The following is a 57,671-nucleotide window of genomic DNA, read 5'->3' on the forward strand; positions in this document are numbered from 1 at the left end:
GTTGAAGTTGCTATATTTAATCTCTAAGAAAGTCACAGAAAAATGGAGTATGCCAATCAGAAATTGGAAAGCAGCATATTCTCAGTTGGCTATTCTTTATGAAGAGAGAATGGAGATCAAATGAACAATTTTTCTTTTCCCAAAACCCTGTTAATGGATGAAGGGCCTTGAAAAAAGAAAAATTTAGTGGTGACACAGTTTATTGAATAGACCCAGTTCTGAACTATCAACTTAACGTGAGCAGTTGGAATTAGGTTGTTCGGAGTTGTTTAGTTTTGTTGCGGACTTCCTGTTCTTTGATACGGAAATCCTTTTTATAAGTGCGCAGTGCTTACTTCTTGAAATCAGTAGAACAGTTTTTCAATTCTATCATCGAATAGCTGCGATTTTTCAATATACTCTTTAAACTTTTCAGGATTTGTATCAAGATGTGCTTTTACGATCTTAAAATTATCGTCTCGTTCTTGTTCAATACTCATTCTGTACTGGTTCATTAGCTTTTCGGTTACAGATTCCCAAGCAAAGTATCTGTATAAGCTAAACTTGAAAATAAAACTGAGTAGCAGCGAAATCAATAAAAGGGTCCAATTCTGAATGGGAAGTTCCACCACCAAGAATATCATTAATATAAAAACAGGAATTACCGATGAAACACAGAAAATACCAATCATTAAATTGTTATAATACTCAGAAAAACGAGCAATTTTCTTCTTGGTAGAGCTGTAAAATCCAAACCAGTGAATAAACAGATTAAAAGCCAGAGAGTATAAAATAACGGCTACTTCGGGGGCAGAATTTAAGCTGAAAAATATCCCTACAAACACTAAAATGTTCGAAATAATAAAAGGGTAAATGTGGTTTTCGCCTGGATCTTTGGTGTTTCTATTCTTCATTGTTTCAATAATAAAGAAAGTACGCATTTGTAAATTATGCGTACTTCCATTTTAATATTCTGAGGTTTTAGTGCGATTTATTACAGAGCCATTATTGTTTTCACAACATTTTCAGCTCCTTCACCAATTTGAGCAATGGTAGCATCAAGCATATAACAAGGAGTGGTTACAATTTTATTTTCTTTATCGAAAACAATTTCACCATGGCTTGTATTTATATGAGTTGCACCTAAAGATGTAATTGCCTCTGCAGTTCCCGCATCGTGACCGATAGTAACTTCAACTTTACCAAGTATTTTTGCAATTAGGGCAGGAGCGATACACAATGCACCAATTGGTTTTCCAGCCTCATGCATGGCTTTCAATGCAGTCTCAACGTCTGGATTTACATCACAATCAGGACCTTTAAAAGCGAATGTGCATAGGTTTTTTGCAACGCCAAATCCGCCAGGGAAAAGAATTGCATCGTAATTGTTGGCATCGAACTCCTGTAAATCTTTAATATTTCCTCTTGCAATTCGAGCAGCTTCAACCAATACATTTCGTTTTTCAGCCATCTCCTCGCCAGTAATGTGGTTGATAACATGATATTGATCGATATTAGGAGCAAAAATTTCGTATTCGCCGCCATTTTTCGAAATGGCATATAATGCTAAAGTAGCTTCGTGAATTTCAGATCCATCGTAAACGCCTGAACCAGCTAATACAACAGCAAATTTTTTCTTTGAGTTCATGTTGATATGATTTAAATATTTAGATGCAGATTATTTTGTATAATTTGTGGACTCGAAACTACAAATTGTTAAGCTCATAGATTCAAGTGGAAACCAAACGCATTTTCATAGCAATAAAGATAAATAATACCGATCAAATTTGTGCGATTTTTCGACAAGTTCAGTTGGATTTAAAGGATGAATGGATAAAGTGGGTAAACTTGAAAGGTTTACACATTACTCTGGGCTTTATCGGGGCAACTGATGTAAGAAAAATTGGTTTAATTGTAAATCGCCTAAAAAGCAGTGCCAGCAAATTTTCTCCATTTCGATTGCAACTAAAATCTGTGGGTGCATTCCCATCATTAAGCAAAGCTCGTGTTTTGTGGATTGGTGTAGATTCTGATGATTTAATTTATGAATTAAGGAAGGATATTTTAAAGCAATTGGAATATATTGTTGAAATTTCGGATACTAGATTTTCACCGCATCTAACCATTGGCAGAATAAAACATGGCGTTAAAAATCCTGATGAAGTAAAAAGAGTCTTAGAATCTCATGAAAGTTGGGAAGGTGAAGAATTACTGATATCAAACTTTGTTTTGATGGAAAGTAAGCTTACCAAACATGGACCAATTTATGAAGTAATGGATCACTTCGAGTTAAGTGGATCTGCTTCTCATTAGATTTTCATCACTACATATTTCTAGTTCGTTGAAATAAATGTAAATTTGGGCTACTAAAAATAACAAATATGATTACGATAGAAACATTGGTGTTTAATCACTGGCAAGAAAATACTTATATATTACACGATGAAACAGGAGAAGCAGTTTTGATTGACTGCGGAGTGTTTTTCGAAGAAGAAGGAAAAAAATTAATCGATTTTGTAGAAAAAAAGGGGTTAAAATTGGTAAAACAAATAAATACTCACCTGCATATCGATCACGTTTTGGGTAACCAGTTTGTGAAGGACACATTTAATTTGCTTACCTGTGCTCATAAAGATGATGAATTTTTGTTGGCAGAGGCTCCTAATTATGCAGTGCGTTTAGGGCTTGAGAATGTAGTTGAACCACCTGCAATGGGCGAGGAGATTAAAGAAGGGGATGTAATCAAATTTGGAAATTCTGAATTAAAAGTATTGCATGTACCAGGCCATTCACCAGGGCATGTTGTGTTTTACAACGAAGAGCAAAAATTTGTAATTGCCGGTGATGTTTTATTCCGCGAAAGCATTGGTAGAACCGATCTTCCTTATGGTAATTACGAACAATTAATCGGGGGAATTAAAGAAAAACTATTGGTTCTTCCTGATGATGTAGAGGTTTACCCTGGCCATGGTCCTTCAACAACAATTGGTCACGAGCGCAACAACAATGTGTTTCTGAAAGGATTATAATTTTTATTTCCAAGATATAAAGTCTCTTCATTTTGAAGGGACTTTTTCTTTTTTAATGATTATTGGTAGACTAAACAAAATTATTAACATGTTCGGGATTAAAAACTTGGACAGAAATATGACAAAAGTCACCTTGGTATTAATCTAAAAAACAAAAAGTTAAGTTGATTGTTCAGCTTGCAAAGGAATGTTAAAAAACAGCGATTTAAAAGCTTATTTTACTAGTTGAAAATTTAAATCTTTTGCTACTTTTACAATCAAATTTATTTATAAACAACAACAACTAAACAAACAACAATATGGCAAGCGAAAAGTTTGTTTCTCGTCACATTGGTCCTCGCAACGGCGATATTAAGACCATGTTGGAAACTGTAGGTGCTCCATCATTGGATGCATTGATCGAAGAAACTATCCCTTCGGATATTAGATTGGGGAAAGATCTGGATTTACCAGAAGCTTTATCGGAGTATGAATATTTCTCGAAGATTAAAGGAATTGCTGCTAAGAATAAACTGTTCAGAACTTTCATTGGACAAGGTTACTACGATACAATTACACCTGCTGTAATTCAAAGAAATATCTTAGAAAATCCAGGTTGGTATACACCTTATACTCCATATCAGGCAGAAGTTTCACAAGGTAGATTGGAAGCACTTTTGAACTTCCAGACAATGGTATTGGATTTGACTAAAATGGAATTGGCTAACTGTTCTCTTTTGGACGAAGCTACTGCTGTTGGTGAGACGATGTACATGATGATGGGACTTCGTTCTCGCGCTAAGAAAAAAGCTGGAGCCAATAAAGTTTTTGTAGATCAAAATATCTATGCACAAACTCTTGATGTATTAAACACACGCGCAAATCCTCTTGGAATTGAGCTAATTGTTGGTGATTATAAAACATTTGAGTTTGATGAAACTATTTTTGGTGCTATCGTTCAGTATCCTGCTGCAAGTGGTAGTATCGAAGATTATGCTGATTTTGTAGAAAAAGCTCACGCTGCTGAGGCTTTGGTTTCTGTTGCTGCAGATTTAATGAGTTTGGTATTGTTAACACCTCCAGGTGAATGGGGAGCTGATATCGTTGTTGGTACAACACAACGTTTCGGTGTTCCAATGGGATATGGTGGACCTCATGCTGCTTATTTAGCATGTCGAGAAGCGTACAAACGTAATGTTCCAGGACGTATTATTGGAGTTACCAAAGATGCTCAGGGAAATCATGCAGTTCGTATGGCATTACAAACTCGCGAGCAACACATTAAACGTGAAAAAGCTACTTCTAACATTTGTACTGCACAGGCATTGTTGGCAACTATGGCGGGTTTCTATGGAGCTTACCATGGAGCTGAAGGCTTAACCAGAATTGCCAAACACATCCATGCAGGTGCAGGTGAATTATCTGAAGGATTAAAAGCATTAGGATATCAACAAACAATTGAAAACTTTTTTGATACAATTGAAGTTGTACTTCCTGAAGGAGTTGCAATGGAAGACATCAGAAATGCAGCTTTAGAGGCTGAAATGAACTTCCGTTACATTGACGAAAAAACAGTTGGTATCTCTTCTGATGAAAAAATCAGCAAAGCAGAGATCAATACCATTTTAAATATTTTTGCTAAAGCTGCTGGTAAAGAAGTTGAAGCAAAAGAAGTAGAAGAGAAAGTTTACTTTGATGGTAAATTCTCAAGAACAAGTGATTTCTTAACTCTTGATGTTTTCAACCGCTATCGTTCAGAAACTGCAATGATGCGTTACATGAAAAATCTTGAGAAGAAAGATATCGGATTGAATACTTCTATGATTTCATTGGGATCTTGTACAATGAAATTGAACTCTGCGGTTTCTATGTTTCCATTGAGTTGGCCAGAATTTGGAGGAATCCATCCATTTGTGCCAATGAATCAGGTAGAAGGTTATACTGAAATGATTACTGAACTTGAAAAATGGTTGTCAGAAATTACAGGTTTTGCAGGATGTACTTTACAGCCTAACTCAGGTGCTGCTGGTGAGTATACCGGTTTGATGGTGATTCGTGAATACCATATCTCTCGTGGTGAAGGACACAGAAATATTGTTTTGATTCCATCTTCAGCTCACGGTACTAACCCAGCTTCGGTAACAGTAGCGGGTATGAACGTTGTAATCGTTGATTGTGACGAAAATGGTAACGTGAAGTTCGATGACCTGAAAGCGAAAGCTGAAAAGCATGCTGAGAACTTGTGTGCTTACATGATTACATATCCATCTACTCACGGTGTATTCGAAACCGGAATTAAGAAGATGATGGATCTAATTCATGAGAATGGTGGTCAGGTGTACATGGATGGTGCAAACATGAATGCTCAGGTTGGTTTAACTAACCCAGGATTGATTGGTGCTGATGTTTGTCACTTGAACTTACACAAAACTTTCTCAATTCCTCACGGTGGTGGAGGCCCTGGAGTTGGTCCAATTGGTGTTGCTGAACACTTGGTACAATTCTTACCTTCTCACAAATGTGTGAAAACTGGTGGTGAAAATGCAATTACGGCGGTAGCGGCTGCTCCATTTGGTTCTGCAAGTGTATTGCCAATTACTTACGGTTATATTGCAATGTTGGGTACTGAAGGTTTAACCGAAGCTACTAAAATGGCAATTTTAAATGCCAACTATTTGGCTTCTTCATTCGAAAAATTAGGATTTAAAATTCTATATAAAGGTGAAAACGGACGTGTTGGTCACGAAATGATTTTCGATTGTCGTGAGTTCAACAAATCAGTAGGAATAACCGATACTGATATCGCTAAGCGATTGATGGATTATGGATTCCACGCTCCAACTTTATCGTTCCCAGTACACGGAACATTAATGGTTGAGCCAACTGAAAGTGAGCCATTGGAAGAATTAGATCGTTTCATCGAAGCATTGGCTAAGATCAACGAAGAGATGAAAGAAATTGAAGATGGTGTTGCTGATACTGTTGACAATGTATTGAAAAATGCTCCTCACACTCACAAAGTACTAACTGCAGATGAGTGGAATCACACATACAGCCGTCAGAAGGCAGTATATCCATTAAAGTGGGTTGCTGATAACAAATTTTGGCCTACTGTTGGTCGTGTAGATGATGCTTTCGGTGATCGTAATCTAATGTGTACATGTGCACCATTGGAAGTATACAATGAAGAGTACATTGATGCAGACAATTAGTCAATAAGATAATTTGATATATAAATCCGGTGAGTTTCTCATCGGATTTTTTCATTCTGAAAAGGGCAAAAAGAAACAAGGAGGCTGCCCCTGCCTCCTTGTAATGTTCTATTACTAACCCTAAAATTTAACTATGAAATAATGAATTGAAAAATAATCCATTAAAATCTATATCCTATTACGTACAACTTTGTAAAAAGTTCGTGATATTCTTATAGTTTTAGCTTAGTTTTCAGGTAGTTATTTTCATAAGAAAGGAAAGAATCCTTAAAAATAAGGCCTTGCGTACGCGCAAAAAAAATGAAAAAAAATGTATTTTTTTTTCATTTTTCTGTGAATATATAAAACTTTCCTAATCAGTGGTTTAAGCTATTTTAAAATGCTAATTAGAATTCATTTTCGATAACTAAAGTTAAGATATCTTTTAATTCTCGATTCATTGCAGCAACCTGTTTAGGGATAAAACTATTGGCAGTCATACCTGGAACAGTATTGGCTTCCAGGATAAAAATTTCATCTCCTTTGATCATATAATCTACACGAACAATACCTTTACATTTTAGTGCATCGTATACTTGGGAAGAAATATTTTGAATTCTTTCAGACAATTCTTCAGAAATTCTTGCTGGTGTGATTTCCTCAGCCATATTTGGATCATATTTGGCTTCGAAATCGAAGAATTCTTTTTTCGGCAATACTTCGGTAACAGGAAATACTAAATTCTCTTTTCTGGTTTTTACCAAACCACAAGTGAATTCTAATCCATCAATGAACTCTTCTATAATAACTTCTTTCCCTTCCTTAAATGCTTTTTCAATGGCTTCATTTAAGTCCTCAACTTGTTTTACCTTCGAGATTCCAAAGCTTGAACCGTCAGCATTTGGCTTAACAAAGCAAGGCATTCCCAATTTTGCATGAATCTCTTCGATAGAATATTCTTCATCTTTCTTCAGAAGAACCGATTTTGCAAAATTAAAACCTAGGCTTTTTAAATATGAATTGCAGGCATGTTTGTTAAAGCTTAAAGCACTGCTTAAAACATCACAAGTTGAGTGTGGAATTCTTAATAACTGTAAATATCCCTGAAGAATTCCATTTTCACCAGGAGTACCATGAATTGCAATGTATGCAAAATCGAATTTTATTTTGATTCCATCCTTGGTAAAACTAAAATCATTTTTATCGATCGGGTAGGATTCATTTTCAATTTTTACATTCCAATCTAATTCTTTTAATTCAATTAAGTATGGATTGTAAAGATCCTTATCAAGGGTATTGAAAATATGATCGGCCGTTTGAAGTGAAATTACAATCTCGGCAGAATCTCCTCCTGCTATTACAGCAATGTTTCTTTTCATGGGTTGTATATAGTACTTTGTTATTCTTCTCTGTTAGCTGTATAATCTCTCCATTTTTGTATTACATTGCTCATATCTTCAGGAATCTCCGAATTGAAAGAAATGTATTCTCCAGTTGCCGGATGATCGAAACCTAAAGTTTTAGCATGTAGTGCTTGTCTTGGACAAATTTTAAAACAATTTTGAACGAACTGCTTGTATTTGGTAAAGGTAGTTCCTTTTAAGATTTGATCTCCACCATAATCCGCATCATTAAAAAGAGGATGGCCGATATGCTTAAAGTGAGCTCTAATTTGGTGGGTTCTTCCTGTTTCCAAAATACACTCAACTAGGTTTACATAGCCTAATCTTTCTAGTACTCGGTAGTGAGTTACCGCATGCTTTCCATATTCTCCATCAGGAAAAACATCCATAACCTTTCGGTTTTTTAAATTTCTTCCTATATGACCGGTAATAGTTCCTTCGTCGTTTTCCAAATTTCCCCAAACTAATGCACGATACTTTCTGTCACTGGTTTTATTGAAGAATTGTAACGCAAGCTTTGTTTTGGCTTCTTCGGTTTTGGCAATTACCAAAATACCCGATGTATCCTTATCAATACGATGTACCAAACCAGGTCTTGGATCCTTTGAATTAAAAAGTGGTAAATCCTTCAGGTGATATGCAAGTGCATTTACCAGAGTTCCTGAATAATGTCCGTAAGATGGATGAACCACCATGCCTGGATTTTTATTAACAATCAGGAAGGTGTCATCTTCGTAAACAATATTCAGTGGAATATCCTCTGGAATAATTTCAATTTCTCTTGGAGGATAGCTTAAGACAATGGTAATAACATCATGGGGTTTTACCTTGTAGTTACGCTTTACTGGTTTGTCGTTAACATTGATACAACCAGCATCAGCAGCTTCCTGAATTTTATTTCTTGAAGCATTCTGCATTCGGTCGACCAAATATTTGTCAATTCTAAGCATGCCTTGCCCTGGATCAACTTCGAAACGAAAATGTTCGAATACTTCTTGATTATTATCAAATTCCTCTTCCGAGTTGAAATTATCTTTTGGTTCTTGTGTCATTACTTTTGCTGTGTTTTAATAAAGCAATTTGCCTAATCTTTGTTGAAGCAGGGAATCTGCTTGTTGAAGCTTAAGAGTATCTTTTGTCAGCCAAAGATCAATATTGTTTCCTGGGCGAATTTTTAGGTTTTCGTTATAATCCGGATATTGCTTGAATACTTTTGCTTGCATGGAATCAATATGATTTTTAATTGATTCATCGAATTGTACTTTGCCAACATTTAAATTTGACATGATTATTTTCTCTTTGGCTTGAGTATTATTTTTTCCCATTAAATTGGGTGCTAAAACTCCGAAAGTATTACCCCTACCTAATACCAAATCAATGGTTGCGCCTTTATCTATCATACTTCCAGCTCCAATTGAATCGCCTTTGTACTTAGGGTAAAGTACCAAATTGAAAAACTGACTTTTTGCATATTCCAATCGTCCAATTTTAAAACCATTTGTAATAAGAAGCTCGTAAGCTTGACGGAATGAGTTGTCTACCAAATTTGGAAAACGTACCTGTTCTGGCTTGTGTGCGTTAATGGTTAAAAATAGACTTCGATTACGTTTTACAATGGATCCAGCTATAGGTCTTTGATCTAATACAGTTCCTGGTTCATATTTAGGATTGTAAATAGAATCATAGACAGTAAATCGCAGATTTTCTTCATCTATTGTTTTAGCAGCATTTTCAAGGCTGGTTCCAAACAAATCAGGGACGGTTAATTTTTCACCATGATGTGTATACCATCTTAATCCCGAAAGGGTAATCCATACAATAGCAATTGTAATTAATAAAGCGATACCTAACTGAATTAAAAAGAATTTGCTTTTAAAAAAATTAGTTGATTTCATTCGAGTCTGTTTTTCTTTTGGGTTGGCTATTGTCATTACTAGTCAATAGTTCATAAACGACAAAAAACACTTATTATTTCCGCGTTTTTGCGTTTTACAAAAATAACAGAGATTTTTAGATTTAGGAAATGAGCTAATGTAAATGCAGCTTAATTCTTGTAAAAAAAGACAAAAAAAAAGAGCTCCCTTGGAACTCATTCAATTTTAGAAAGCTAGAAACCTTAAAATACAAAAAAGTAAAGAATTTTAATTCTTTACTTTTTGTATATCGGTTACTTAATTGTAAAATTAAGCTTTGTGTCTGCGCTCGCTTGAAACAGATAATTTTTTTCTGCCTTTAGCTCTTCTACGAGATAATACAGCTCTTCCGCTTACAGAAGACATTCTCTCTCTGAAACCGTGCTTATTTCTTCTCTTTCTATTTGATGGTTGAAATGTTCTTTTCATCGCGAAAAATTTTTATCGAATAAAGTTATTATATGCGTTGATTTTGGACTGCAAAAATAAGTTTTTTTTTAATCTAACAAAAGGAAGAAGCAAAATATTTTTCCTAAAGCTCAAGATGTACAACTTTTTTAGTCTCAAAGAACTCTTCTTCGAAGAACTTGGTACAGTCGAAAAGCTGCACTTTATCACCGTATCCAGCTATTTCTTCCAGAAAATCGCCACCCTTAATGTAAAGAATACCATTGGCCAAACTATTTTTATCTTTTGGTGAAGAATTTTTGCGAACCATATTTACAAATTTTGGAAATGCTGTAACGGCTCTACTTACAATAAAGTCGAATTTATCTTTTACTTGCTGAACTCTAGTGTGCTCTGCTTTTACATTTTTTAATTTTAATGCAGCAGCCACCTCGTTTACTACTTTTATTTTTTTTCCAATGGAATCTACCATGTAGAAATCACATTCAGGAAAAAGAATCGCCAAAGGAATTCCAGGGAAACCTCCACCGCATCCAACATCCATAATTTTTGTGCCAGGTTCAAACTTTATTACCTTGGCAATCGATAATGAATGCAAAACATGATGCAGGTATAAAGAATCAATGTCTTTACGCGAAATTACATTGATTTGACTGTTCCAATGAGTATACAGATCTTTAAGTTGAGCAAAACGATTTTTTTTGTTGCTCAGTTAAATCTGTAAAATATTTTTCGATGATCTCCATGCCAATTTTATTTTAGGTTGGCAAAGATAGAACTAATTCGCATTCATCGTTTTCCAACAAAAAAATTATTTCTTTTTCTTCTCGATTTTTACTTCAGAATCCTTAAGGTTGTTGAAAAGCAATTCACGAGCTCTAAACAATTGAGCTTTAACTGTACCAATTGGCAATTTTAGTTCTTGAGCAATTTCTTCGTATGAAAACTCTTCAAAATAACGAAGTTCAATTAGTCGGCGATAGCGTTCTTTTAATTTGCCAACCTCATTTCGCATTATTTTTGCTTTCTGTTTTTTAACAAACTCTTGCTCAGGATTAAGACCACTTGATTCAAGTGTAATGGTTCTTTCGTTTTCAGCATCGTCTTTTCCATCTATCGATATGGTATTTCCTCTCTTTTTTCTGAGAAAATCAATACAATTGTTCGATGCGATTTTGAATAGCCATGTGCTGAAAGCATATTTGGGAGAGTATTGTCTAATATTACGGAAAGCTTTACCGAAAGCCTCAAAGGTTAAATCTTCAGCATCGTTCTTGTTATTAACCATTTTTAATAACATGAAAAATATGGCGTCCTTATATCTTTTAAAAAGCTCTTCGTATGCTTTCTGATCGCCATTAACTGAAGCTTGTACCAGCCTGTAGTCGTATTGAGCTTTTTCTGAGAGGTTCGGATTTATTTCCATTATGATCGTTTACTGTATATTTGACTTTGGATATAAAATAGCAATTTATACAGAGGTCTTAATAAGACATATACATACGAAGATAAAAATAAATTCTCTTCTCTCAAATGCCTTGCAGAAATTTTAAAACAGTATCCTTTTATAAAAAATCTGGCAATACATATGCTTAGTAATGCAAAATATAGTTGTGTTTTTACCAAAGCTAGAATAAGAAGAACTGCGAATAGAAATTGTGCGATGGGTTCCAAATCCAATAATAGTTTTCTTTTGAGGGGAATGTATTTTCGGCTCCTGAAATAATGCTTGTTGATGGTTTTCCAGGTATTGTAGTAGTTTTTAGTATCAATAGTGATCTTGCTATCGGGATTTGTGGAGAAAGTGTACTTTGATTTTTTAGCTAAATCAAGGGATAAAATATGATCGTAACCAGCTTCGAAATGTGCATTTCCGGCATATCCTTTATTTGCTAGAAAATCAGATTTTAAAAAACTCATATTAAAAGAGTTGCCTGCATAAAGCTTGTTTGCATTTGTAAATGAAGCTAACTTTATGGTATGCTTGATGATATCATATCTAAGGAAATTATAGAAGAATCCTTTTTGAGATTCGAAATTACTATAAGCATTGTATAGTTTTCCTTGGGCATTTGCAACTGTATTTTGCAACCATGTTTTGCTGTAAGTAAAACTGTTTGGATTAAGGTGTATAATTTGGTCGAATTTTGCTGCTTTTACACCAATTGTTATTGCAAGTTTTTTATTGTGTTTGAACTTCTCGTCGATTGGAATTTTGGTTGATTTAAGGTGTTGATAGATATTTTTCAACCTGATTAATACATCTTCGGTATTATCAACGCTTCCGTTATCAACTACAATTATTTCATATTCCGGATAGTCTTGTGTTAATAATCCTGTAAGGTTCTTTTCTAAATATTGTGCTTGATTTTGTGCACATATAATTATTGAAACAGGAATGGTTTCGGAATGAATGTAGGTTTTCTCTTTTGATTTGAATTTTCTGAGATAAAAGATTGAATAGATTAAATCTATAAAAAATGTAAGAACTAATCCGATAATTAACAGCCATTGAATTGGTGTTAGAGTGTGATAAAAATATGTTTCCAAGTTTAATTTTTTTTGTGCAGTCCAAATTTAAGCGAATCTATGATAAACAGTGCTTATAAAAGCAATTTTTATCCAAAAAACTGTTTCTTGGGTTGTTGATTTGGGTCTGTACCTACTACTTTATTCAGGAATAAGATTTATTAGTATCTTTGCTGCCGATTTTGCAAAAACCGATTCTAGGATTTTGCAGTTTTAAAATAGTCAATATGGATTTTAAATTACACAAAACCGATCCAAAGTCTTCTGCAAGAACAGGAGAGTTAACAACAGATCATGGAAAAATACAAACTCCGATATTTATGCCTGTGGGAACACTTGGCTCGGTAAAAGGAGTACATCAACGTGAGCTTCGTGATGATATTAACGCAGAAATCATTTTAGGAAATACCTATCACTTGTATTTACGTCCAGGTTTGGATATCCTTGAAAAAGCAGGAGGATTGCACAAGTTTAATGGATGGGAAAGACCAATATTGACTGATAGTGGAGGATTTCAGGTATTCTCTTTGGCTGATAATAGAAAATTGACTGAGGAAGGAGCTATGTTCCGTTCGCATATCGATGGATCGAAACATTTCTTTACCCCGGAAAATGTGATGGATATTCAAAGAACTATTGGTGCTGATATTATTATGGCATTTGATGAATGTCCTCCTGGCACGTCAACATATGAGTATGCCAAAAACTCCTTGGAACTTACCCAACGTTGGTTAGAGAGATGTGTAAAGCGTTTTGATGAAACCGACCCGAAGTATGGTTATTCACAAACCTTATTTCCTATTGTACAAGGTTGTGTTTACGATGATTTAAGAATAAAAGCAGCAGAACATGCAGCTTCACTTGATCGCGAAGGATATGCAATTGGAGGTTTGGCTGTAGGTGAACCTGTAGAGGAAATGTATTCCATGATTGAAGTGGTGAATAATGTTCTGCCAGAAGATAAACCTCGATACTTAATGGGAGTTGGAACTCCAGTAAATATCTTGGAAGCCATTTCTCGTGGAGTAGATATGTTTGATTGTGTGATGCCAACCAGAAATGGAAGAAATGGTATGATCTTTACAAGCGAAGGTATCATCAATATAAAAAATAAGAAATGGGCTGATGATTTTTCTCCAATCGATCCAAATGGAACTTCTTTTGTTGATTCATCTTATTCAAAAGCATATGTGCGCCATTTAGTACATTCTGGCGAATTATTGGGATCTCAAATTTGTAGTATCCATAACTTAGCATTCTATTTGTGGTTGGTACGTGAGGCAAGAGAGCAAATTAATGCTGGAACTTTTGCAGCATGGAAAGATATCATGGTTAAAAAGTTGGCTACACGTTTATAATTGTTAAAAAATCTTACAATAAGTAAGCTGCAATTGATATTTAAAGAATAAGTTATACTTTTAATTCGGTAAATTAAATTCGGATTTTCCGAGGGTGTCAGAAAATAAAAAACAGGTTTTGAAGAAATTAGATCTATATATTATCCGAAAGTTTTTGGGTACATTCTTTTTTGCGATTGTTCTCATCATTAGTATCTCAGTTATTTTCGATTTTTCGGAGCATATCGATGAATTTATTGACAAAGAAGCACCGCTTAAAGCGATTCTTTTTGATTATTACCTGAATTTTATACCTTACTTCGCTAACTTATTCAGTGCATTATTCACCTTTATTGCAGTAATATTCTTTACTTCTAAGATGGCCTATAATACCGAGATTATCGCCATACTTAGTAGTGGAATTAGTTTTAGAAGGATGATGTTTCCTTATTTTATTGCATCATTAATTATAGGTGTGTTTTCATTTGCCTTGAGTAATTTTATAATTCCGCCAGCAAATGCAAAAAGAATAGAATTTAATGAAACCTATATAAAAAAGAAGTACAGAAATAAGGAAAGAAATATTCATCGTCAGATAGAACCAGGAGTATTTATATATATGCACAACTGGGATACGGGAAGTAATACAGGTTATCGATTTTCATTGGAGAATTTTGAAGGGAAAGAGTTAAAATCGAAACTGACGGCGAGAAATATTAAATGGAATAATAAAGAAAACAAATGGACCATTAATGACTATTTTATCAGGAGTTATAATGGAGAAAAAGAAAGTTTTGAACACGGTAATAAAATTGATACAACTTTAAGTTTTGATCCAAAGGAATTTGGGCGAAAAACATACTTGGTTGAGGCAATGAACTATACAGAGTTGAACGATTATATCGATCAGCAGACAATGAGAGGAGACAGTAATATTAATGCTTATAAAATTGAGAAATATAAAAGAATGGCTAATCCATTTTCTACCTTCATACTTACCTTAATCGGTGCGTCACTTGCATCACGTAAGATTCGAGGAGGAATGGGACTTCATTTGGGAATTGGTTTGCTGTTAAGTTTCTCGTTTATACTTTTCTTACAGATTTCGGTTGTTTTTGCTACCAATGGTAGTATGAACCCGATGTTAGCGGTTTGGTTGCCAAATATTGTTTTTACATGTGTTGCTTTATATTTATATCGAATTGCTCCTAAGTAGAACTATTCTAAATAGTTTTTTCGGAAAAGTTTTGATAATCAGTATAAAGAGTTTATTTTATATAGCTAGAACTTATGGGTATTTTACGCCAGAATTTTTTTTCTAGCGTAAAAATTACTAACGTTGTAGCTTGGAATTTTGTGTGCTACACGGAATTCAACATATATAGAAATATATATTTTCTAACTAAATGTACAGATTATGTCATTGAAACGAAACATTCTTGATCTTAGAAAGAGAAAAGAAAAAGTGCTTCAAGGTGGTGGTGAGAAAGCCATTCAGAAGCAAGTTGCAATGGGGAAATTGACTGCTAGAGAAAGGGTAACATCTATTTTGGATGAAGATTCTTTCCATGAATATGATTTATTTGTAGAGCATGAAGCCCGCGACTTTGGCATGGAAAAGAAACAACTTCATGGTGATGGAGTTATCATTGGAACTGGTACTATTTACGGTGAGCCTGTTTGTATTTTTGCACAGGATTTTACTGTAGCTGGTGGTTCTCTTGGTCTTATGCATGCGAGAAAAATTACTAAAATCATGGATCATGCGTTAAAAATGCGTGTGCCATTGATTGGTATTAACGACTCAGGGGGAGCTCGTATTCAGGAAGGTGTTAACTCACTTGCCGGATATGGTGAAATCTTCTTCCGTAACACCTTAGCATCTGGTGTTATTCCTCAATTGTCTGTAATTCTTGGTCCTTGTGCTGGTGGAGCTGTTTATTCTCCTGCACTTACCGACTTTGTGTTTGTGGTTGAAAACATCTCAAAGATGTTCATTACCGGTCCAGAGGTAATTAAAACTGTTTTGGGCGAAGAAATTAGTATGGAAGAACTTGGTGGAGCTAGAGTACATAGCGAAATTACAGGTAATGCTCATTTCTATGCTCAAAGCGAGTACGAATGCTTCGAACAAATTAAGAAGCTCCTAACCTTCATTCCATGGCACAATGGTAAAAAAGCTAAAGCTTTCCCACCAAAGCCACCAAAACCAGAATACAAAATTGAGGAAATTGTACCAGCTGACCCAACTCAGCCATACGATATCCGTAACGTAATTAAAGCAATTGCTGATGATTCTGATTTCTTCGAAATCATGGAGAACTTTGCAAGAAATATCGTTATTGGTTTCGGTAGAATGAATGGTGAAACTGTAGGTTTTGTTGCAAATCAGCCTATGGTGTTGGCAGGTGTATTGGATTGTGATTCATCTGATAAAGCTGCTCGTTTTATCCGTTACTGTGATTCATTTAATATTCCAATTGTAACTCTTGAGGATATGCCAGGTTACCTTCCAGGTGTTGATCAGGAGCATATGGGTGTTATTCGTCACGGTGCGAAGATTCTTTATGCGTACTCAGAAGCTACTGTACCTAAGATTACTGTAATTATCCGTAAAGCATACGGTGGAGGTTATATTGCAATGAACTCTCGTCATATGAAGGCAGATTTTATGTTTGCATGGCCAACTGCTGAGATTGCGGTAATGGGACCTGAAGGAGCTGCTAACATTATCTTCCGTAAGGAGATAATGGCTGCAGAAGATCCTGAAGCAATGCGTAAAGAAAAAGTTGCTGAATATAAAGAGAAGTTTGCTAATCCTTATGTTGCAGCAGCTAAAGGTTATATTGATACTGTTATCGAGCCAGAAGAAACTCGTAACATGTTGTTACACTCAATTGAGGTTTCGAACAATAAAGTTGATAGAAGACCTGAGAAAAAACACGGTATTCCTCCATTCTAAAAATTATTCGTTATGGAAAATTTAAAAGAATTCAACGTTGATGGTACTGTATACAAAACAGAGTTAACCAAGAAGTTTGAAAACAGAAAAAATTGGGAAAGACCAAATCCTAAAAACATTCTGTCTTTCATTCCAGGAACAATTGTTGAAATTTTCGTTAAAGAAGGGCAGGAAGTAAAGGCTGGAGAAAGCTTAATGATTCTAGAAGCGATGAAGATGAAGAATCAGATCGAAATGCCTTTCGACGGTGTTATTAAAAAGATTCATGTTGAAGAAGGAGTAAGAGTCCCTAACAAAATGTTAATGTTAGAGATTGAGTAATCTTTCTGATATGAAAATATTAAGGGATTGTTGTAATGACAATCCCTTTTTATTTGTTTATAGTTTGCCACTCCAGGTAAAATGCTTTTTCCAGCTCTCCTTAATAGTAGGCTCTTCTTTAAAAATACCAAACATGCTGGAACCACTTCCAGACATTGCTGCGTATATGGCACCCAATTCGTAGAGTTCTTTTTTCAAAGTTTTAAGTTCAGGATGGTTTGGGAAAATACTATCCTCAAAATCATTGAAAATATTCTCTTTCCATTCTACCAATGGTAAATTAATTAACTCTTTTAATGATTTTTGAGGTTTTTTAGGATTTACACCCGAGTATGCTTCTGGTGTGCTGATGTGAATGTCAGGTTTGATTAGAACAATATGAAACCCACTTAAATTTAGCTGTATAGAAGAGAAAACCTCACCCTTACCTTTTGCGAACACAGGTTGGTTTTGGATAAATACTGGGCAGTCACTACCAATTTGAACTGCATACTTTTCCATTTGTTGAAAGTTCATGCCTAGTTCGTAAAAATCGTTCAGCATTTTAATCATGTATGCAGCATCAGCCGAACCGCCACCTAATCCGGCACCAAACGGGATGTTTTTGTGCAAATGAATTGCTGTTGATGGAATTTTAAAATTAGAAGCAATTAAATCAAAAGCTTTTATCACGATATTTTCCGAAGGGGCAATATCAATAGGAATTCCAGATGAGGTAAATTCATATTGTTCTGATGAATCACTTTCAGCAATTTCCAGAGCATCGCATAATGGTATTGGATGAAAAACGGTTTCTATATTATGAAATCCATCAGGTCTTTTCTCAATAATGTTAAGACCTAAATTTATTTTGGCATTTGGAAAGCAAAGCATATTTTGTGTTCTTGATAAATGTGGCTTAAAAATACTCGTTTTAAAGAGCAAAAAAAATCAAATTATGGCATTTTAATTTTCTATCTTTATCTTTGCATTCTCAAATTTTTCGACACGAATATGAATGATTAAGTGTGAGAGGGAAAGTGTCGAAATCTGTTGAATAAATTATTAAAAAGGTATATGGCTGGAGCAAACAATTATAAAAATCAATCGAAAAATAAAATTGATCTGGAATACGGAAGAGTGCCACCTCAGGCAGTGGAGCTTGAAGAAGCTGTGTTGGGTGCTTTAATGTTGGAGAAAGATGCAATCATTTCGGTTGGAGATTTGTTAAAAGCCGATTCTTTTTATAAAGATGCTCACCAAAAGATTTATAAGGCAATTATGAATCTTTCCACCAAAGAAGAACCTATTGATATTCTTACGGTAACTGAGGAGTTAAAGAGACAGGGAACCTTGGATGAGGTTGGTGGGCCATTCTATATCACTCAGCTTACAAACCGTGTAGCTTCGGCCGCTCATATCGAGTTTCATGCTCGTATTATTGCCCAAAAGCACATTCAGCGTGAATTGATTCGTGTTTCTTCTGATATTCAGAATCAAGCTTTTGATGACAGTATTGATGTGGCTGATTTGTTGGATAAAGCTCAACAGGAAGTTTTTGATATTGCAGAGGGAAATATTAAAAAGGAATCTGCACATATTCGCCCATTGGCCGATGAGGTTATCAACCAAATTGTTGAAGCTGGTAAACGACCTGATGGATTAAGTGGTGTGCCTTCGGGTTTTACTGCACTTGACAGAATTACATCTGGATGGCAGAAATCCGACTTGGTGATTATTGCTGCTCGTCCTTCTATGGGGAAAACTGCTTTTGTACTTTCCATGACCAGAAATATGGCGGTTGAGCACAAAGCACCAATTGCGATATTCTCTTTGGAGATGGGTGGTGATCAGTTGGTGAAACGTATGATTTCCAGTGAAACTGAATTGGGTTCAGAGAAACTGAGAATGGTAAGTTGGAAGATTTTGAGTGGGAGCAATTGCATGTAAAGATTAAAGATTTGGTTGATGCTCCAATTTATGTAGATGATACGCCAGGTTTATCTATTTACGAATTGCGATCGAAATGTCGCCGACTAAAGGCTAAATACGATATCGGTTGTGTGATTATTGACTATTTGCAGCTGATGACCGCAGGTTCGGATATGAGAGGAAATCGTGAGCAGGAAGTATCTTTGATTTCACGTCAGTTAAAGATTATTGCGAAGGAGTTAAATATTCCGGTAATTGCACTTTCTCAGCTGAACCGTGGTGTTGAACAGCGTACGGGTGATGCAAAGAAGCCGATGCTTTCCGACCTTCGTGAGTCTGGTGCGATTGAGCAGGATGCGGATATGGTGCTATTTATTCACCGTCCGGAACGCTATGGTATTACAGAAGATGCCGAAGGAAACTCATTAATTGGTATTGCTGATATCATTATAGCAAAACATCGTAATGGTGCTGTAGGTGAAATACAGTTACGATTCCGTAATCAATTGGCCCGATTTATGGATTTGGAAGGTGAAAGTTTGAATCCGTTTGGAGATGAAGGGCCTGAAGAGGTTAAGACCTTTAGTTCTAGTATGAATCAAGACACAGGAGGTGGATTCGATGACATAAATGCTGGCCTTGTAGGAGGAAGTGATTTTGATGATGCTGCTCCATTTTAAATGATTTCGTTTTTCCTTTAGATTGTGATTTTGTACTTTCGAATTAAATCAATTTTCGATTGTACTTATGAAGGGTTTCCTAAAAACATATCTAATACTAATTTTTTTCCTTTTAGCCTATTTTCATGGCTTCTCGGCAAGTATACTTATCCCTATGGATGATTCGCAAAAGAATCATTTAAAATCATATGGAATTGCCTATTGGACTTTGCAAAATAACCATGAAATTCATTGGTTGTTGAATTATCGAGGAGGTTCTTTTCTTTTGCCATTAAGCAAAAATATTGAGGATGAATGCAAAATTCGAGGTGTAAGTTATACTGTGATTTCTGATGCCAATGTTTCGCAGATCATGAATGAGATTTCTTCTCCAGAAGCAAATATGGATGCCATTAAACTAGAAAAACCTCCTAAAATAGCCGTTTATACTCCCAAAGGGAAAAAGCCCTGATGATGCGGTAACCTTGGCACTGACTTATGCAGAGATTTCATATGATATAGTCTACGATGATGAAGTTTTAAGCAATGAGCTATCAAATTATGACTGGCTTCATTTGCATCATGAAGATTTTACCGGGCAGCATGGTAAGTTTTATGCTTCTTATCGAAATATGCAGTGGTATAAGGATGAGGTGAAAGATAATTTAGATAGGGCTAAGAAATATGGATTTTCTAAGGTCTCTGAATTAAAGAAAGCTGTATCACAAACCATTCGAAAATTTGTTGAGAATGGAGGTTTCTTGTTTGCCATGTGTTCGGCTACCGATACTTTCGACATTACCCTTGCGGCAGATGATACGGATATCTGCAATCATGTTTTTGATGGAGACCCGATAGATGAGCACGCTCAGGAAAAGTTAGATTACAATAAAACATTTGCATTTACTGATTTTAAGGTTGAAACCAACCCTTATGTCTATGAGTTTTCAGATATCGATGTAACCTTAACCCGAAAAGTAAATAGAGATGAGGATTACTTTATGCTTTTTGATTTTTCTGCCAAATGGGATCCTGTTCCTACAATGTTGTGCCAAAATCATAAAAATATGATTAAGGGATTCATGGGACAAACCACAGCTTTTAAAAAGGATCTGATTAAGCCTGGAGTGCTGATTATGGGCGAGAATAAATCGGCAGGAGAGGCTCGTTATATTCATGGCAAATTTGGAAAAGGAACCTGGACTTTTTACGGAGGACATGATCCAGAAGATTATCAGCATTTGGTGGGAGATCCACCAACCGATTTGAATTTGAAAAAGAATTCGGCAGGATATCGTTTGATCCTAAATAATGTGCTATTTCCTGCAGCTAAGAAGAAGAAAAGAAAAACCTGATTTTTTATAAAAGAAGAAGGCTGTGTCCCCTAAACACAGCCTTAAGTTCAACATCGTTTGTATAGTCTAACTCTATATTTTATTAACCATTTGTATATCTATTAACCCTGTAACTTTTACTAACCCATTAGAATTTTTATGAAAGCTACATACAAACTTGATGATGTTGAAAGAACGGAAGGGTTACCAAGCCTGTCCGTCACAATTACCGCTGCAAATATAGGTTTTGTTTTATTACAAAAAACATGCTATTCGGCAGGTTTCGCTTATGAATTGTTAAAATATCTTAAAAAGTAATTTTAAATTGTAAGGATTGAGTGCTTTTGTCCCAATTTAAATTTAATGTGAATCCTTGGTGAAACAGTGAGATATTAAATTTAAATGCCGATATATAATCTGTTAGCCATTTGGAGTAAAACGAACAAATGGTTATTGTAGATTAATAATCGGTGTTACAGAATTTTTGTGATTTCTATCAATTGATTTACTTCGTAAGTTGCATCGTCATCATGTTTGGTTTTATTTGAATTAAAATAAATCTGGTCAATATTTGATTTTCTTGCTCCTGCAATGTCAGTTTTTAGATCATCCCCAACCATAATACTATTGCTTGTTGTAGCACCCGTGTTTTTTAATGCATATTCGAATATCAAAGGTGAGGGTTTGTTAGCCCCAGCATCTTCTGATGTAATGATTTCTGTGAAATAGGATATAAGTTCACAGTTTGTGAGTTTTTTAAATTGAACCTCGTTAAATCCATTGGTAATGATGTGCAATTCATATCCTTTTTCTTTTAGTTGTTGTAACATTTCATGTGCCTTGGGAAAGGTTTTGGTTTGTAGAGGGCTTATTTCAATAAAATCCTGAGCAATTTCTTTTGCCAACTCTAAATCGTCTGCTCCAGATTCTTTCAAACACAGATAGAATCTTCGATACATTAGATCTTCTTTCTTGATTCTGTTTTGATAATAGGCATTCCAAAGTTTGCCATTGTGATATTCAAATCGTGATTTAAAAAACAGAAAACTTCCAAAAATGCTTTGCAGTTGGTAATCTCGGTACAATTGGTTTAAGGTAATTTCCGAATTCGCATTAAAATCCCATAAGGTCCTGTCCAAGTCGAAGAAGATGTGTTTGTATTTATTCATTTACTAATAGGTCAAAATGTTTTAATCATTACAAAAATAACTTGCTTAATGTAAAAAACACTTATGATGTTCTTTAAATTCTAGTAAATCAGTTATATTTGGCTCCCCCTTAAAAAATATTAACTGTTAAACAGTAAGTAGTATGCATACTTTTTTCTCTAGAGCATTATTATTGGTATTGTTTTGTTTTGTAACTAATACAATTTCAGCTCAAAGTTACCCTAAAATATCAATTAGCATAGATAAAACCAGAATATTGAAGGATGGTGGTGAAGCTACAGTAACGGTTAGTTTGAGTAAAAGAAGTTTGAGGCGACGGCCAGCTTCAATTTCTTTAAGTTATAATACGAATGGAACAGGAAGTAGTGGGTATGATTTCACAATTGATCCTCCTGTGTATTACCACGAATTCCAAGGAAATGAAACTAGTTTTTCATTTAAGATTAAAGGGGTTTATCAGATTTGGGGATCATCCAATGTTGACTTAAAGATTGCTATTACTTCCAGACAAAACTGTGTTGCAGAAGGAGAACAGGAAGTTAACTTGAATATCTCAAATGATTTGGGGTACTGCACTTCTTCTGGTATAAACTATGATATTGGAATTACATCGGTAGCTTTTAATGAAATAAATGAAGCAAGTTCTGCCTATCCGATATATACTGATAATTTAGGTGTTGCTTCCGATGTAAATAAGGGGAGTTCATATGGTTTAGTTGTGAAGCTAAATTCTGCAGGAAGAAATAGAATATATGCAAGAGCTTGGATTGATTGGAATCAAAATAAGCTGTTTGAAGATGTGGAGATGTATAATTTAGGGTTTGTTTGGAATGAATCCAATGGTGCTACAAGTAACTCACCCTATAGTATTGCAGTTCCGAATGATGCTGTTTTTGGTACAACTAGAATGAGGGTTTCCGCGAAATATGATAATTACCCCGAAAGCTGTGAAACTGGGTTTTATGGAGAAGTAGAAGATTATACCTTAAATATTCTACCAAAGTTTCCTATTGTTAGCTTGACAACAGGAAGTTCAATGGTTGATGAAAATGGAGAAAGTGTTAGCATTATTGCTAGTTTAGATGAAGTATCAGTTAATGATATCACTGTTAATTTGGGATTCACAGGGTCTGCGCCATCGGCTGATTACAATTGCCCCAATACGATTGTGGTACCAGCAGGAAGTCTTTCAAAGACTGTTATTTTAACGGCAATAAATAACAATACTAACGATGGTGATAGAGATGTTATTATCGATGTTATTGGGGTGATTAATGCCAATGAAAATGGCACTCAACAACAAACGATAACAATTGTTGATGATGATAAACCATCAACTGCCCCTATTAAAATCAACACTCAAGATGTGAGCATAGGGACCTCTCCAGAAGATTTAGTGCAAAATGTTTTGGTAACTGGATGTTTGACCGCTAACAGCATTACTTTTAATGGTGATCAAGCTCAAGGAATAGGATATTTTGAAAAGGGTGATTCTGATTTCCCTTTAAGTTCGGGGGTTATCATGTCAACAGGGAATGTAGAAAATGCAATAGGACCTGCTAGTAGAAGTGGACGTGATGCAATAGGTGGATTTGACTTTGATGAAGGCAGCCAAGACTCTGATTTGATGTTTTTGGCTGATACAAAGCCTCGATTCAATTGGTGGGGGAGTATTGTTGGTTGGGATAGAAAATATTTCGATGCCCAGATATTGGAATTTGACTTTGTTCCAGCAGGAAATAAGTTAGAGTTTAACTATATTTTTGCTTCCGAAGAATACAATGGTTATGCTTGTACGGATTACAATGATGGATTTGCTTTTATTATAAGTGGTCCAGGAATTTCTAATGATACTGGTTTGAGCGGAAAAAATATAGCCTTAACAGAGTCAGGCGATCAGGTAAGTATCAATAATGTATATAAGAATCAATGCCCTTCATGTCCTGATAATTCTAGCTTGTATGTGGAAGAAATAGGAGGTTACCCAATAGCTTTTGATGGGCGAACAAAGATCTTGAAAGCTAGAGCTGATGTTAAAGCATGTGAAACCTATCATATAAAGTTGATAGTGTATGATAGAAATGATCAGGATTATAACTCTGCAGTATTTTTAGAAGCCAAAAGTTTTAAATCCAACGAGGTAACAGTGGAAAATAAACTGGATGGATTGGATGGAGATAAGTCTGTGATGTACCGTGGTTGTGACAAGAGTTACATTAGTTTTTCAAGGAAAGAAAACTTGGATGAAGAATATACCTTCCATGTAAATATTTCAGGAACGGCCGTTAATGGAGTTGATTATTTTGAAGTAACTGAGGATGGAACCAAAATTGGGAACTTTCCTGAAGATGTTACATTTGCTTCTGGTCAATCAGATATTAAGATTTATTATATGGCCAGTAACGAGGTTTCTGGTGCCAAAGATATTTTATTTGAGGTATTAAGAGGTTGTCCTTGTAGTACCGACGCTTCTGATTATTTCCGAAAAAAGATTGATATTTTGGACGTTGGAGAAATTAAGGCCAATGCAATTTCCAATGTAACTTGTGGAGGAGGTGCTGCCATTTCTACAATCATTATTGAATTAAAAGATGGCTTGGACCCTGTTAATTACTTGTATTCATTGGACGGTGGGGCTTTTCAAGAAGAGAACAAGTTTCAGGGAGCCTACACGGTTGGTGCTCATACGGTTACGATAAAAGATAAATTTTCATGTAGTTCTAAAGATGTTGCGATTAATATTCCTTTGCCAACTGATTTAAAAGCGAATGCAGGTGCTGATTTTGAAATGTGTGAAAAAGAAACATCCAGAACATTAAATGGTACTGGGGGAATTGTATACGAGTGGACTTGTGATAAAGCTATAGGATTAACCAATATGGATTTGAATAGCGAGAATCCTACAATATCACCCAATGTTCCTGCAGGTGTTTATATATATACCCTAACTGTTTCTGACGGAGTTGGAAAAGCATGTGAATCGTCGGATGATGTTGTGGTAACAGTTAAGCCAACACCAGTTATTAATAGTTTGGTAGCTAATAAAACGGAGGTGTGTAGTGAGGCTGAGATTAGTTTAACTGCTAATGTGTCTAATGCAATTAATCCAACCTACAATTGGAGTCCTTCCTCAGAAATCACAGGAGCTGGGCTTAGTGTAAAGGCAGTTCCTGTAACCAATGTTCTAACATCGCGAACGTACACATTCGAGGTGGTTTCAAATAATAATTGTAGTGCAAGTCAAAGTGTGAGTGGAATTCAAGTAAATCCAAATCCTATTGTATCTCTGAAGACAGCAGAGTCAAATCTTTGTTCGGATGGAACAGATGGAGAAATTAAGGTTGAAGCTTCAGGTGGAACACCTCGTATAACAGGTGCTGAGTATGATTATCTTTGGAGTCATGATGCAGGCTTGAATATCGACCATGTGACTGGATTGGCACCTCAAACCTATACTGTTACTGTACGGGATTATAAATCATGCCAAACCAGTATAGATGTTCAGGTAAAAACCGAGCCAAAACCTATCGGGATATTTTATTAGATTAAACTAAATAAGAATAAAACTATTATAAAAGCGATGAATTTGTAAATCTTAAACAAATTTATCGCTTTTTCGTATATGTGGTTTAATTTAGTTAAATTGAGGAGTTCAAACTTGGAAAATCCCTAGGTGTATGAAAAAGCTTTGTATCATAATTACTCTAATTAGTATAGCATTTTATAATTTAGCAGGTGTCATTCCTCCTCCTGGGCAAACTTCAATAACTATTTCTACCGAGGATGATCGTCGTTCAGATCCCAATCCCGATTTACAATTAAACAAGAACTTGCTTACTATTACAGGTACAGGAAAGTTGATGGTGAGAAACTTGGTTGTTGATAATAATTCTGATGTAGTGATTCAAACTAATGGTGTTCTGATTATAGAGGGGGATTTGATAACAGAGAATAAAATGACCATCGAAGCTGGAGGCACTTTAATTGTACTGGGTAATTTTGTGCACACAGGATCTGATACGAATCAGGGGGGGTTTACAAGTTCCGACCCTTCCAATGTATATATATTGGGATCAATTGATGGATCTGATGACGGTAATCATTTGAATCCAAATCTTTATCCTGTATTGCAATGTGATGGAGCTGCCAGCAACGATGGTTTGACTGATTATCAGAATAATTGTAATTTTGGAGGAGAAGAAGATCTTATGATCAATCCTATTTACCAGGCAATTTGTGGAGTAAATTTTTCGGGGGGTGAAATAACAAGCGATCAGGAAATTTGTTTGGGCAATGAGCCTTCTGGCTTGTTAAATGTTCTTCCGGCTACAACATCGGGTAACGCGACAACATTTACTTATCAATGGTATTATACAACCAAGCTAAATTCTGATCCTAAAACGGATTTGATTAGCTGGACTTTAATTGAAAATGCCGAGTATCTGGATTATACCTCAGACATAGGTCCAATTACACAAACTACTTTTTTTGTGCGTCAAGCAAGTAAAGGAGCTGGTTGTGTTACCTATTCAAATATTATTACCATTGATGTGGTGGAAACTCCTAATCCTATTGGCATCTTTAATGAATAGCTAAATGTTTTAAAATACCAAGGTTTGGTATTACCATATATTTTCAATTTTTTTACTGAATCCTTTGAATAATAAATGATATTAATTTGGAAATTAAAGGTTCTCAAAAAAAACTCTTCAATAAATAACAAAAGCATTGATGAATATATAAAAGCTTTAAGGGTGTTCATTAATAAGCTGTGTTACGATAAAATTTCGCTTTTTCTTTAAGGCTATTTATCTGATTACTTTACTATTTTAATCTTTTAGTGTAAAGCACGATGTAGTTGGTAAGACTCCAGGATGTATTCCTAAATTTAAGATAATATCCTCTCTTTTTTTTGCATGTCTTGTGTATATTTGCACCCCCAAAAAAAGACTTTGTGTAAAGATTCATTTTATGAATGATATCGTTATCTGGCTTTTGTTTGATTAGTAGTATTTTATTGTAGATGAATTGGTTTGTTGTGTTGATGAGGTTGCACTATTGCCTCATGAATACTTGTTTAAGAATGATTAACCAATGCTAAAAACAGATAAAAAAATCTGTTATGATGAAATTAATCAAAAAATAAGTAAACACTTTTTAACAATTGTCGTATAGATGTTTATAAATTGGGAAAAATTAACTTATTTTAAACGCTGTAAGCACCATATACACACTAAAAAAGAGCATTTGATAAGATTTTTACGCCATATAACATTCTTCTTACTATTCATTTTTGTTTTTGGCTTAACTGAAGGTTGGGGACAAGCTACTGAACAGCATGTTTGTGTAGGACAAACTGTGGACTATCATATGTATGGTTTTGATGGATCTACAGTAGAATGGAAAGTAAATACTTCTCCAGCTACTACCCCTTTAGTTACTGTGGTGCATACAATTGATGCAGCGGATGTTACTAATCATCCTGTTCATCCTGATAGTGATAAATCAAATTATTTTAAAGATAGCTTTTCTCAAACATGGATAAGTGAAGGTACTTTTACGGTTGAGATCGTAGAATCAAATTCTAGTTGTTCTTCGAATGTGATAAAATTAACAGTGTATGTTCAAGCTTCACCATCAGGCACATTAACTAGCAGTGATTCTGATAATTCGATTTGTACAGGTGATAACGTGATATTTACCGCTACTGGTGGGGCAAATTATAATTTTAAGGTTGATGGAATCAGTGTTCAAAATGGAACAGGTTCTACTTATTCCACCACAGGTTTAACAAACGGTCAGGAGGTAACTGTTGATGTTACCAATGGTAATGGTTGTATATCTACCTATGCAGGCATAACCACTACCGTTCTTACTTCTCCATTAGATGCTGGTAATATTACAGGAGATGCAATTGTTCAATCAGGTCAAACTGGGGTTATTTACAGAATACCTGCGATAACAAATGCCACAAATTATGAATGGGAATATTCAGGAATAGGTGCAAATATCACAAACAATGGGGATGAAATTTCTGTAAACTTTGATTCTAACGCAACTTCGGGAGAATTAAAAGTTAGAGGGACAAATGCTTGTGGTATTGGTGGATATTCAGAATTGTTTTCAATTTATGTTGTATCTCCTTGTGAAACAACAATTGAGAATTGGACCTTTAATGAACCTGTATTAACTCAGGATTGGAAAGTTTATTCAACGGTAAATGGTTGGAATAGTACTCCTTACGGAATTGAGATTTGGAGATCGGGCTTTTCAGGTGTTACTACACCAGATGGAGGCCAGTTTTGTGAATTGAATTCAAATGGGGCCAATACCATGTATCAGGATATTGATGTTAACGCTGGTGCTGAAATGGTGTGGGCTGTTACGTATAGGTATAGAAACAATAGCTCTGAAACAATACGTTTAAGAATTGGTCCTGTAGGAAGTCTTTCTGATGTAGCAACAATTTCTAATGACAATGGAGATGCTTGGGTGGTTCATTCAGGATCTTATACAGTTCCAAGCTCATTGCCAGGGGGTAAAGTGCGTTTCCAAATTGAAACAGTTAGTCCATCATCTAGTTCAGGGAACTTAATAGATGGTATACAATTTTATTCTGTTAATTCGGATGTAGAACCTCCGCAATTTATCAAAGCTACTCTTCCTACAAATACAATTGATTTGGGAGGTGCTTGTGAATTTATTTTGCCAGATTATACAGTAGGCGTTGATGCAATTGATAATTGTGATGCAGATCTTGTGATTACTCAAAATCCTGCTGCAGGCGAAAAAGTATTTGGAGGCGAAAAAGTGATACTTACAGCAACAGATGAGGCTGGTAATGAATCTACGTACGAGATGGATGTATTAGGCGATAATGTAGCTCCTACTGCAATCTGTAAAGATATTACGGTACAATTAGATGCTTCTGGTAATGTTACCATTAATGCCACTGATGTAAATAATGGCAGTACAGATAATTGTTCTGCACAGGAAGCATTGGTATTGACGATTGACAAGAGTACGTTTGATTGCACAAATATGGGAGCTAATGTTGTTACGCTAACTGTGGAAGATCAAGCTGGGAATCAATCAACTTGTACTGCCACTGTAACAGTTGAGGATAAGGAAGCTCCAGTACTCTTATTATTGTCAGATTTAAGTATAGAAGATTGTGCAGAGAATGAAATTTCACAAGTAAAAACCTTCTCTGGTATTTCTTTGCCTATTGGAAAATATAGTGATAATTGTTCAACGACGTTTACAATTGAATATCGAATTCAATTAGAGGGAGGAGCTTATGTGAATGATTTTGGAAGTACTGCTACAGGAGCTGTTTCTGCTGCTGATCCTTCTGGATTTGAATTCCCTGAAGGTGTATCAACCATATTATATAGAGTTATTGATGAAAGTGGTAATGTATCCAATATAGAATCTTATACAATTACAATAAAGCATAAACCAAACCCTAGTGGAATAACTTATTAGAGAATAATAAAAAACAAATATAATCGACATGAAAAAACTATTACATCTTTTTTCGGCAACAGCAATTTTAGCATTATTAACTGTAAATGCCCTTGCTCAGAGTGGAACACCAGGAACTCTTGGGGATGGAGATGACCCTTATTTGGGAACCACGCATAACTATAAAGTAACAGATGATGGAGGAACTATTGTTTGGGCTGTATTTGAATCTGACGGTACCACTGATGCTTCATCTAAAGTATCATTAGGGACTAATGGAAATGATAATATGGATATTACATGGAGTACTGCAGGTGACTATGTAATTCAGTATACCGAGACATTGAATGGGTGCTCTACAAGAAGAACAATGCCAGTAACAGTTCATACAAATTCATTCTATTTGGATTTAGCTGCTGATGGTGAAGAATGTAATAGCGAGGAAAGTAATGTTTTAGATTGGGATGTTTATAAGAACAAATCAGACGTTCAAACAGAACTAACTTTCACTGTTAATATGACAAAAGAGAGTGGGTTTAGTATTGATAATTATCAATTTACTTGTGATTTTGTTATGCCAACAGGAGTTACTATTGCAAATGCCGCCGATGTAACAGTAACTGGAGGAACTAAAACTGCAGGAACAGGTAATGGAAACTTTAATGTTACTGCAAATGCAACAGATGCTGCAACATCAGGTACAGTTACAATCAAAGTTTTAGTTTCAGGTAAAGTAACTAATGGTGGACCTGTAACATTAAATGTAACTAATGGTAGAGCTATTAAAGGCGCTATTACTACTCCAGATAACACAGATATGCCAGCAGTAACATCAGATAGAACTCAGGTTGTTACGCTTAAACCTCTTGCAGGATCGTCAAACATTTCGTTCTAAATAATAAAAAACTATTGATATGAAAACGATAAAAATATTAATTGCACTTTGCTTTTTGTTCATAGGAGGGCAGTTGTTTGCGCAGAACACAGGATTACTTCCTTACGAAAATTCAACCCATACCTATAGTGTAACCAAAGGTACTATTGGTACAAGTACACTAGCTTGGACCATTGATGTGGGGAGTGATGGTACGGAATGGCACGTTGTTTCTGGTGCTGGTACAGAAGATATAACGATTCAGTGGTTAAAAGCTGGAGATTACAAACTTCGATTGACAGAAACACGAACAGATTATGCTGGAGGTTGTCCGACCGTAAGAGAGGTTTCAATTAAAGTTGTGGCTAATGCATTTGATGTTTTTGCAGAGCTGAATACACCTGCTGATGCAACGGCTTGTGCTACGATTAATCCTTCCATAGTTGTGGATGCAGGAACATTGGGGGATAATTCTGATGATGTTTTTGGAACAACTACAAGAGTATTTAAAGTTCGATCAGAAGGTTTGCCAGCAGATGTAAAATGGGAATTTAACTATGCAATATCTCATGTGCTAGATGCGGATATTGGTGATTACGTGGTTACTGTGGATCCAGCTAATGTTGAGGATGCAACAGCAAACCCATTGGTAGTTAATGCAGGCGAAACAGAAGTATTAATAACAGTATCTTATACAACAAATGATAACCGACAAGATAAAGATTTCAATCTTGAGTTAGTTCTTTCTGCCGTTAAAGATGCAACAGGAACTCCAGAGAAAGATTCTGCAGCACCTACAAATAATACAATTGCATACAGCATCAAAGCTGTACCTGCAACAACAGGTATTACTACCGACTAATTTTGAAACTCTAAAAAACTTAATATATCATGAAAAGATTATTAAAAATAACGATGGTTCTGGCAATTTCTTTAATTGCTTATGGAGCGCAAGCGCAGGCAGATGCAACACATGCTGTTGGTTCTGTGCATAAATTTAAAGTAAATGGAGGTGCATCGCATTTAGCTGATCATGTAGGAAATACTTATACATGGGCAGTATACCAATCTGACGGTTCTACACTGGCAAAAGCAACAGACTTCACTTTTGTTACAACAGGAACAGGTGTAAATGTTAATATGGTTGACATTCAGTGGTTGAATTCAGGAACTTTCTATGTTGAAGTTACTGAAGCCAATGCTACGGGTGCATGTACAACTTTAAGAAGATTAGAGATATTAGTTTCAGCAGGAGCGATTGACCTTCTTGTATTGGCAACTAATGATGGTGGAACTGAAATTACAGGTGGAGACCTAACTAGTTGTAACGACAGTAGTGGAGCAATCATTGATAATACAACAAATGATTTCGGAACATCAAAAAGATACTTTACTGTTTCGATGAGTACTGATGGACAAGCGTGGACTTCTGGAGCATGGGGATTTGATTATTCTACTTTAGCAGGAGCAACTGTAACTACTACTACTTCAGGTGTAACTGTTGGTGCTACAACAATCAATATTCCTACAGGTGAATCCTCAGTAACGTTTATGGTAGAATTTGATAACACTCCTGGGCCATCTCCAGCGAATGATATTACCCTAGGCTTTGTAGCTTCAAATGCATTTATCACTACAGGAGCAGGTAATACTAGCGAATTGGCAGCTAATGAGTTGAATAATACGCCAGCTGAGTTTGTGATTACTGCATCACCTGAAACTAGCAAAATTACAATCGACTAACTTGTAAAATTTGTTGACTTACATATAAAAGTCCTTCCCGGGAAAATCCGGGAAGGCATTTACTAAAAAAAAGAAATTTTGCACATAGGGAAATTACATAGAATTCTGATGACACTGTTCGTAACAGTGATGGTATTGGCTTCAGCTAAGGCTCAGGATCCTTATGTGGCATTGCCTGGTGCAACACACCAATTCTCGGTTGCCGAAAATATCGGAAATACCTACGAATGGAAAGTTTATACCGTAAGCAATTGGACTGATCAGAAAGATGCCCTTTTGGCAGATAACGATGGTTTGAATGGTGACGATGACTTTTTGTTTGTTGGGGGAGAGTATCAAAAACCTCAAATTAATATCACCTTCATTAACGAAGGGAAATATTATGTGATCGCTGAAGAGTTTAACTCAGGAATAACTTGTTCTTCGAGAAGAGTATTTGCTTTGGAAGTTTTAGGAACTGAAGCAACCATAGAATTTAAAGAATTGGCATCAGATGACTGTGCTGATGCAGACAATAGTTTTGCTACAGAATTGATAGCAATGTTTGATTCGGGAACCGTATTGGCCGAATCGCAATATCCAGTTACGGTGAACTATCGTTTAGATGGTGATGCTGCAGACCGAACTGCGACAATTAATTATGCAGACAAAATGTTTAATGTGTTAGGCATTATTGAAGATGAAAATAATGAGACAATCAATAATATAACCATTATTTCGGCGACGAATAAATATGGTGGTACACTAAATATTGTAGCTGGTAAAGGAGTTCATTCGAGAACAATATTTGCTTTGCCGGAGAAACCTATAATTACTGTAGAAAACTAAAAAAAACTAAATATGAAAAAGTTACAAAAACTCTTATTCCTTGCTGTTTTTAGCATAGGTATTATGGGAACAGTAAATGCCCAAATCACACCTGATAAAGTTCAAAATGGTGTTGTTGCTGGGGGTAATTTTACCTATACAGTTCCTGAAGTTGCAGATCATTCGTGGACTTGGGAAGTTCTTGATAATACTGGTGCTGCTGTTGATCCAGGAAATTATAGCCTAGTTGATGTTAGTCCTGCAGTAGGATATAAGAAAAATATAACATGGAATGCCAATGGTACTTTTTATGTAAGAGTGACAGCTCAGAATAAAACTACATCGTGTACCAATGATTATGTGATTCAGGTTAATGTAGCATCAAATGATTATACAGTAGCATTTAATGCAGGTACTGAAGATGTATATTGTGCGGATGATGCGAATATTGCTTCAGGAATGGAAGTTACTCTTGATATTAAGTTAGCTAGTAATCCTGCTGCTGCTGAATATTATGACATGACAGTTCATTATCAAGTTGATGGAGCAGATCATACAGCAACTATTGGAACTGATAATAAATTTACAATTCCAACAATGGATGTTGTTGATCCTGTGAATCCTGCCTTTACTTCTGTAATTGTTAAGATTGTAAAGGTAGTAGATGCAAATGGAGTTGAATTTACACCAACTGCAGGTAATGAATCTCTAACGATCACAATCCATGCAATTCCAGCTAAACCAACAATTACCTTCTAATAATATCTTAATATGAAGAGAATATATTTAATAATCGCTTTAACTTTTGGACTTGTGCACTTTGCTAGTGCACAGGCTGACCAACAAGTTACCTTGGGAACTACGCATAACTACAATGTTACAGCAGTAGCAGGGTATACTTATACTTGGACTGTTGATGCAGCAGGTACCAATACAGATGTAAGCGCAGTTACAGGAAACACAATTTCGGTGGACTGGAATCAGGCTGTTGGGGTGTACAACATTACTGTTTATGCCACGGATGCAACTAACTGTATCTCTGAAACTGAAACCATTAAGGTTGAAGTGTTAGGACAATCTTCTGTATTATTTGCAGCAGCTGATGATGCTCAAACTTGTTCTGATTTAGATGGAAATATTTTTGGAGGTGGAGCAAGTGGAGGTAGTAGTTCTTTCCAAGTTAAATTTACAGGAGGTTTAGCTCCTTATGATTTGGTATATAGGGTTCTGGATGCCACCGATACACAGGTTGGAAGTGATGTTACAGTTAATGGTTTGAATGCTACTGATCAAGTAGATGTGCCAAATCAGTTTATCAACGATGGTACTACTGATGCAGTTTACAAAGTTGTAATTGTTAGTGCTACTACTAAGGATGGTGCTGCAGTGGCTTTACCTGCTGATGATGCTGATAAAACAAGAACAATTACAGTATTGCCAAAACCAAGAATTACTGGTGGTATAAAATTCTAATATAGAATAAATGTTCAAAACCTTACTACATAAAACACTGCTTACCGCACTGCTGATCCTCATGGGAGGATTAGCGGCTGTGGCGCAGCAGTATGTAGTAAAGGGAACAAAGCTTAATTTTAAGGTTGATGAGAATGCTTCATACAAGTATCATTGGTCGGTAACCAATACTTCGAATGGATCAGTTGCTTATTTGGCATCAACACATTCGAATCGGGAGACTATCAGTTTAACGATCCTGGTACGTATGAAGTAAAAGTTTATCCTGAAGATTTGGGAACTCATTGTTTCGGAGAAGCACTTACTATGCTTGTTGTGGTAGACGATGCAACTCCAACAGCAGTATTCGAAGATCTTGAGGTGCCATATGTTTGTGCTAAAAACAATGGTGGGGATACAAATGGCAAGCTTAGTGTAACGGTTAATTATACCGGACCTAAACCTTGGACATTTAAGTATTCTATTGATAGAGCTCCGGCTGAATTGCCAGAAGGGGCAAATGAAATTTATACCAATTCATTTACTTTTGATTTGGAGATTCCGAATACAACGGGTAAAACGCACAGGGCAGAAATATTGCTTGTTGAAGCAAAAACTTTGAGTGGAATAGCGGTTGAGGAAGATTTGGCTAATCAAACACTGGAAGTTGATGTAATGGCCCTGCCAAATACTGCATTTGGTGATTACGAACCAGTAATTCAATCTGGAACCATTCAGGCATATACTGCAACCATCGAGAAGAGTGAAAAATATGAGATTTTTGTTCCATCTGGAGCAACAGTACTCAACGAAAGTACAAGTCGTTTAAGTGATAATTTCCATAGTCAATTGAAGTTTGATGTTCAGTGGGCCGTGAAACCAGGAGATTATCAGGTGAAATTGATTGAAAGAAGTGCTTTTGATTGTGCAGGAGATACAGTTTATGCGAATGTTACTGTGGTTGAATCCTTCTCGGTTAGTTTGGGAGCCGATTTAAGTTTTTGTGAGGGAGAAAGCAGAGTGCTAACACCAGAAATTGACTTCGATGGAACATACACATATTTATGGTCCGATGGATCTGTAAACAATACATTGGAGGTGAGTGAAACAGGTGTTTATTCTGTTACTGTTACCGATGCCAAAACAGGCAAGCAATCATCGGCATTTGTTAATGTAACGGTTTGGAAAGCTCCAACAGTTGATTTGGGTGCAGATTATCAATTGGCCGATGCAGAGGTGTTAACGCTTGATGCAGGAAATGCAGGTGCAGATTATTTATGGTCTACAGGAGAAACGAGTCAAACCATTCAAGTAAACTCAAGTAACATCTATGGTGTAACCGTTACAAATGCTAATGGTTGTTCGGCTTCCGATGAGGTTGTGATTACAAGTGTGAATGATGTATTTGCAATTGAGTTAGGTAAAGATCAGGATATCTGTGTAGGCGATGAGATTGTTTTAAATCCTAATCCATCGATTTCTCAGAACTACAACTATTTATGGTCAAATGGGGCAGTTACTTCAACATTAACAGTAAACGAATCTGGAGTTTACTCAGTAACCGTGCGCGATGATGTAGGAAATGAGCAAACAGATCAAGTTACGATTACTGTTCATGCATTACCAATTGTTGATTTGGGCGATGATATTGTTTTATTTGATGATGAAAGTGCAACACTTGATGCTGGAGATGGTGGCATTGGAGGATCATATGAGTGGTTGCCAAATGGAGAAACAACACAAACCATTACTGTAACAGATGAAAATGTATATACTGTTCGGGTTACAAGTGCTCAAGGTTGTGTTGGAACAGATGAAATAAGCGTTACCAAGCGAGAAGGTAAATTTGCCGTTGATTTAGGTCCTGATATTGATAATGTTTGTTTGGGAGAGAAAATTTATTTGACACCTGAAATTAAAACCAATAATGCAGACTTTGCTGCAACTTATCGCTGGACTCCTTCTGAATCAACTGATGAGGGAATATATGTTGAAAAGAGCAGTAAATATTGTGTTTATGTGACCGATCAGAATGGAAATACAGAGGAAGATTGTATTGAGGTTAAGTTTAATCCAACTCCGGAAGTAGACTTGGGAGATGATATTGTATTGGCAAATGGTCAGGTGGTGAATCTGGACGCTGGTGATGATTTTGTATCATACATGTGGTATGTTGATACAGATGTTGAAATTAAACCAAGTGAAATCAATCAAGTCATTCAAGTGAGCCAAGCAGGGGAATATCGTGTAGAGGTTACAAATAAGTTTGGTTGTATCGGTAGAGATACCATTAATGTATCAACCAATGGAAGTCAATTCAATGTTTATTTGCCAACAGCATTCTCTCCTAATGGCGACAGTAAAAATGACAAACTGGAGCTTGCAGGTGATGTAGAAGAGGTTGAGACTATGAGTTTGACTATTTATAACAGATTAGGTCATAGAATATTCCAGTCGGTTCACATGCATCGCAGTAAAGGTGATGGATGGATGGTACCTATAAAGGACAAAATGTGGATATGGATGTTTATGTATATTTCTTGAAAGTTTCCTTTAAGGATGGAAGCCAAATGCAAAAACAGGGCAATATTACCTTGTTGAGATAGATTTGACTAATCGATTTTTATTGGTGATAGTTTCTCAAATTGATTAGTTATATTTAAAACGCCAAAATGGAGAGATATTTTGTAAAATTGGATGTTGCTATATCTGGATAATACGTAAATATTACCCATTTTCATGTTTTTTGTTTTGAGGGTTTTATGCCAATATATTTGTGATTTTTAGGGGTAAATGGCAAACCCAAATGAGTGTTTATGAGAAAGAGTATTCTTATTTTCTTATTGATTATAATTTTGGGGGTTTTTAAACTCTCAGCCCAACGTGTACACTCTTCTCAGTTCTATTCTATTCCATTATTGTTAAATCCGGCTCTTACAGGTAATTCTGATTATAACCTTCGAGGAGGAATGAATTATCGTAATCAGTGGAATAGTGTTACCATTCCTTTCGTTTCTCAGGCTGTTTTTGTTGATGGTAAATTGTCAACCCAATTGTTAAGTTCATCGTGGATTGGGGTTGGTGGTATGATCTTTAATGATAAAGCCGGTGATGGGGGATTGAAAACCACCCAGGTAATGTTTGCATCCTCGCTTAACAAGAGCTTAAATGCTGGGAATACGCTGTTCATACACGCAGGAGCAGGGATTGAAATGATTAATAAATCGGTAGATCTGAGTAAATTAACATTTGGAGAACAATTGGAAGGCGGAGAGAATGGAGAGGACTTTATTTCCCAATCACTATTCTATATGGATTTTTCATTGGGGATGCAGATGACTTATTTTAGAGGCAAGACGAAATATTTTATGGGAACCTCTGTAAGTCATATCAACGAACCAAAGGAATCATTTTATCGATACGAAAGTCAGGATATCAACTACAGTACCAATAATCTTAAAAGACGATTTGCATGGCATGCAGGTGCCGAAAGTAGGATTAGTCCAAGAATGTATTTCAAGCCTGAAATCATGTATACTACCGAAAAAAATGCCAATGAGTGGATTGCCGGAGCAAACTTCATGACTCTTTTCGGTAACAAGGGTACAATTTTTCACTATGGAATGTGGTATCGATTTACCCAGGATATAATTCCAGCATTTGGTTACGAGAGAAAACGATTAAAAATCATGCTAACCTATGACATCAACGTATCGGATTTGCAGGTAGCATCATCCAGTAGAGGAGGTTTAGAAGTGTCCTTAACCTACAACTATAACTATTCAAATCCAAGAGAAATTCGCAAACTAAAACGTCGCCAAAAAGTGAAGAAACTTGGCGATAAGGCCATTTCATGTCCGAAGTTTTCGCACGAAGACTAAAAATTAATTAGTAATGATCAATGAATAATCAAGATGTATTGTTGATTCACTACATTCGGTCTTTCTTAATATACTCTTTCTTTTTCTTTATTGCCGTTTTTCCTTCCACAACAATTACAATTTCACCTTTAACGGTTTTTGAGCTAAAAAGAGCAATCAATTCAGCAAGTGTGCCTCTTGCATTCTCTTCATGTAGTTTGGTCAACTCTCTCGAAACAGAAGCTTTTCTTTCCTCGCCAAATACTTCGGCAAATTGCTGCAGGGTTTTTACCAATCGATGAGGCGACTCATAAAAAATCATGGTTCTGCTTTCTTCCGCCAATTCATTTAGCTTTCCTTGTCTTCCCTTCTTTTGAGGAAGAAATCCTTCAAAGCAAAACCTGTCATTAGGCAATCCAGAGTTTACCAAAGCAGGAACAAAAGCTGTTGCACCAGGTAAACATTCCACTTCAATTCCTTGCTCAACGCAATGTTTAACCAGGAAATAACCAGGATCCGATATTGCGGGTGTGCCTGCATCAGATATCAGGGCAATCGATTCGCCAGCCAAAATTCTATTGGCAATATTTTCGGAGGTTTTGTGTTCGTTAAACTTATGATGAGACAAAAGAGGCTTGCTAATTTCGTAGTGTTTTAAAAGAAACCCAGACGTTCTGGTGTCTTCTGCCAAAATTAAATCGACATTTTTTAAAGTATTAACGGATCGTATGGTCATATCCTCCAAATTTCCGATTGGAGTTGGGATTAAGTATAATTTTGACATTTCTTAGAATTTTCTTTTAGTAAGTTCCATAAACTGAATTACCGTAGGATTTTCGAAATCCCAATTGGTGTTGTGTTTAAAGTGTTCCTCAATAACACTAATATTGCTTGTTTCGTTAATGAATTTGATACTGGAATTGTATGCTTCCGTATTGTTTTCAAACAGTTCGCGAATAAATAAAAAACGATCGTTAATACCAATTGCAGTTTGAATATCGCTAAGCTTGTTATTGATTAATTTTTCACCAATTACCTTTGTCGATCTATTTTGCAGTTGGTCGTTTAATATTTCTTCAGTATCAACTTTTTCATTTTCCGAATTTTCAGAGGCAGTTACCACTGTTTCAGCTTTTATTTCTACAGTTTCTTTAATTACCTCGGTAATTTTTTCCTGTTTTACTTCATGATGAATCATTTCGGATACATTACTTTCAGTACTTGGCAACTCTACTTTTTCTTCTTTGGGAATTGAAGCATTTACTTTAGAAAAACCATCCTTCATGAATTCAAATTCTTTTGAAAGGCTTTCAATTCGGTCCGACAAAAGATTCAAACCTTTACTCAAATCATCAGGATTGTTCTTGAAATGATTCAAAAGATTCTGAATTTCCTCTGTTTTATTTTGGAGCAGCTGAAGTAGTAATTTATGATCCATGTTAATGAATTAAAGCAGTTAATAAGCCAATTTTTGATTTAAATTAACTCTATACAAAGAAACGAGATTTTTTTGATTTGATTGTTTTCTCTCGGCTAAGATTCTTTTCCTATTTTTGTATATCGATGTAACAACCATTTGAATTTTTAAATAATCGCATTATAATACCATTTGCACATTGAGTGCTTTTAAAAGCAATTGGAACTCAATGAAAAGTGGTGTAAAACTACCTAAACTATAATAGATGTTTCTTGAAAATGATATAAACAGAGCTGGTCGACAGGGATGGATTGAGGTGATTGTAGGTTCGATGTTTTCTGGTAAAACAGAAGAGTTAATCCGTCGCTTGAATCGTGCTAAGATTGCGCAACAAAAAGTAGAAATTTTTAAACCTCACATCGATGTTCGTTACTCCGAAGATGAGGTGGTTTCGCATAATGAAAACTCTATTCGATCAACTCCGGTAGAAACCTCTGCTAATATTTTACTATTGGCCAGCAATGTTGATGTTGTTGGAATTGATGAAGCACAATTTTTCGATGAAGGCTTATCTGATGTTTGTAACGAATTGGCAAACCAGGGTGTAAGAGTAATTGTAGCAGGTTTGGATATGGATTTTAAAGGAAACCCATTCGGTCCGATTCCAAGCTTAATGGCTCGTGCTGAATATGTAACCAAAGTTCATGCAATTTGTATGCGCTGTGGAAGTTTGGCCAATTATTCTCACAGATTATCCGAAGCTGAGAAATTGGTTTTGCTTGGAGAAAAGGACGAGTACGAACCACTTTGTAGGGAGTGCTACACCAAAGCAATTAATCATTCAGAAAAAAAATAGAATTTTTCAAAAAAACAAGACACTTATTCAAAGCCTTCTTATATGAGATCTGAGCAATTGTATTCCATAGGATTGATAGCCCAAATTACTGGTGGGAAACTAATTGGCAATGCCGATTTTGAAATTCAATCCATATCAATTGACAGCAGATCTTTATATCTGCCTGAGGAAACTGTGTTTTTTGCCATTGTGGGCGATCGCCACGACGGTCATAAATACATCTCGGATTTGTACCAGAAAGGCGTTCGTGCTTTTGTAATCAGTAATAATGAATTAGACTTCAGCAAATATGCAAATGCCTCCTTTGTTCTTGTAGAGGATACATTAAAAGCGCTTCAGACACTTACTGCCAGACATCGTGAGCATTTCAATTCTCCCGTTATCGGAATCACCGGAAGCAATGGAAAAACCATTGTAAAGGAGTGGTTGAATCAGGTTTTGCAGAATACTCACAAGGTGGTTCGTAGCCCCAAAAGCTACAACTCCCAGGTTGGTGTGCCATTATCGGTATGGAATCTGAATTCCAATGCGAATTTGGGGATTTTTGAGGCGGGAATTTCTCAACCCGAAGAAATGCACAAACTGGCTGAAATTATTCAACCAAGCATCGGGGTATTTACGCATCTTGGCCAAGCTCATCGCGAAAATTTCGAGGACAAACAGCATTTGTTATCCGAAAAGTTAAAGTTGTTTGCAACTTGTAAAAAAGTGGTGTATTGTTCGGATGATGCTTTGGTGGTGAATTCTTTTGTGGTAAATCTTGAACCCAATCAGAAGCAATATACCTGGGCCAGAAACAAGCATGCCTTTTGCAGAGTTTTAAAGGAGGTACAGAAAGGCAAGCATACCCATATCACCATTCAGGTTGGGAAAAATACCAGCGAGTTTACAATTCCTTTTACCGATCGTGCATCTGTAGATAATGCCATTACTACCTATGTTACCGCATTGGTACTGGGCGTTGACGAATGGGGTTTGAAACAGGAAATGCTAAAGCTTGAACCAGTTGCCATGCGACTGGAAATTAAAGAAGGTTTTGGCAATTGTACCTTAATAAACGATTATTATAATTCGGATTTGGGATCACTCGAGATAGCTATTGATTTAATGAATCAACAGCAACCCGATAAGAAAAAATGTATCATCCTGTCGGATATCTACCAATCGGGATACACCGATAAAAGATTATACAGGGCTGTGGCCAAGTTGGTTGCCAAACAAAAAATCGATCGCATCATTGGCATTGGTGAGCGCATATCCTTGCAGACCGATTTGTTTGGCGATAATGCAGTATTCTATAAGGATACCGATTTGTTTCTATCGCAATTTAATCGAAGCAAGTTCCAAGATGAGGTAATCCTGATAAAAGGAGCCAGGGATTTTCACTTCGAGCGAATATCAAATGCCTTACAATTTAAAGCACACAGAACGGTTCTCGAGGTCGATTTAAATGCCATGGTGCACAATCTGAATTATTTCAGATCGCTGCTTAAACCGCAAACCAAGCTTACTGTAATGGTAAAGGCATTCTCCTACGGAAGCGGATCGGTAGAAATTGCCAATCTTCTGCAATACCATAGGGTCGATTACCTGGCAGTGGCCATTGCTGACGAGGGAGTGGAGCTTCGAAATGCAGGAATCAACATCCCAATTATTGTGATGAATCCCGAGCCGCATAGTTTCGAAACCATGATTGAGTACAATCTGGAACCCGAAATCTATAACCTGAAAATATTGCACGAATTCCAGCAGGCTTTGCGTAAAAATGTGGTCAAAAATTATCCCATTCACATAAAGCTCGATACCGGAATGCATCGCATGGGTTTTATGGAGTTGGAGCTCGACGATTTAATTGCCCAAATCCAGAATAACGATCATTTCTATATCCGATCGGTATTTTCGCATTTGGCTGGTGCCGACGAGGAGCAACACGACGATTACACCCGTTATCAAATACAACTGTTCAAGCAATGGAGCGATAAGATTCGCCAGAACTTTTCTTATACAATCGATCGTCATGTGCTAAACTCGGCGGGAATTGAACGTTTTGCCGATGCGCAATTCGAGATGGTGCGCCTGGGCATTGGTTTGTATGGGGTAAGTGCAGTGCATCAGGATAAGCTGATGAATGTAAGTACTCTTAAAACCACCATCTCGCAAATTAAAACCGTATCGAAAGAAAATACCATTGGTTACGGGCGCAAAGGTGTGCTCGAAAAAGATGCCCGCATAGGCGTTATTCCAATTGGTTATGCCGATGGTTTCAGCCGCAAGTTAAGCAATGGCCTTGGCAAGGTGTTGGTAAACGGCAAGCTTTGCCCTGTGGTGGGCAATGTGTGCATGGACATGAGCATGATAGACCTTAGCGATGTGGAAGCCAGGGAAGGCGACGCGGTTACCATTTTTGGCAACGATTATCCGGTAAGCCAAATGGCCGAGCAGCTCGATACCATTCCTTACGAAATACTTACTACCGTTTCGCGCCGCGTGAAACGCATTTACCTACAGGAATAAAAAAAGAGGCGCTGTTTCCAACGCCTCCCCAATATTGTTTTTAAATGTTAACCTAATTTACTGATTCTATCAAGGCGCACCTTGTCTAGTATTTTAATTTTTCTTCCGTCAATGGCAATAACACCTTCGCTGGCAAATGTCGATAATGTGCGAATTGCATTCGAAGTTGTCATGTTCGATAGGTTTGCAATATCTTCTCTCGATAAGTAAACCTTAATGGTTGCTTCGTCTTCCTCAAATCCGTATGTATCACGAAGGAATAATAATGATTCAGCCAATCTACCGCGAATGTGCTTTTGGGTAAGTGTAATGGTTCTGTTGTTCGAGAATCCAAGCTCGGTTGACAAGGAACGAATAATACTTAATGCCAATTCAGCATTCGAACGAAGTAGTTTTAGAATTAAGTCGTAGCTAACTGTGCAGGTAATCGAATCTTCGATAGCAACTGCCGATGCAATATTGTTTTCTTCGGCAAATAAAGCTCGGTATCCAATAAAACCAATTGGTTTAGCCATACGAACGATTTGTTCACGTCCACCAACTCCTTCTTTAAAAATTTTAACTTTCCCTTCCGATAAACAAATTAACCCAATAGGTCTTTCACCTTCTTTGTAAATGTATTCGCCTTTCTTGAAAAAAGAGCAAGTCATATTGGACTTCAGTTCTTCTTTCTCTACCGGAGTAAGAACATTAAATACAGAGTTAGGGTTATTAATTACTTCTCCACAAATCGTCTCTCTTGACTTTCTTTCATTCTCAATCATTACAATAATCGGATATGGTTATAAAAAATATACTTGCATGTTGTAAAACAGTTCAAATGTATATAAATGAATTTAAATGGGAAAACGAATAGAGAAAAATATCGTTATTTAGACGATGTTCGACAGCATACGTTTTTGTAGGTGTTTCTACCCATTCAACTGTGTTTTGCTACCAATGGAATTTTACGACCAAAGCCGAAAGCTTTAGATGAAACGCGCAATATTGGTGGAGTTTGAAATCGCTTATACTCATTCATGTTAACCAAGCGGATTGCTTTTTCAACTGTTTGTTTTTCAAAACCATCAGCAATTATTTCTTTCGTAGACATATTTTTTTCGATATATCGGTATAAAATGCCATCCAAAATATCGTAATCTGGCAATGAATCAGAATCTTTCTGATCTGGACGCAATTCTGCTGAAGGTGGTTTTACAATTGTATTTACCGGGATAATTTCTTGGTCTTTGTTCATGAACCAAGCCATTTTAAATACATCTGTTTTGTAAACATCACCCAAAACCGACAGGCCGCCGTTCATGTCACCATATAAGGTTCCATACCCTACAGCCGCTTCACTTTTATTTGATGTATTTAATAATATATGGCCAAACTTATTCGATAATCCCATTACCAAAGTACCACGAATTCTGGCTTGTATGTTCTCTTCTGCAACATTAAATGGCAAGTCGCCAAAGCTAGGTTTTAATGCTTTCTGAAATTCTGAGAAAATTTCCTGAATGTTTACAATTTCGTATTCAATACCTAAATTTTCCGCCAAATCAACAGCATCTTTAATCGAATGGTCGGAAGAAAACTCCGAAGGCATCAACAAAACGCGAACATTTTCTTTTCCCAAAGCTCTTTCGGCAAGCACTACGGTTACTGCAGAATCGATACCACCAGAAAGACCCAAAGTAGCTTGCTTAAAGCCCATTTTACCAAAATAATCTTTCAGGCCAAGTACCAATGCATCATGAATTTTTTCGATATAGTCGACTTCAGCACTTTCAATTGCTTTGTCTTCTATCTCATTCATATCGACTACCTGGTAATCTTCTTCGAAATATTTTAGTCTGCAAGCCACATCACCTTTCGAGTTTAGAACCATTGAATCGCCATCGAAAATCAACTCGGTGTGAGCACCAATTTGGTTCACATAGATGATAGGCAAATTGTATCGTTCGATATTTGATTTTAGAATATTGGTTCTTAAATCTTGCTGGTTGTATGAAAATGGCGAAGCCGCAATGTTTACAACAAAATCAGGATTCAATTTGTTCAGCTCCTCCATTGGTGAAACGGTGTAAAGCTCCGATTTGGCAAAGTTGTTATCGGTAGGTTGTTTTTCCCACAAATCTTCACATACCGTAATTGCAATTTTTTTGCCTTTGTATTCAACCAACGAGAATTCAGTATTAGGCTCGAAATATCTGTATTCATCAAATATATCGTAGTTTGGCAACAGAGTTTTGTTGTGAATGCTTTCAATTTTTCCATTAGAAATAAAGAAAGCTGAATTGTACAAATTCTTTCCTTTGATATGTGGATTGATTGAGGGACCACCCACTACAGCAGCAATGTCTGTGCACGCTTCAGCCACTTTTTGCAGAGCATCTTGTGTTCTTTCAATAAAATCTTTTCGCTCTAATAAATCTTTAGGAGGATATCCACAGATGGCTAACTCCGAAAATACTACCAAATCAACATTTTCTTTTTTTGATTTTTCAATTGCAGAGATAATTTTCTCGGTGTTACTCTCGAAATTACCGATATGATAGTTTAACTGGGCTAATGCTATTTTCATTTCTATATATATTGTCTCGAATAAACTTTTGAATGCCTGATTGAGGCAATGGCAAATTTAGTTATAAAAAGGGAATGATTCCATTGTAAATTAAGATATCAATAGCTCAAAACTGAAGAATTTTTTTTTCTTTAAATTATGCTTTGTTTATTTTTGAGAATCATTATTGAGAAATTACTCGCAAAATCTATAAACCTGATAATCCATATGAACTACATTCAAAGAATTTCTGCACTATTAATGTGTGTGATTGTTTTATTCTCTTGTAATTCAAAAAAAACTCCAAACGTATCGCATATTTCTGTAGACCTCAATATCAAAAGATTTGATAAAGACTTGTTTGTATTGAAAGAAACGCAGGATTTTGTTCAGTTTAAAACCAAATATTCTGATTTTCTTCCCCTGTTTAGTTACAAGGTAATTGGTTTGGGAAATCCTGATGATCCCAATTATATGGAATATCTGAACAAATTCTTGGAAGATTCAACAATGAATGTAGTAGCCCGTAAGGTTGCTGAAGTATTTCCGGATTTATCGAAAGATGAGAAGGAGTTGGAACAGGCATTTAAATATTTGAAATATTATTTCCCGGAAAGAAATATCCCCGATGTTTATGCGCAAATTTCAGGATTTAATCAGTCGGTTGTGGTAGCCGATGATTTAATAGGAATTAGCTTGGACAAATATCTTGGCGAAGATTGTGAGTTTTATTCTTTGCTGGCAACTCCAATGTATGCAAGAAAAAATATGACTCCTGAACGTGTTTCGCAAGATGTGATTTTGGCTTATGGCTTAACCGAATTTCCTTTTACACCCAAAACCGATGATCTAATTAGTAATATGATCTATCAAGGAAAAATCAGATATTTCCTGATGCACTTGATGCCAGAAAAATCGGAAGCAGATGCCATGAAATACACACAAGAGCAATTGGATTGGTGTAAAGAAAGTGAGGACCTGATTTGGGGATACATCATAGAACAAAAGCACTTGTTTACTACAGAATATCGTACCATTATAAAGTATATCAACGATGGACCTTTTACACCTGGTATGCCGCAGGAATCTCCATCGAGAACGGGCATTTGGGCTGGTTTGCAAATTGTAAAAAAGTTTATGGAAAAGAACAAGGAATACACTTTGAGTGATTTGATGAAGGAAAATGATTACGGAATGATTTTGCGTAACTCATCTTATCAGCCATAAAAACGAACTTACCTTATTTGATATGAAACTTGCAATCATTCAATTTGAGCCTAAGTTTGGGGATGTACTTCAAACAATCGATAAGTTAAAATCGCTACTAAAAAAGGCAAAAGAAGCAGATTTAGTTGTTTTGCCAGAATTGGCTAATACGGGTTATAATTTTGATTCCAAAGAACAGGCTTTTAATTTATCCGAAACAATTAACGAGAGTGTTTTTCTCACATTTTTAAAGGATGCCTGCAAGGAGTATCAATTTGCTGTGGCAACAGGTTATTCTGAAAAGGAGGGAACAAAGCTTTATAATTCCTCGGTATTAATAGATGAAACTGGAGTAATATCTGTTTATAGAAAGTTGCACCTTTTTATGAATGAGAAGAATATTTTTGAGCCAGGCAATATAGATTTATCGGTAATCGATTACAAGGGAGTAAAATTGGGAATGCTGGTATGTTTCGATTGGATGTTTCCTGAAACGTGGAGAAAACTGGCATTGCTAGGAGCCGAATTGATTCTTCATCCTTCTAACCTGGTTTTGCCATATGCACAATCGGTTATTCCTTCCTACTCATTGGTAAATAGAGTATTTATCGCTACAGCAAATAGAATAGGAAAGGAAAAAGAGCTTACTTTTACTGGACAATCAATTATTACAGGTACAAAAGGAGAGGTATTGGCAAAAGCAGGCCTTTCAGAAGAAATACTTATGGTTGAAATAGATCCTAAAAAGGCAGAAGACAAAATGATTACTCCTTTAAATGACGCATTTAAGGACAGACGAACTGATATTTACGAATAACACAGATACATGGACACAACAAATATTGACGATCAAAAAAGAAGAATCAGGAAAGAGATAAAACTGATGAAGCAGGATTACTCTATAAAACAATTGAAGGAAATGTCTGTTCCTATTTTAAAGAAATTGGAGGAATTGCCGGAATTTGAAGAAGCAAAAACTGTAATGCTTTATTGGTCGATGAGCGATGAAGTGTTCTCACACGATTTTGTTTGTAAATGGGCCAGTAAGAAAAAAGTAATTTTGCCTTGTGTTAAAGGACAAACCTTAGATTTAAAAGTGTTTAAAGGAACTGAGAATTTGATTGAAGGTGAGAATTATGGAATTCCAGAACCTGATGGGCCAGTATTTATGGATGAAGATGAGATTGATTTAATTCTGATTCCGGGTGTTGCCTTTGACAAAGAGAATAATCGAATGGGAAGAGGAAAAGCATACTACGATCGTCTGCTTCAATCGCTAAGTGCATTTAAGGTTGGAATTTGTTTTGATTTTCAAGTTTTGGATCATGTTCCAATTGATGAGCATGATATAAAAATGAATTGTATCGTCTACTAGATTTAGAAATAAAAAAGCCAGTGATCTTATCACTGGCTTTTTAAATATCGGTTATTCTGCGATTATTCAGCGTGAATAGCTTCTACTGGACAAGCGTCAACACAAGTACCACAATCAGTACAAAGATCTGCGTCGATTACATAGCGCTCATCACCCATAGAGATAGCTTCAACAGGACATTCTCCTTCACAAGAACCGCATGAAATACAGTCGTCGTTAATTACGTAAGCCATTTTATTTTAATTTTAGTGTTAATACTAATGCAAATGTAATATCATATTTTTAATGGAGAAACAATTTATTCAGGAATTCCTTTATTTTGAAACAGATTAAATAATGAACAATAACAAAATATCAAACCTAATTTACAGTATTAAAGATGATTGAGTCTTTTATTTTTACATTTAAATCAAAAAAATAAGCTATTTGTTCAAATAGGATATTGCCATCCAGCCATTACGCCCATTGATGTTAGTAGTGCTTTTTCGTTTGCTTCAAAATTTGGAGTATGCAATGATCCTTCCTTATCTGATTTAACTCCAAATCGATAAAAAGTAACTGGGTACTTTTGGGAATAAAAACCAAAATCTTCAGTAGTCATTCTAATATCCATGTTTACAACTCTATCTTCACCAATTAAAGAAATGGCATCAGCTTTTGCCTGATCGGTGTATGTTTCGTGATTTACCAAAAATGGATAACCGTGTTTGATATCCACTTTACATTCGGCTCCCATTCCTTTTGCTGTGGATTGAGCAATGTCAGTAATTAACTGTTTGGCTTTAGCTCTCCACTCTTCGTTCATGGTTCTGAAAGTACCAGCAATTTTAACCTCTTCCGGGATAATGTTGGTTGCTCCATTGGCTTCAATTTTTCCAAATGATAACACGGTTGGAATTCTGGCATCGCAATGTCTGCTAACAATTTGTTGCAGAGCTACTATAATATGTGAGGCAATTAATACATTGTCGGTGCAACGATGAGGCATGGCAGCATGTCCTCCTTTGCCTTTTACGGTTAGGTAAATTTCATCTCCGGAAGCCATGTACATTCCTGATCTGAAACCTACTGTTCCCGTAGGCATGTCAGGTAGAACGTGTGCACCAAGAATCCATTCAGGTTCGGGTTGTAAGGCTCCTTCTTCCATCATTAGTCTGGCTCCGCCTGGCAATAATTCTTCTCCAGGTTGAAAAATCAATAGGATAGTGCCTTCCCATTCAGTTTTAAATTGGTTTAAAATTTTAGCAGCACCCAGCAAACTTGCCATATGCATATCGTGACCACAAGCATGCATCACCCCATCGTTTTTAGAACAATATTTATTTTCAGAATTTTCATTAATTGGCAAGGCATCCATATCAGAGCGCAATGCAATTACCTTTTTGGATGGATTTTTTCCTTCAATTTTACCGACAATACCTGTTTTTACGAATCCATTGGTATATGGAATTCCATATTCATCCAGCTTTGCCTGTATGTATTCTGAAGTTTTAAATTCTTCAAATGATAATTCGGGATTTTGATGCAAATGAGCACGAATATCAATAATCTCTGTTTCGATTGATTGTGCAAATTCCTGTATTTGATTTTTTAAATTGGTCATAGTTGTGGTTAATGAATATATTTAATCTCGAAAATAAACAATTTAATTGAGCTCAGCTTATTTTACTTTCATACAAAGCTAAGAATACTTTATAATTTGCTATAAATATTATTGGAGCTGGTACGGTTATTGAATTGTCTACAAAGCTTACGAGAGTAGAATGGGCTTAACAAGTATTTAACTATATTTCGTATGGTAATCGATTAAAAATGTTTAGTTTTGTATGATTTCTGAATTTTTCAGGAAAAAAATAAACTCTTTTGAGACTTTATCGTATTAAACAAAAGTTGATAAAAAATATTAGTAAGTTATGAATAGAAAAATAATTTTCTTGTTGGCAGTAGTTCTTTGTGGAAGTGTAGCTTTTGCTAATGCCCAAAATACGAAACCAGTAATGAAATTCGCTTCTAAAACACACGATTTTGGAACTTTTAAAGAAGAGTTGGGGAAACAAGTTTACTCTTTTGAATTTGTAAATGAAGGAAAACAGCCTATTATTATCAATCAGGTTCGTTCTTCTTGTGGTTGTACTTCTCCAGATTGGACCAAGAAGCCTGTTGCTCCAGGACAAAAAGGATTCATTAAAGCAACTTTTGATCCTAAAAATCGTCCAGGGCCTTTTAACAAATCTATCACAATAACTGCGAATACGAATCCTTCAATAACTATATTAAGAATTAAAGGAACAGTAACACCTAGGGTTAAAACAATTGCTGATCTTTATCCAAGATTAATGGAAGGGTTGCGATTGAAGAATAATCATTTATCGCTAACTAAGGTTAAAAATACAGAGATTAAAGAGGGAGCATTAGAAGTATATAATGATAGCAATGAAGATATTAGTATTGCATTTAAAAGAATGCCTGCACATCTTCAGTTAAAAATGGTTCCTGAAAAGCTGGCCCCTAAGCAAAAAGGTAAAATTGTTGCATTATACGATGGGGGAAAGAAAAATGATTGGGGATTTGTTACAGATTACATGGATTTAATCGTGAACCAAAAACATAAGCCTGGTCAAAGAATTATTGTAAGTGCTAATATTGTTGAAGATTTCGCAAGATTAACAGAAGAAGAGAAGAGTGTTGCTCCTAAGGTTGAGTTCACTGAAAAAGTTTTTGACTTTGGAGAACTAACCCAAGGACAGAATGCCGAGCATGTTTTTACCATGAAAAACAATGGTGCCTCTGACTTAATTATTCGTAAAACAAAATCTTCTTGTGGTTGCACAGCCATTGCTCCTCAAGCAAAAATTATTAAAGCAGGAGAGGAAACAGAAATTAAGGTTGTCTTTAATTCAAGAGGAAAAAGAGGGCGTCAAAACAAATTGATTACCGTAATTACGAATGATCCGATTCATTCAGAAGTGAATTTAAGAGTAAGAGGTAATGTTATCATGCCCAAGAGCTAAGAAAATATGATTTGAAATATGAGCCTTTCAGTTTCTGAAAGGCTTTTTTATGTGCTAATTTTAAGAGTTGCTAACAAACATATGCACTTTTCTTGATGTTTGCAGATGGCTTAAGTACTAAATTTATAACTTCGCATACATAACAATTAGATCAAAGAATCATGTCAGATAAAAATAAGAAACAGGATCATATCGAGAATGATCCTTCATATAAGGGATTACAAGTAAATTCAGGAATAAGTCAACCACCTTCAATCAATCCTCGAATAGCTGAGCGTTTAAAGAAAAACAAACGCAAAAAATATACTGTTGACGATTTCGTAAAAGGAATTTTAGATGGCGATAGAGGGATATTGAGCCAGGCAATTACATTGATTGAAAGTTCTAAATTTGAGCATCAGAAAATTGCCCAGGAAATTATTGAAAAATGTTTGCCGTATTCTGGCAAATCGGTTCGTATTGGGGTTACTGGTGTTCCAGGTGCTGGAAAGAGTACTTTTATTGAAGCCTTTGGCAAGCATGTAACCGGACAAGGACACAAGTTGGCAGTGTTGGCTATTGACCCTAGTAGTGAAAGAAGCAAAGGAAGTATCCTGGGAGATAAAACCAGAATGGAAGAACTTTCAGTAGATCAAAATGCATACATTCGTCCTTCTCCATCGGCAGGATCCTTGGGAGGTGTGGCTCGTAAAACCCGCGAAAGTTTAATTTTGTGTGAAGCTGCAGGATTTGATACCATTCTGATTGAAACAGTCGGTGTTGGACAATCGGAAACAGCAGTTCACTCTATGGTGGATTTCTTCCTTTTGATAAAAATTGCAGGTGCTGGTGATGAGTTGCAAGGAATCAAAAGAGGGATTATGGAAATGGCAGATTTAATTTCCATTAACAAGGCTGATGGAAATAATATACACAAAGCGCAATTGGCAAGGGTGCAATTCGAAAATGCGCTTCACTTGTTCCCAAAATCGCCATCAGGCTGGTCTCCAAAAGTTTTAACTTGTTCTGCAATTGAAAAAACAGGGATTGATAAAATTTGGGATACCATTATGGATTATTGCAGCCATACACAGCAAAACGGTTATTTTGAGCAAAGAAGAAGTGAGCAAGCCAAATACTGGATGTATGAAACCATTAATGAGCAATTAAAGGATGGTTTTTACCAGAAACAGTTGATTAAAGAACAGATTCCAGAATTTGAAAATAAAGTTTTAAATGATGAAATGAGTTCTTTTGTTGCAGCATTTAAATTATTGAATGCCTATTTTCAGGATATCAAGAATAAAGAGTAAATCGATACGTATATCGAAAATCGTTTCGATTACACGTTTATTTTGGTAGATTTAGGAATTCATAATTATTAACACACAAAATACCGTACACATGAAAAAGTTATTTATCGCCATAGCAGCGATTGGTTTATTTTTTACTTCTTGTAATCAAGGTGAACAATTTAAGCTAACTGGTAATATATCAGGACAATCAGAAGGTAAAGTATACCTTTCAAAAGTTCAGGATAATGAATTGGTAAAAATCGATTCGGCAGAATTAAAGGAAGGCGTTTTTGAATTTGTTGGAACTGTTGCTTCTCCTCAGAGATATTTTATTCAATTGGATGGTAAAAAAGAAGCAATTCAATTTTTTGTAGAAAATGCGAATATTGAAATTAGTGCTGATGCTGAGAAATTGGCTGAAGCTAAAGTGGTAGGTTCTGCAGAGCAAGATGTGTACGTAGCATATCAAGAATCACAAAAGGTTTTTAATGAAAAAAACATGAATCTGCGTAAAGAGTATATGGCTGCCAGAAATGCTCAAGATCAGGCAAAAATGGATTCTATCAGAGAGGTTGCAATGAAAATGGAAGAAGAAGTAGATGCTGTAACCGATGAATTTTTAAAGAATAATGCAACATCAGTTGTTTCTGGTTTTATTAAATACAGAATGACAGGAGGAATGGAGCTTGCAAAGATGGAAGAAATGTACAATGCAATGCCTGAAAATGTAAAAGCTTCTATTTATGGTGTTAAAATCAAAGATAAAATTGACTTATTAAATAGTGTAGCTGTTGGTAAAACTGCTCCTGATTTTACTTTGAATACTCCTGAAGATACTCCACTTAGTCTTTCTTCATTAAAAGGGAAAGTAGTTGTTATTGACTTCTGGGCATCATGGTGTGGTCCTTGTAGAAGAGAAAATCCACATATGGTTGAACTGTATAAGGAAGTTAACGAAAGAGGAGTTGAATTCTTGGGAGTTTCTCTAGATAAGGATAAAGACAAGTGGTTAAAAGCCATTGAAGATGACGGTTTGATTTGGAAGCATGTTTCTGACCTGAAATATTGGAATTCTGAAGCAGCTAAAATGTATGGAATTAGTGGTATTCCTGCTACAGTTCTTCTTGATCAAAATGGTGTAATTGTAGCTAAAAACTTAAGAAGTGCTGAATTGAAAGTAGAAATTGAAAAATTACTTCAATAGTATATTTAAGATATTAAGGTTGGCCCGATGGATTCTTTCTATCGGGCTTTTTGTTTGTAATAGGAATTTGACTAAATTCATTATTCTGAATCATGCAATAAAACAGCTATGCTTTGAGTCATTTTTAGCGAGGATTTCAATTGTTGATTCGAAAAAATATTTACTTTTGTTATTTAAATCAGATCTAAATAAATTAATTCAATAAACAAATGAGATTTGTTAATATTCTTATTCTTTCCGTATTAATATTCGGAATATACTCTTGTCAACCAAAGCAAGCTAAAAAAACAGAAAATCAAATTTCGGTAAGTATTTTACCTCAGAAATATTTTGTGGAACGAATTGCTGGGAATGACTTTCAGGTTAATATTTTAATTCCTCCAGGAGGTAGTCCTGCAACCTACGAACCAACTCCTATGCAAATGGAACAGGTTGCAAAATCGGTTGCTTATTTTAAAATTGGACATATCCCTTTCGAAAATACCTGGATGAACAACATGATTGAAACAGCAGGAGATATTAAAGTATATAACCTTTCGAAAGGAATTGAGTTAGTGCGTGGACCAGAAGTTCAGCATGGCGACCATTTTCACGAGGGAGGTATTGATCCGCATACTTGGTCTTCGCCAAAAGCAGTTATTCAAATTGTTCAAAACCTATACGAAGGTTTGGTGGATTTGGCTCCAGAGAAAGAAGAAATATACAAGAAGAATCTGAACCAATTTCTTTCAGAATTGGAAATGTTGGATCAAGAATCAGAAGAAGTTTTTGCAGGAGCTAAGCACAAATCATTTATGATATTTCATCCGGCATTGACATATTTGGCTCGAGACTATGGTTTGAATCAAATTCCAATAGAATTACATGGCAAAGAACCTTCTCCAGCTCACATGCAAAATTTAATTGGTGAGGCTGAAAAACATGATATTAAGGTTGTCTTTATTCAGAAACAATTTAATAAAGAAAATGCTGAAGCCATTGCAAAAGAGATTAATGCTAAGGTGATTCAAATTGATCCTTTGAATGAAGATTGGATGGCTGAAATGAAAAGCATTGTCAATCACTTAAAAGGTGACGCTTAAATTCAAAAAACTAAGATGAACAAACTTCTGGAACTGAAATCCATAAATGCAGCCTACGACGACAAGTTGGTGTTGAAAGATGTCGACTTGGTAGTGAATCAAAATGATTTTGTTGGAATTATTGGGCCAAATGGAGGTGGTAAAACTACCTTACTCAAGGTGATTCTTGGCATTTTAAAGCCTGTAAGTGGAGAAATGTATGTGAATGGAAGCACGATTGGTTATTTACCTCAAATTAATCAAATTGATAAAAAATTTCCGATTTCTGTTCGAGATGTAGTTTTATCGGGTTTGATGGGGGTGAAAAAATTATTTGGAAGGTATAGTCCAGAGAATCGAAAGCGTGCAAATGAATTGATGGATCAAATGGGCATTCTTCATTTGAGAAATAAGAACATTGGCGAGCTTTCAGGCGGTCAGTTGCAAAGGGTATTTTTGTGCAGAGCAATTATTTCTGATCCCCAGCTGTTGATTTTAGATGAGCCAGATACCTATGTGGACAGTAATTTTGAAGGGGAATTGTATGATATTTTGGATCAATTGAATGATCACATCGCAATTATCATTGTATCGCACGATGTTGGAACCATTTGTTCGCACGTAAAAACCATTGCCTGTGTAAATCAAACACTGTGTTATCACGATTCCAATATCATATCACAAGAGCAGCTTAAAGCTTATAATTGTCCAATCGATTTAATTACTCACGGTGAAGTTCCGCATCGAGTATTAAAGCATCATTAGTAGTATGAACTCTATATTTGAATTATTTCAATATCAATTTTTTACCAATGCGGTATTTGCTGCAATAATGGCCAGCATTACTTGTGGGATTATTGGATCATACATCGTTTCGCGTCGCATTGTGTTTATTAGTGGTGGAATTACCCATGCATCTTTTGGAGGAATTGGAATTGCTTGGTATATGGGATTGAACCAATATTGGGAGCTGCCCTGTTTGGTGTTTTATCAGCTTTTGGGATTGAATGGTTGTCGAAAAAAACTGATGTGAGACAGGACTCTGTTATTGGAATTCTGTGGGCATTGGGAATGGCATTGGGGATCATATTTATATACATGACTCCTGGTTATGCCCCTAATTTGATGAGCTTTCTGTTTGGAAATATACTAACTGTTGGTAGTTTGGACTTATTGCTTTTGTTGGGTTTAAGCATTTTAACGATTCTTGTTTTTGCAATGTTTCTGAAACCGATTTTGTATGTAGCCTTTGATGAAGAATTTGCTAAAACACAGCGTATTCCAGTTCACTTTATCAGTTACCTGATGATTGCCTTGGTGGCTTTGGCAATTGTTTTGAACATACGTGTGGTAGGAATTATTCTGGTAATTTCATTCCTAACCATTCCACAAACTATTGCCAATATGTTTACGAAGGACTTTAAGAGAATGATTTTTGGATCAATCGGATTTGGCTTATTAGGTTCTTTCATTGGTTTATTGGTGTCGTATAAAATTAATGCCCCTTCGGGAGCAACCATTATATTTTCATTTGTAATTTTATTTGTGATTGCCAAATTGGTGCAGTTGTCAATGATTGCAATAAGAAGGAAAGAAGGAATTAAAGGAGAAAAAATAGGATAGAAGAAATTTTCTATCAATAAATTAATATATAAAAGTATCTGTATTAAATTAGCAGAGCGAAATTTGTACTAACATAAACAACAAAATAAAAATGAGTTACGATTTAATAGTAGTAGGAAGTGGTCCTGGTGGATACGTAGCTGCCATTCGTGCTTCACAATTGGGAATGAAAGTAGCAGTTGTAGAACGTGCTGAACTGGGTGGTATTTGTTTGAACTGGGGATGTATCCCTACAAAATCTTTGTTGAAATCGGCACAAGTTTTTGAATACATGAAACATGCAGATGATTATGGATTGTCTGTTGATGGTGATGTAAAAGCTGATTTTGAAAAGGTTGTTGCTCGTAGTCGCGGTGTGGCAGAAAAGATGAGTGGTGGTATTCAGTATCTTTTCAAAAAGAATAAAATTGAAGTTCTAAATGGTTTCGGAAAGCTAATTGGTAACAAGCAAGTTGAAGTTTCTGCTGAAGATGGTACCAAAACTACTTACGAAGCAAAGCATATTATTTTGGCAACAGGTGCTCGTTCGCGCGAATTGCCAAATCTTCCACAGGATGGAAAAAGAATCATTGGTTACAGAAAGGCATTGACGCTTGAGAAATTGCCTAAGTCAATGATTGTAGTTGGATCTGGTGCTATTGGATCTGAGTTTGCTTACTTTTATTCAACAATGGGAACAAATGTGACTTTGGTTGAGTTCATGCCAAACATTCTTCCTGTTGAAGACGAAGAGGTATCGAAGCAAATGGGACGTTCATTCAAGAAGAACAAGATTAAGGTGATGACTCACTCAACTGTGGAATCGGTGGAAGGTGAAGAAGGAAACCTTAAGGTGAACATCAAGAACAAGAAAGGCGAGATGGAAGTTCACGAGTGTGAAGTTGTTCTTTCTGCTGTAGGTATTACTCCAAATACTGAAGGTATTGGTCTTGAAGAAGTAGGTGTAGCAACTGAAAACGGTCGTGTGATTGTAGATGATTACTACCGCACAAATGTTGAAGGTGTTTACGCCATTGGTGATATCGTGAAAGGTCCTGCTTTGGCACACGTTGCTTCTGCTGAAGGGATTACTTGTGTTGAGAAAATTGCAGGTATGAAGGTTGAGCCTATCGATTATACTACCATTCCTGGATGTACTTACACAGTTCCTGAAGTAGCTTCAATGGGTATGACAGAACAAGCAGCTAAAGATGCTGGTCATGAAGTGAAGATTGGTAAATTCCCATTCTCAGCTTCAGGTAAGGCAAGTGCAGCC

General features: G+C 35.9%; 48 protein-coding genes and 2 pseudogenes (1 of these 50 running past the window's edge). 33 read left to right on the forward strand and 17 right to left on the reverse strand.

What is annotated here, in order from left to right:
• Nucleotides 1-344: 344 nt before the first annotated feature.
• Nucleotides 345-893, reverse strand: coding sequence for a hypothetical protein (locus tag JCM15579_RS12825; RefSeq protein ID WP_157471468.1), 549 nt, complete (start codon nt 891-893; stop codon nt 345-347).
• A gap of 80 nt (nt 894-973) precedes the next feature.
• Nucleotides 974-1,627 (reverse strand): isoprenoid biosynthesis glyoxalase ElbB, encoded by a 654-nt coding sequence (elbB, locus tag JCM15579_RS12830; protein WP_054720751.1) that lies wholly within the window; start codon nt 1,625-1,627, stop codon nt 974-976.
• A gap of 86 nt (nt 1,628-1,713) precedes the next feature.
• Between elbB and thpR the strand changes: the two genes are divergently transcribed.
• The 3 genes from thpR (at nt 1,714) to gcvP (ending at nt 6,199) form a co-directional block, all read left to right on the forward strand.
• Nucleotides 1,714-2,292: an RNA 2',3'-cyclic phosphodiesterase gene (gene thpR / locus JCM15579_RS12835; protein WP_054720753.1), complete on the forward strand. Its 579-nt coding sequence runs from the start codon at nt 1,714-1,716 to the stop codon at nt 2,290-2,292.
• Nucleotides 2,293-2,360: 68 nt separating this feature from the next.
• Nucleotides 2,361-3,008, forward strand: a complete 648-nt coding sequence (locus JCM15579_RS12840; RefSeq protein ID WP_054720755.1) for an MBL fold metallo-hydrolase — start codon at nt 2,361-2,363, stop codon at nt 3,006-3,008.
• Nucleotides 3,009-3,307: 299 nt separating this feature from the next.
• Nucleotides 3,308-6,199 (forward strand): aminomethyl-transferring glycine dehydrogenase, encoded by a 2,892-nt coding sequence (gene gcvP / locus JCM15579_RS12845; protein ID WP_054720756.1) that lies wholly within the window; start codon nt 3,308-3,310, stop codon nt 6,197-6,199.
• A gap of 386 nt (nt 6,200-6,585) precedes the next feature.
• Here gcvP and JCM15579_RS12850 read toward each other — a convergent pair whose 3' ends face one another.
• The 7 genes from JCM15579_RS12850 to JCM15579_RS12880 all read right to left on the reverse strand — a co-directional run bounded on the left by JCM15579_RS12850 (nt 6,586) and on the right by JCM15579_RS12880 (nt 12,452).
• Nucleotides 6,586-7,557 (reverse strand): D-alanine--D-alanine ligase, encoded by a 972-nt coding sequence (locus tag JCM15579_RS12850; protein ID WP_054720758.1) that lies wholly within the window; start codon nt 7,555-7,557, stop codon nt 6,586-6,588.
• 20 nt (nt 7,558-7,577) lie between these two features.
• Nucleotides 7,578-8,633, reverse strand: a complete 1,056-nt coding sequence (locus JCM15579_RS12855; protein WP_054720761.1) for an RluA family pseudouridine synthase — start codon at nt 8,631-8,633, stop codon at nt 7,578-7,580.
• A gap of 15 nt (nt 8,634-8,648) precedes the next feature.
• Nucleotides 8,649-9,476 carry a PASTA domain-containing protein gene (locus JCM15579_RS12860; protein WP_054720763.1) on the reverse strand — a complete coding sequence of 276 codons (828 nt, stop codon included), beginning with the start codon at nt 9,474-9,476 and terminating at the stop codon, nt 8,649-8,651.
• Nucleotides 9,477-9,764: 288 nt separating this feature from the next.
• Complete coding sequence (rpmH, locus tag JCM15579_RS12865; RefSeq protein WP_054720765.1) at nt 9,765-9,923, reverse strand: 50S ribosomal protein L34; 159 nt, start codon at nt 9,921-9,923, stop codon at nt 9,765-9,767.
• A 103-nt stretch (nt 9,924-10,026) separates the two neighbouring features.
• The gene (rsmG, locus tag JCM15579_RS12870; protein ID WP_306305815.1) at nt 10,027-10,614 is read right to left on the reverse strand and encodes a 16S rRNA (guanine(527)-N(7))-methyltransferase RsmG; all 588 of its coding nucleotides are present in this window, start codon (nt 10,612-10,614) and stop codon (nt 10,027-10,029) included.
• Nucleotides 10,615-10,713: 99 nt separating this feature from the next.
• Nucleotides 10,714-11,328 carry an RNA polymerase sigma factor gene (locus JCM15579_RS12875; protein ID WP_054720767.1) on the reverse strand — a complete coding sequence of 205 codons (615 nt, stop codon included), beginning with the start codon at nt 11,326-11,328 and terminating at the stop codon, nt 10,714-10,716.
• A complete protein-coding gene (locus JCM15579_RS12880) occupies nt 11,328-12,452 on the reverse strand; it encodes a glycosyltransferase (protein WP_054720769.1) in 1,125 nt (374 codons plus the stop codon). The genes JCM15579_RS12875 and JCM15579_RS12880 overlap by 1 nt, the downstream gene beginning before the upstream one ends.
• 206 nt (nt 12,453-12,658) lie before the next feature.
• Between JCM15579_RS12880 and tgt the strand changes: the two genes are divergently transcribed.
• The 4 genes from tgt to JCM15579_RS12900 all read left to right on the forward strand — a co-directional run bounded on the left by tgt (nt 12,659) and on the right by JCM15579_RS12900 (nt 17,051).
• Nucleotides 12,659-13,789 carry a tRNA guanosine(34) transglycosylase Tgt gene (tgt, locus tag JCM15579_RS12885; protein ID WP_054720771.1) on the forward strand — a complete coding sequence of 377 codons (1,131 nt, stop codon included), beginning with the start codon at nt 12,659-12,661 and terminating at the stop codon, nt 13,787-13,789.
• A 118-nt stretch (nt 13,790-13,907) separates the two neighbouring features.
• Nucleotides 13,908-14,984, forward strand: coding sequence for an LptF/LptG family permease (locus JCM15579_RS12890; RefSeq protein WP_054720877.1), 1,077 nt, complete (start codon nt 13,908-13,910; stop codon nt 14,982-14,984).
• Nucleotides 14,985-15,185: 201 nt separating this feature from the next.
• Entirely contained in the window at nt 15,186-16,730 is a 1,545-nt protein-coding gene (locus JCM15579_RS12895) for an acyl-CoA carboxylase subunit beta (RefSeq protein WP_054720772.1), read from the forward strand.
• 12 nt (nt 16,731-16,742) lie between these two features.
• The gene (locus tag JCM15579_RS12900) at nt 16,743-17,051 is read left to right on the forward strand and encodes a biotin/lipoyl-containing protein (RefSeq protein ID WP_054720775.1); all 309 of its coding nucleotides are present in this window, start codon (nt 16,743-16,745) and stop codon (nt 17,049-17,051) included.
• Between the two features lie 57 nt (nt 17,052-17,108).
• On the opposite strand, the gene ispE is transcribed toward JCM15579_RS12900, so the two are convergent.
• On the reverse strand, nt 17,109-17,924 hold the full coding sequence (gene ispE / locus JCM15579_RS12905) for a 4-(cytidine 5'-diphospho)-2-C-methyl-D-erythritol kinase (RefSeq protein WP_054720777.1): 816 nt from the start codon (nt 17,922-17,924) through the stop codon (nt 17,109-17,111).
• Nucleotides 17,925-18,218: 294 nt separating this feature from the next.
• Between ispE and dnaB the strand changes: the two are divergent.
• The 3 genes and pseudogenes from dnaB (at nt 18,219) to JCM15579_RS12915 (ending at nt 20,976) form a co-directional block, all read left to right on the forward strand.
• A pseudogene (dnaB, locus tag JCM15579_RS12910) lies at nt 18,219-19,642 on the forward strand (replicative DNA helicase).
• 154 nt (nt 19,643-19,796) lie between these two features.
• Complete coding sequence (locus tag JCM15579_RS20860) at nt 19,797-20,093, forward strand: hypothetical protein (protein WP_218186162.1); 297 nt, start codon at nt 19,797-19,799, stop codon at nt 20,091-20,093.
• Between the two features lie 13 nt (nt 20,094-20,106).
• On the forward strand, nt 20,107-20,976 hold the full coding sequence (locus JCM15579_RS12915; RefSeq protein ID WP_218186163.1) for a hypothetical protein: 870 nt from the start codon (nt 20,107-20,109) through the stop codon (nt 20,974-20,976).
• Between the two features lie 452 nt (nt 20,977-21,428).
• On the opposite strand, the gene JCM15579_RS12920 is transcribed toward JCM15579_RS12915, so the two are convergent.
• Nucleotides 21,429-22,124 (reverse strand): YjjG family noncanonical pyrimidine nucleotidase, encoded by a 696-nt coding sequence (locus tag JCM15579_RS12920; protein WP_054720779.1) that lies wholly within the window; start codon nt 22,122-22,124, stop codon nt 21,429-21,431.
• A gap of 142 nt (nt 22,125-22,266) precedes the next feature.
• On the opposite strand from JCM15579_RS12920, the gene JCM15579_RS12925 reads away from it, so the two are divergent.
• The 11 genes from JCM15579_RS12925 to JCM15579_RS12980 all read left to right on the forward strand — a co-directional run bounded on the left by JCM15579_RS12925 (nt 22,267) and on the right by JCM15579_RS12980 (nt 38,348).
• Nucleotides 22,267-25,668: a choice-of-anchor L domain-containing protein gene (locus JCM15579_RS12925; RefSeq protein WP_054720781.1), complete on the forward strand. Its 3,402-nt coding sequence runs from the start codon at nt 22,267-22,269 to the stop codon at nt 25,666-25,668.
• Nucleotides 25,669-25,801: 133 nt separating this feature from the next.
• On the forward strand, nt 25,802-26,716 hold the full coding sequence (locus JCM15579_RS12930; protein WP_054720783.1) for a DUF8696 domain-containing protein: 915 nt from the start codon (nt 25,802-25,804) through the stop codon (nt 26,714-26,716).
• 655 nt (nt 26,717-27,371) lie between these two features.
• Complete coding sequence (locus tag JCM15579_RS12935) at nt 27,372-29,612, forward strand: PKD-like domain-containing protein (RefSeq protein WP_157471469.1); 2,241 nt, start codon at nt 27,372-27,374, stop codon at nt 29,610-29,612.
• Between the two features lie 28 nt (nt 29,613-29,640).
• Nucleotides 29,641-30,486: a hypothetical protein gene (locus JCM15579_RS12940; protein ID WP_054720787.1), complete on the forward strand. Its 846-nt coding sequence runs from the start codon at nt 29,641-29,643 to the stop codon at nt 30,484-30,486.
• 19 nt (nt 30,487-30,505) lie between these two features.
• Nucleotides 30,506-31,327, forward strand: a complete 822-nt coding sequence (locus tag JCM15579_RS12945; RefSeq protein WP_054720789.1) for a hypothetical protein — start codon at nt 30,506-30,508, stop codon at nt 31,325-31,327.
• Nucleotides 31,328-31,356: 29 nt separating this feature from the next.
• The gene (locus tag JCM15579_RS12950) at nt 31,357-32,208 is read left to right on the forward strand and encodes a hypothetical protein (protein ID WP_054720791.1); all 852 of its coding nucleotides are present in this window, start codon (nt 31,357-31,359) and stop codon (nt 32,206-32,208) included.
• A gap of 108 nt (nt 32,209-32,316) precedes the next feature.
• Nucleotides 32,317-33,036, forward strand: a complete 720-nt coding sequence (locus JCM15579_RS12955) for a hypothetical protein (protein WP_054720793.1) — start codon at nt 32,317-32,319, stop codon at nt 33,034-33,036.
• 12 nt (nt 33,037-33,048) lie between these two features.
• Nucleotides 33,049-33,774 carry a hypothetical protein gene (locus JCM15579_RS12960; RefSeq protein ID WP_054720796.1) on the forward strand — a complete coding sequence of 242 codons (726 nt, stop codon included), beginning with the start codon at nt 33,049-33,051 and terminating at the stop codon, nt 33,772-33,774.
• 12 nt (nt 33,775-33,786) lie between these two features.
• On the forward strand, nt 33,787-34,488 hold the full coding sequence (locus JCM15579_RS12965; RefSeq protein ID WP_054720798.1) for a hypothetical protein: 702 nt from the start codon (nt 33,787-33,789) through the stop codon (nt 34,486-34,488).
• Between the two features lie 153 nt (nt 34,489-34,641).
• The gene (locus JCM15579_RS12975; protein WP_157471470.1) at nt 34,642-37,011 is read left to right on the forward strand and encodes a T9SS type B sorting domain-containing protein; all 2,370 of its coding nucleotides are present in this window, start codon (nt 34,642-34,644) and stop codon (nt 37,009-37,011) included.
• 272 nt (nt 37,012-37,283) lie between these two features.
• Nucleotides 37,284-38,348 carry a PorP/SprF family type IX secretion system membrane protein gene (locus tag JCM15579_RS12980; RefSeq protein WP_054720804.1) on the forward strand — a complete coding sequence of 355 codons (1,065 nt, stop codon included), beginning with the start codon at nt 37,284-37,286 and terminating at the stop codon, nt 38,346-38,348.
• A gap of 49 nt (nt 38,349-38,397) precedes the next feature.
• Here JCM15579_RS12980 and rsmI read toward each other — a convergent pair whose 3' ends face one another.
• Nucleotides 38,398-39,111: a 16S rRNA (cytidine(1402)-2'-O)-methyltransferase gene (gene rsmI / locus JCM15579_RS12985; RefSeq protein WP_054720806.1), complete on the reverse strand. Its 714-nt coding sequence runs from the start codon at nt 39,109-39,111 to the stop codon at nt 38,398-38,400.
• 3 nt (nt 39,112-39,114) lie between these two features.
• The gene (locus JCM15579_RS12990) at nt 39,115-39,765 is read right to left on the reverse strand and encodes a DUF8457 domain-containing protein (protein ID WP_054720808.1); all 651 of its coding nucleotides are present in this window, start codon (nt 39,763-39,765) and stop codon (nt 39,115-39,117) included.
• Between the two features lie 244 nt (nt 39,766-40,009).
• On the opposite strand from JCM15579_RS12990, the gene JCM15579_RS12995 reads away from it, so the two are divergent.
• Both JCM15579_RS12995 and JCM15579_RS13000 read left to right on the forward strand, forming a co-directional pair.
• Nucleotides 40,010-40,600, forward strand: coding sequence for a thymidine kinase (locus JCM15579_RS12995; RefSeq protein ID WP_054720810.1), 591 nt, complete (start codon nt 40,010-40,012; stop codon nt 40,598-40,600).
• 42 nt (nt 40,601-40,642) lie between these two features.
• Nucleotides 40,643-43,114 (forward strand): bifunctional UDP-N-acetylmuramoyl-tripeptide:D-alanyl-D-alanine ligase/alanine racemase, encoded by a 2,472-nt coding sequence (locus tag JCM15579_RS13000; RefSeq protein WP_083464671.1) that lies wholly within the window; start codon nt 40,643-40,645, stop codon nt 43,112-43,114.
• A 47-nt stretch (nt 43,115-43,161) separates the two neighbouring features.
• On the opposite strand, the gene JCM15579_RS13005 is transcribed toward JCM15579_RS13000, so the two are convergent.
• Together JCM15579_RS13005 and JCM15579_RS13010 are read right to left on the reverse strand one after the other, a co-directional pair.
• Complete coding sequence (locus tag JCM15579_RS13005) at nt 43,162-43,878, reverse strand: Crp/Fnr family transcriptional regulator (protein WP_083464672.1); 717 nt, start codon at nt 43,876-43,878, stop codon at nt 43,162-43,164.
• Between the two features lie 155 nt (nt 43,879-44,033).
• Nucleotides 44,034-45,683: an NAD+ synthase gene (locus JCM15579_RS13010; RefSeq protein WP_054720812.1), complete on the reverse strand. Its 1,650-nt coding sequence runs from the start codon at nt 45,681-45,683 to the stop codon at nt 44,034-44,036.
• Between the two features lie 207 nt (nt 45,684-45,890).
• Between JCM15579_RS13010 and gldB the strand changes: the two genes are divergently transcribed.
• From gldB to JCM15579_RS13025, 3 genes are read left to right on the forward strand one after another with little or no spacing between them, the layout of a single operon-like run.
• On the forward strand, nt 45,891-46,889 hold the full coding sequence (gene gldB / locus JCM15579_RS13015) for a gliding motility lipoprotein GldB (RefSeq protein ID WP_054720813.1): 999 nt from the start codon (nt 45,891-45,893) through the stop codon (nt 46,887-46,889).
• A gap of 22 nt (nt 46,890-46,911) precedes the next feature.
• The gene (locus JCM15579_RS13020; protein ID WP_054720815.1) at nt 46,912-47,685 is read left to right on the forward strand and encodes a nitrilase-related carbon-nitrogen hydrolase; all 774 of its coding nucleotides are present in this window, start codon (nt 46,912-46,914) and stop codon (nt 47,683-47,685) included.
• 9 nt (nt 47,686-47,694) lie between these two features.
• Entirely contained in the window at nt 47,695-48,243 is a 549-nt protein-coding gene (locus tag JCM15579_RS13025) for a 5-formyltetrahydrofolate cyclo-ligase (protein ID WP_054720817.1), read from the forward strand.
• A gap of 62 nt (nt 48,244-48,305) precedes the next feature.
• Here the strand turns inward: JCM15579_RS13025 and fdxA are convergent, their stop codons facing one another.
• Both fdxA and JCM15579_RS13030 read right to left on the reverse strand, forming a co-directional pair.
• Nucleotides 48,306-48,476, reverse strand: a complete 171-nt coding sequence (gene fdxA / locus JCM15579_RS20075; protein WP_083464674.1) for a 4Fe-4S ferredoxin — start codon at nt 48,474-48,476, stop codon at nt 48,306-48,308.
• A gap of 197 nt (nt 48,477-48,673) precedes the next feature.
• Complete coding sequence (locus tag JCM15579_RS13030) at nt 48,674-49,846, reverse strand: M20 metallopeptidase family protein (protein WP_054720819.1); 1,173 nt, start codon at nt 49,844-49,846, stop codon at nt 48,674-48,676.
• 310 nt (nt 49,847-50,156) lie between these two features.
• Between JCM15579_RS13030 and JCM15579_RS13035 the strand changes: the two genes are divergently transcribed.
• The 7 genes and pseudogenes from JCM15579_RS13035 to lpdA form a co-directional block, all read left to right on the forward strand.
• The gene (locus tag JCM15579_RS13035) at nt 50,157-51,254 is read left to right on the forward strand and encodes a DUF1573 domain-containing protein (RefSeq protein ID WP_054720821.1); all 1,098 of its coding nucleotides are present in this window, start codon (nt 50,157-50,159) and stop codon (nt 51,252-51,254) included.
• 161 nt (nt 51,255-51,415) lie between these two features.
• On the forward strand, nt 51,416-52,546 hold the full coding sequence (gene meaB / locus JCM15579_RS13040; RefSeq protein WP_054720822.1) for a methylmalonyl Co-A mutase-associated GTPase MeaB: 1,131 nt from the start codon (nt 51,416-51,418) through the stop codon (nt 52,544-52,546).
• Between the two features lie 91 nt (nt 52,547-52,637).
• Nucleotides 52,638-53,732, forward strand: coding sequence for a TlpA disulfide reductase family protein (locus JCM15579_RS13045; RefSeq protein ID WP_054720824.1), 1,095 nt, complete (start codon nt 52,638-52,640; stop codon nt 53,730-53,732).
• Nucleotides 53,733-53,941: 209 nt separating this feature from the next.
• The gene (locus JCM15579_RS13050) at nt 53,942-54,814 is read left to right on the forward strand and encodes a metal ABC transporter solute-binding protein, Zn/Mn family (RefSeq protein ID WP_054720827.1); all 873 of its coding nucleotides are present in this window, start codon (nt 53,942-53,944) and stop codon (nt 54,812-54,814) included.
• A 15-nt stretch (nt 54,815-54,829) separates the two neighbouring features.
• Nucleotides 54,830-55,558 (forward strand): metal ABC transporter ATP-binding protein, encoded by a 729-nt coding sequence (locus JCM15579_RS13055; RefSeq protein ID WP_054720829.1) that lies wholly within the window; start codon nt 54,830-54,832, stop codon nt 55,556-55,558.
• Between the two features lie 67 nt (nt 55,559-55,625).
• Nucleotides 55,626-56,416: pseudogene (locus tag JCM15579_RS13060) on the forward strand (metal ABC transporter permease).
• A gap of 91 nt (nt 56,417-56,507) precedes the next feature.
• A protein-coding gene (gene lpdA / locus JCM15579_RS13065; protein WP_054720831.1) for a dihydrolipoyl dehydrogenase crosses the window boundary here: on the forward strand, nt 56,508-57,671 show its 5' portion. 231 nt of this gene lie beyond the right edge of the window; 1,164 of the gene's 1,395 nt are visible here — the first part of the coding sequence; it begins with the start codon at nt 56,508-56,510; its stop codon lies beyond the right edge, outside the window.

The organism is Marinifilum fragile JCM 15579 (assembly GCF_001310955.1).
In the GTDB taxonomy this organism is placed as follows: domain Bacteria; phylum Bacteroidota; class Bacteroidia; order Bacteroidales; family Marinifilaceae; genus Marinifilum; species Marinifilum fragile.

What these genes read in the sequence shown, in the direction of transcription:
- JCM15579_RS12825 (WP_157471468.1), bottom strand. Translation starts at nt 893, where the DNA reads ATGAAGAATAGAAACACCAAAGATCCAGGCGAAAACCACATTTACCCT.
- elbB (WP_054720751.1), bottom strand. Translation starts at nt 1,627, where the DNA reads ATGAACTCAAAGAAAAAATTTGCTGTTGTATTAGCTGGTTCAGGCGTT.
- JCM15579_RS12840 (WP_054720755.1), top strand. Translation starts at nt 2,361, where the DNA reads ATGATTACGATAGAAACATTGGTGTTTAATCACTGGCAAGAAAATACT.
- gcvP (WP_054720756.1), top strand. Translation starts at nt 3,308, where the DNA reads ATGGCAAGCGAAAAGTTTGTTTCTCGTCACATTGGTCCTCGCAACGGC.
- JCM15579_RS12850 (WP_054720758.1), bottom strand. Translation starts at nt 7,557, where the DNA reads ATGAAAAGAAACATTGCTGTAATAGCAGGAGGAGATTCTGCCGAGATT.
- JCM15579_RS12855 (WP_054720761.1), bottom strand. Translation starts at nt 8,633, where the DNA reads ATGACACAAGAACCAAAAGATAATTTCAACTCGGAAGAGGAATTTGAT.
- JCM15579_RS12860 (WP_054720763.1), bottom strand. Translation starts at nt 9,476, where the DNA reads ATGAAATCAACTAATTTTTTTAAAAGCAAATTCTTTTTAATTCAGTTA.
- rpmH (WP_054720765.1), bottom strand. Translation starts at nt 9,923, where the DNA reads ATGAAAAGAACATTTCAACCATCAAATAGAAAGAGAAGAAATAAGCAC.
- JCM15579_RS12875 (WP_054720767.1), bottom strand. Translation starts at nt 11,328, where the DNA reads ATGGAAATAAATCCGAACCTCTCAGAAAAAGCTCAATACGACTACAGG.
- tgt (WP_054720771.1), top strand. Translation starts at nt 12,659, where the DNA reads ATGGATTTTAAATTACACAAAACCGATCCAAAGTCTTCTGCAAGAACA.
- JCM15579_RS12895 (WP_054720772.1), top strand. Translation starts at nt 15,186, where the DNA reads ATGTCATTGAAACGAAACATTCTTGATCTTAGAAAGAGAAAAGAAAAA.
- JCM15579_RS12900 (WP_054720775.1), top strand. Translation starts at nt 16,743, where the DNA reads ATGGAAAATTTAAAAGAATTCAACGTTGATGGTACTGTATACAAAACA.
- ispE (WP_054720777.1), bottom strand. Translation starts at nt 17,924, where the DNA reads ATGCTTTGCTTTCCAAATGCCAAAATAAATTTAGGTCTTAACATTATT.
- JCM15579_RS20860 (WP_218186162.1), top strand. Translation starts at nt 19,797, where the DNA reads ATGGATGATTCGCAAAAGAATCATTTAAAATCATATGGAATTGCCTAT.
- JCM15579_RS12920 (WP_054720779.1), bottom strand. Translation starts at nt 22,124, where the DNA reads ATGAATAAATACAAACACATCTTCTTCGACTTGGACAGGACCTTATGG.
- JCM15579_RS12925 (WP_054720781.1), top strand. Translation starts at nt 22,267, where the DNA reads ATGCATACTTTTTTCTCTAGAGCATTATTATTGGTATTGTTTTGTTTT.
- JCM15579_RS12930 (WP_054720783.1), top strand. Translation starts at nt 25,802, where the DNA reads ATGAAAAAGCTTTGTATCATAATTACTCTAATTAGTATAGCATTTTAT.
- JCM15579_RS12940 (WP_054720787.1), top strand. Translation starts at nt 29,641, where the DNA reads ATGAAAAAACTATTACATCTTTTTTCGGCAACAGCAATTTTAGCATTA.
- JCM15579_RS12945 (WP_054720789.1), top strand. Translation starts at nt 30,506, where the DNA reads ATGAAAACGATAAAAATATTAATTGCACTTTGCTTTTTGTTCATAGGA.
- JCM15579_RS12950 (WP_054720791.1), top strand. Translation starts at nt 31,357, where the DNA reads ATGAAAAGATTATTAAAAATAACGATGGTTCTGGCAATTTCTTTAATT.
- JCM15579_RS12955 (WP_054720793.1), top strand. Translation starts at nt 32,317, where the DNA reads ATGACACTGTTCGTAACAGTGATGGTATTGGCTTCAGCTAAGGCTCAG.
- JCM15579_RS12960 (WP_054720796.1), top strand. Translation starts at nt 33,049, where the DNA reads ATGAAAAAGTTACAAAAACTCTTATTCCTTGCTGTTTTTAGCATAGGT.
- JCM15579_RS12965 (WP_054720798.1), top strand. Translation starts at nt 33,787, where the DNA reads ATGAAGAGAATATATTTAATAATCGCTTTAACTTTTGGACTTGTGCAC.
- JCM15579_RS12980 (WP_054720804.1), top strand. Translation starts at nt 37,284, where the DNA reads ATGAGAAAGAGTATTCTTATTTTCTTATTGATTATAATTTTGGGGGTT.
- rsmI (WP_054720806.1), bottom strand. Translation starts at nt 39,111, where the DNA reads ATGTCAAAATTATACTTAATCCCAACTCCAATCGGAAATTTGGAGGAT.
- JCM15579_RS12990 (WP_054720808.1), bottom strand. Translation starts at nt 39,765, where the DNA reads ATGGATCATAAATTACTACTTCAGCTGCTCCAAAATAAAACAGAGGAA.
- JCM15579_RS12995 (WP_054720810.1), top strand. Translation starts at nt 40,010, where the DNA reads ATGTTTCTTGAAAATGATATAAACAGAGCTGGTCGACAGGGATGGATT.
- JCM15579_RS13000 (WP_083464671.1), top strand. Translation starts at nt 40,643, where the DNA reads ATGAGATCTGAGCAATTGTATTCCATAGGATTGATAGCCCAAATTACT.
- JCM15579_RS13005 (WP_083464672.1), bottom strand. Translation starts at nt 43,878, where the DNA reads ATGATTGAGAATGAAAGAAAGTCAAGAGAGACGATTTGTGGAGAAGTA.
- JCM15579_RS13010 (WP_054720812.1), bottom strand. Translation starts at nt 45,683, where the DNA reads ATGAAAATAGCATTAGCCCAGTTAAACTATCATATCGGTAATTTCGAG.
- gldB (WP_054720813.1), top strand. Translation starts at nt 45,891, where the DNA reads ATGAACTACATTCAAAGAATTTCTGCACTATTAATGTGTGTGATTGTT.
- JCM15579_RS13020 (WP_054720815.1), top strand. Translation starts at nt 46,912, where the DNA reads ATGAAACTTGCAATCATTCAATTTGAGCCTAAGTTTGGGGATGTACTT.
- JCM15579_RS13025 (WP_054720817.1), top strand. Translation starts at nt 47,695, where the DNA reads ATGGACACAACAAATATTGACGATCAAAAAAGAAGAATCAGGAAAGAG.
- fdxA (WP_083464674.1), bottom strand. Translation starts at nt 48,476, where the DNA reads ATGGCTTACGTAATTAACGACGACTGTATTTCATGCGGTTCTTGTGAA.
- JCM15579_RS13030 (WP_054720819.1), bottom strand. Translation starts at nt 49,846, where the DNA reads ATGACCAATTTAAAAAATCAAATACAGGAATTTGCACAATCAATCGAA.
- JCM15579_RS13035 (WP_054720821.1), top strand. Translation starts at nt 50,157, where the DNA reads ATGAATAGAAAAATAATTTTCTTGTTGGCAGTAGTTCTTTGTGGAAGT.
- meaB (WP_054720822.1), top strand. Translation starts at nt 51,416, where the DNA reads ATGTCAGATAAAAATAAGAAACAGGATCATATCGAGAATGATCCTTCA.
- JCM15579_RS13045 (WP_054720824.1), top strand. Translation starts at nt 52,638, where the DNA reads ATGAAAAAGTTATTTATCGCCATAGCAGCGATTGGTTTATTTTTTACT.
- JCM15579_RS13050 (WP_054720827.1), top strand. Translation starts at nt 53,942, where the DNA reads ATGAGATTTGTTAATATTCTTATTCTTTCCGTATTAATATTCGGAATA.
- JCM15579_RS13055 (WP_054720829.1), top strand. Translation starts at nt 54,830, where the DNA reads ATGAACAAACTTCTGGAACTGAAATCCATAAATGCAGCCTACGACGAC.